41 protein-coding genes and 5 pseudogenes are annotated in these 51,056 nt (G+C 62.9%); 26 read left to right on the top strand and 20 right to left on the bottom strand.

Annotation, left to right across the window (positions count from 1 at the left end; all coding sequences use genetic code 11):
* The 8 genes and pseudogenes from D3872_RS26085 to D3872_RS18845 all read left to right on the top strand — a co-directional run.
* Positions 1-399 (top strand): annotated as a pseudogene (locus tag D3872_RS26085) (hypothetical protein); the annotation flags it as partial.
* A gap of 23 nt (positions 400-422) precedes the next feature.
* Positions 423-944 carry a c-type cytochrome gene (locus tag D3872_RS18870; protein ID WP_119812260.1) on the top strand — a complete coding sequence of 174 codons (522 nt, stop codon included), beginning with the start codon at positions 423-425 and terminating at the stop codon, positions 942-944.
* Positions 945-1,051: 107 nt separating this feature from the next.
* Positions 1,052-1,654: an ArsR family transcriptional regulator gene (locus tag D3872_RS18865; RefSeq protein WP_119812259.1), complete on the top strand. Its 603-nt coding sequence runs from the start codon at positions 1,052-1,054 to the stop codon at positions 1,652-1,654.
* 129 nt (positions 1,655-1,783) lie between these two features.
* A complete protein-coding gene (locus tag D3872_RS25320; protein WP_147373927.1) occupies positions 1,784-2,068 on the top strand; it encodes a hypothetical protein in 285 nt (94 codons plus the stop codon).
* Positions 2,069-2,518: 450 nt separating this feature from the next.
* A complete protein-coding gene (locus D3872_RS18860) occupies positions 2,519-3,400 on the top strand; it encodes an alpha/beta hydrolase (protein ID WP_119812258.1) in 882 nt (293 codons plus the stop codon).
* Between the two features lie 286 nt (positions 3,401-3,686).
* Positions 3,687-5,957, top strand: a complete 2,271-nt coding sequence (locus D3872_RS18855; RefSeq protein ID WP_119812257.1) for an arylsulfatase — start codon at positions 3,687-3,689, stop codon at positions 5,955-5,957.
* Between the two features lie 20 nt (positions 5,958-5,977).
* Entirely contained in the window at positions 5,978-6,913 is a 936-nt protein-coding gene (locus D3872_RS18850) for a formylglycine-generating enzyme family protein (protein ID WP_220476964.1), read from the top strand.
* 424 nt (positions 6,914-7,337) lie between these two features.
* On the top strand, positions 7,338-8,795 hold the full coding sequence (locus D3872_RS18845; protein ID WP_220476965.1) for a coniferyl aldehyde dehydrogenase: 1,458 nt from the start codon (positions 7,338-7,340) through the stop codon (positions 8,793-8,795).
* Positions 8,796-8,813: 18 nt separating this feature from the next.
* Here D3872_RS18845 and D3872_RS18840 read toward each other — a convergent pair whose 3' ends face one another.
* The gene (locus D3872_RS18840; RefSeq protein ID WP_119812255.1) at positions 8,814-9,860 is read right to left on the bottom strand and encodes an RNA-guided endonuclease InsQ/TnpB family protein; all 1,047 of its coding nucleotides are present in this window, start codon (positions 9,858-9,860) and stop codon (positions 8,814-8,816) included.
* 119 nt (positions 9,861-9,979) lie between these two features.
* Here D3872_RS18840 and D3872_RS18835 point away from each other — a divergent pair, with 119 nt between their 5' ends.
* The 8 genes and pseudogenes from D3872_RS18835 (at position 9,980) to istB (ending at position 16,834) form a co-directional block, all read left to right on the top strand.
* Positions 9,980-10,480, top strand: coding sequence for a hypothetical protein (locus tag D3872_RS18835; protein ID WP_119812254.1), 501 nt, complete (start codon positions 9,980-9,982; stop codon positions 10,478-10,480).
* Positions 10,481-10,647: 167 nt separating this feature from the next.
* A pseudogene (locus D3872_RS18830) lies at positions 10,648-11,257 on the top strand (IS21 family transposase); the annotation flags it as partial.
* A 157-nt stretch (positions 11,258-11,414) separates the two neighbouring features.
* Positions 11,415-12,665 carry a site-specific integrase gene (locus D3872_RS18825; protein ID WP_182915769.1) on the top strand — a complete coding sequence of 417 codons (1,251 nt, stop codon included), beginning with the start codon at positions 11,415-11,417 and terminating at the stop codon, positions 12,663-12,665.
* Positions 12,662-14,032, top strand: coding sequence for a tyrosine-type recombinase/integrase (locus D3872_RS18820; RefSeq protein ID WP_229459271.1), 1,371 nt, complete (start codon positions 12,662-12,664; stop codon positions 14,030-14,032). The genes D3872_RS18825 and D3872_RS18820 overlap by 4 nt, the downstream gene beginning before the upstream one ends.
* A complete protein-coding gene (locus D3872_RS18815; RefSeq protein ID WP_274381741.1) occupies positions 14,032-14,694 on the top strand; it encodes a tyrosine-type recombinase/integrase in 663 nt (220 codons plus the stop codon). The genes D3872_RS18820 and D3872_RS18815 overlap by 1 nt, the downstream gene beginning before the upstream one ends.
* Positions 14,691-15,038: a tyrosine-type recombinase/integrase gene (locus tag D3872_RS27135; RefSeq protein WP_274381740.1), complete on the top strand. Its 348-nt coding sequence runs from the start codon at positions 14,691-14,693 to the stop codon at positions 15,036-15,038. Before D3872_RS18815 ends, D3872_RS27135 begins: the two co-directional genes overlap by 4 nt.
* 96 nt (positions 15,039-15,134) lie before the next feature.
* A pseudogene (locus tag D3872_RS18810) lies at positions 15,135-16,055 on the top strand (Mu transposase domain-containing protein); the annotation flags it as partial.
* Positions 16,056-16,066: 11 nt separating this feature from the next.
* The gene (gene istB / locus D3872_RS18805) at positions 16,067-16,834 is read left to right on the top strand and encodes an IS21-like element helper ATPase IstB (RefSeq protein ID WP_119812253.1); all 768 of its coding nucleotides are present in this window, start codon (positions 16,067-16,069) and stop codon (positions 16,832-16,834) included.
* Between the two features lie 268 nt (positions 16,835-17,102).
* Here the strand turns inward: istB and D3872_RS18800 are convergent, their stop codons facing one another.
* On the bottom strand, positions 17,103-18,695 hold the full coding sequence (locus D3872_RS18800; RefSeq protein WP_119812252.1) for a GMC family oxidoreductase: 1,593 nt from the start codon (positions 18,693-18,695) through the stop codon (positions 17,103-17,105).
* Between the two features lie 569 nt (positions 18,696-19,264).
* Between D3872_RS18800 and D3872_RS18795 the strand changes: the two genes are divergently transcribed.
* Positions 19,265-20,716 carry a 4-hydroxyphenylacetate 3-hydroxylase N-terminal domain-containing protein gene (locus D3872_RS18795; protein WP_119812251.1) on the top strand — a complete coding sequence of 484 codons (1,452 nt, stop codon included), beginning with the start codon at positions 19,265-19,267 and terminating at the stop codon, positions 20,714-20,716.
* A gap of 248 nt (positions 20,717-20,964) precedes the next feature.
* On the opposite strand, the gene D3872_RS18790 is transcribed toward D3872_RS18795, so the two are convergent.
* Both D3872_RS18790 and D3872_RS18785 read right to left on the bottom strand, forming a co-directional pair.
* Positions 20,965-21,960: a formylglycine-generating enzyme family protein gene (locus D3872_RS18790; protein WP_119812250.1), complete on the bottom strand. Its 996-nt coding sequence runs from the start codon at positions 21,958-21,960 to the stop codon at positions 20,965-20,967.
* Positions 21,957-23,720 (bottom strand): arylsulfatase, encoded by a 1,764-nt coding sequence (locus tag D3872_RS18785; RefSeq protein WP_119812249.1) that lies wholly within the window; start codon positions 23,718-23,720, stop codon positions 21,957-21,959. The genes D3872_RS18790 and D3872_RS18785 overlap by 4 nt, the downstream gene beginning before the upstream one ends.
* A 140-nt stretch (positions 23,721-23,860) precedes the next feature.
* Here D3872_RS18785 and D3872_RS25770 point away from each other — a divergent pair, with 140 nt between their 5' ends.
* Genes D3872_RS25770 through D3872_RS18770 form a run of 3 tightly spaced genes read left to right on the top strand, consistent with a single transcriptional unit; the run spans position 23,861 to position 26,278 of the window.
* Complete coding sequence (locus D3872_RS25770; protein WP_182915857.1) at positions 23,861-25,252, top strand: hypothetical protein; 1,392 nt, start codon at positions 23,861-23,863, stop codon at positions 25,250-25,252.
* The gene (locus D3872_RS18775; RefSeq protein ID WP_119812247.1) at positions 25,173-25,688 is read left to right on the top strand and encodes a sensor histidine kinase; all 516 of its coding nucleotides are present in this window, start codon (positions 25,173-25,175) and stop codon (positions 25,686-25,688) included. Before D3872_RS25770 ends, D3872_RS18775 begins: the two co-directional genes overlap by 80 nt.
* A complete protein-coding gene (locus D3872_RS18770; RefSeq protein WP_119812246.1) occupies positions 25,685-26,278 on the top strand; it encodes a response regulator transcription factor in 594 nt (197 codons plus the stop codon). The genes D3872_RS18775 and D3872_RS18770 overlap by 4 nt, the downstream gene beginning before the upstream one ends.
* 178 nt (positions 26,279-26,456) lie before the next feature.
* Here D3872_RS18770 and pcaF read toward each other — a convergent pair whose 3' ends face one another.
* The 7 genes and pseudogenes from pcaF to pcaH form a co-directional block, all read right to left on the bottom strand.
* Positions 26,457-27,659 (bottom strand): 3-oxoadipyl-CoA thiolase, encoded by a 1,203-nt coding sequence (gene pcaF, locus D3872_RS18765; RefSeq protein WP_119812245.1) that lies wholly within the window; start codon positions 27,657-27,659, stop codon positions 26,457-26,459.
* 15 nt (positions 27,660-27,674) lie between these two features.
* The gene (locus D3872_RS18760; protein ID WP_370660978.1) at positions 27,675-28,334 is read right to left on the bottom strand and encodes a 3-oxoacid CoA-transferase subunit B; all 660 of its coding nucleotides are present in this window, start codon (positions 28,332-28,334) and stop codon (positions 27,675-27,677) included.
* A 23-nt stretch (positions 28,335-28,357) separates the two neighbouring features.
* Positions 28,358-29,056: a 3-oxoacid CoA-transferase subunit A gene (locus D3872_RS18755; protein WP_119812244.1), complete on the bottom strand. Its 699-nt coding sequence runs from the start codon at positions 29,054-29,056 to the stop codon at positions 28,358-28,360.
* Between the two features lie 26 nt (positions 29,057-29,082).
* Positions 29,083-30,333: a bifunctional 4-carboxymuconolactone decarboxylase/3-oxoadipate enol-lactonase PcaCD gene (pcaCD, locus tag D3872_RS18750; RefSeq protein WP_119812243.1), complete on the bottom strand. Its 1,251-nt coding sequence runs from the start codon at positions 30,331-30,333 to the stop codon at positions 29,083-29,085.
* Entirely contained in the window at positions 30,330-31,709 is a 1,380-nt protein-coding gene (gene pcaB / locus D3872_RS18745; RefSeq protein WP_119812242.1) for a 3-carboxy-cis,cis-muconate cycloisomerase, read from the bottom strand. Before pcaB ends, pcaCD begins: the two co-directional genes overlap by 4 nt.
* 27 nt (positions 31,710-31,736) lie before the next feature.
* Entirely contained in the window at positions 31,737-32,237 is a 501-nt protein-coding gene (locus D3872_RS18740; RefSeq protein WP_119812241.1) for a peptidase associated/transthyretin-like domain-containing protein, read from the bottom strand.
* Positions 32,238-32,251: 14 nt separating this feature from the next.
* Positions 32,252-32,943, bottom strand: a pseudogene (gene pcaH / locus D3872_RS18735) (protocatechuate 3,4-dioxygenase subunit beta).
* Between the two features lie 187 nt (positions 32,944-33,130).
* Between pcaH and D3872_RS18730 the strand changes: the two are divergent.
* Positions 33,131-33,919, top strand: a complete 789-nt coding sequence (locus D3872_RS18730) for an IclR family transcriptional regulator domain-containing protein (protein WP_119812240.1) — start codon at positions 33,131-33,133, stop codon at positions 33,917-33,919.
* A 190-nt stretch (positions 33,920-34,109) separates the two neighbouring features.
* Here D3872_RS18730 and D3872_RS18725 read toward each other — a convergent pair whose 3' ends face one another.
* The 3 genes from D3872_RS18725 to D3872_RS18715 are packed head-to-tail and all read right to left on the bottom strand — an operon-like array spanning position 34,110 to position 36,723.
* Positions 34,110-34,703 carry a TadE/TadG family type IV pilus assembly protein gene (locus tag D3872_RS18725; RefSeq protein WP_119812263.1) on the bottom strand — a complete coding sequence of 198 codons (594 nt, stop codon included), beginning with the start codon at positions 34,701-34,703 and terminating at the stop codon, positions 34,110-34,112.
* 5 nt (positions 34,704-34,708) lie between these two features.
* A complete protein-coding gene (locus D3872_RS18720) occupies positions 34,709-35,188 on the bottom strand; it encodes a TadE/TadG family type IV pilus assembly protein (RefSeq protein ID WP_119812239.1) in 480 nt (159 codons plus the stop codon).
* Positions 35,188-36,723, bottom strand: coding sequence for a TadE/TadG family type IV pilus assembly protein (locus D3872_RS18715; RefSeq protein ID WP_229459409.1), 1,536 nt, complete (start codon positions 36,721-36,723; stop codon positions 35,188-35,190). The genes D3872_RS18720 and D3872_RS18715 overlap by 1 nt, the downstream gene beginning before the upstream one ends.
* Before the next feature lie 228 nt (positions 36,724-36,951).
* On the opposite strand from D3872_RS18715, the gene D3872_RS18705 reads away from it, so the two are divergent.
* Both D3872_RS18705 and D3872_RS18700 read left to right on the top strand, forming a co-directional pair.
* Entirely contained in the window at positions 36,952-38,940 is a 1,989-nt protein-coding gene (locus tag D3872_RS18705; RefSeq protein ID WP_119812236.1) for a putative bifunctional diguanylate cyclase/phosphodiesterase, read from the top strand.
* 85 nt (positions 38,941-39,025) lie between these two features.
* Positions 39,026-39,748, top strand: coding sequence for an HAD family hydrolase (locus tag D3872_RS18700; RefSeq protein WP_119812235.1), 723 nt, complete (start codon positions 39,026-39,028; stop codon positions 39,746-39,748).
* A 15-nt stretch (positions 39,749-39,763) separates the two neighbouring features.
* Here D3872_RS18700 and D3872_RS18695 read toward each other — a convergent pair whose 3' ends face one another.
* Positions 39,764-40,234 (bottom strand): hypothetical protein, encoded by a 471-nt coding sequence (locus D3872_RS18695; protein ID WP_220476928.1) that lies wholly within the window; start codon positions 40,232-40,234, stop codon positions 39,764-39,766.
* A complete protein-coding gene (locus D3872_RS18690; protein WP_119812234.1) occupies positions 40,231-41,358 on the bottom strand; it encodes an MGDG synthase family glycosyltransferase in 1,128 nt (375 codons plus the stop codon). The genes D3872_RS18695 and D3872_RS18690 overlap by 4 nt, the downstream gene beginning before the upstream one ends.
* 415 nt (positions 41,359-41,773) lie before the next feature.
* On the opposite strand from D3872_RS18690, the gene D3872_RS27130 reads away from it, so the two are divergent.
* A complete protein-coding gene (locus D3872_RS27130) occupies positions 41,774-43,450 on the top strand; it encodes a methyl-accepting chemotaxis protein (protein WP_119812233.1) in 1,677 nt (558 codons plus the stop codon).
* 106 nt (positions 43,451-43,556) lie between these two features.
* Here the strand turns inward: D3872_RS27130 and D3872_RS18680 are convergent.
* Both D3872_RS18680 and D3872_RS18670 read right to left on the bottom strand, forming a co-directional pair.
* A pseudogene (locus D3872_RS18680) lies at positions 43,557-44,008 on the bottom strand (GGDEF domain-containing protein).
* 436 nt (positions 44,009-44,444) lie between these two features.
* Entirely contained in the window at positions 44,445-45,644 is a 1,200-nt protein-coding gene (locus D3872_RS18670) for a PepSY-associated TM helix domain-containing protein (RefSeq protein WP_119812230.1), read from the bottom strand.
* 143 nt (positions 45,645-45,787) lie between these two features.
* On the opposite strand from D3872_RS18670, the gene D3872_RS18665 reads away from it, so the two are divergent.
* Positions 45,788-47,926 (top strand): TonB-dependent receptor, encoded by a 2,139-nt coding sequence (locus D3872_RS18665; protein ID WP_229459408.1) that lies wholly within the window; start codon positions 45,788-45,790, stop codon positions 47,924-47,926.
* A 231-nt stretch (positions 47,927-48,157) separates the two neighbouring features.
* Positions 48,158-49,921 (top strand): M4 family metallopeptidase, encoded by a 1,764-nt coding sequence (locus D3872_RS18660; RefSeq protein WP_119812229.1) that lies wholly within the window; start codon positions 48,158-48,160, stop codon positions 49,919-49,921.
* 139 nt (positions 49,922-50,060) lie between these two features.
* On the opposite strand, the gene D3872_RS18655 is transcribed toward D3872_RS18660, so the two are convergent.
* Both D3872_RS18655 and D3872_RS18650 read right to left on the bottom strand, forming a co-directional pair.
* On the bottom strand, positions 50,061-50,381 hold the full coding sequence (locus D3872_RS18655; RefSeq protein ID WP_147373925.1) for a hypothetical protein: 321 nt from the start codon (positions 50,379-50,381) through the stop codon (positions 50,061-50,063).
* A gap of 25 nt (positions 50,382-50,406) precedes the next feature.
* A partial coding sequence (locus D3872_RS18650; RefSeq protein ID WP_147373924.1) for a L,D-transpeptidase occupies positions 50,407-51,056 on the bottom strand: 650 nt, incomplete at its 5' end.

The following is a 51,056-nucleotide window of genomic DNA, read 5'->3' as shown; positions in this document are numbered from 1 at the left end:
GTTGATCTACCCGTCACCGCTTGGCGGACACAACTGGATGCCGATGGCGTTCAGCCGGCAGAGCAAGCTCGTTTATATTCCGGTGGTCGATTTCGCCACCGTATTCGAAAGCAAGCCGCGCTACGCGCGCGCCCGGATACGATGGACTTCGGTTCGACCTATACGCCCATGATGGCGAAGCCGGCCGCCGAAATCGCCGCACTGTCCATCGACCAGCCACCGCAGCGCTACCAGGAATTCCTGCTGGCCTGGGATCCGGTAGCGCAAAAGGAAGTCTGGCGCGCTCCGAACACGGGGATGTGGAATGGCGGCGTACTGGCCACTGCCGGCGGCCTGGTGTCCAGGGTACCGCCAGCGGGCATCTGCGCATCTACCGTGCGACCGACGGCACCCTGCTGAAAGAGATCTTCGCCGGAACCGGCATGATGGCCGCTCCGATGACATACTCGGTCGGTGGGGTCCAGTATGTGGCGGTGGCTGCCGGTTATGGCGGTCTTGTGCTCTCCTCGCATCCCCCAGGCGCGGCGGCAAACGACTATGTGAACCGCGGCCGGATGCTGGTATTCCGCCTCGATGGCGCCGCCACGCCGCTGCCGGAAAAACGCGCAGTGCAGGAACCCAATCCACTGCCGCCACTGACGAAGCTGACACCGGACCAGATCCAGCGTGGCGCCGAACTTTTCAAGACGCACTGCGTGCGCTGCCACGGGGCAGGAACAGGGCCAGGCCAATCAGGCTTTCCGAACTTATTCGATATGCAGCCAGCGATCCATGAGGCATTCGAAGCGATCGTACTGCGTGGGGCCTATTCATACGGAGGCATGGCCTCGTACGCCGATGTCCTGAAAGACGACGATGCCGGCGCGCTGCATGGATACCTGATCGACCAGGCGCACAAGTTGCGCGCGGGCGCCAGGCTCGAACCGGCCGCGCGGGTTCATTGAGGTTGAATCACTTGGCCAGTCGACCAAGTACGGAAGTGCAAGCTATAACAAGCTGCTTTGTTGGGATGGTCTAACGCTAATTCAAGCGTAAAACGATATGACTCGCCATGGATACCCGAACTCACGATTCCTGTCTTCAGTCGACTTTGCCTCTGGACGCAATTGAGCCGGTCGCGTTGCTGACCGACGCCGTCAACCCTGCCGGCGTGGACCTGCGCACGGCAGGGGGGGCGCATGCATCCCTGGCAGCTGTCCGACAATCGCCCTCGACGGCGCGTCGGATCGAGAACATGCGGTTGCTGATCGCCAAGCTGGCTGTTCGGGAAATGCGGCTGGACGAAGTCGCTCAGTTCCTCAACAGTTCGATGTCCGCTGCCCGCGTCTATGTCCTGGAGTTGTGTAGCGCCGGATTAGTTACCGCAGTGCGCGACCGCAGCGGCACGCACAAAGGGTGCAAACCGGCCTATCGGTTGTCGTCCAATCCGGAGCGGAACCGCGCCTTCTTCGACAATTTGGAGAACTCGAGTCGCGAGGCCGGCGTTATCGCAAGGAAGGTACGTGGGAAACGCGGGCAAGTAGCGATAGCGGCCGGCCGGAGTGTTCACATCATGGCTGACGACGTCCAGCATCCGATTCGAATCGACGATGAGCCCGTGCGTCGCGATCCACTTGTAGCGGCACTATTCGGTGCCGCTACAGTATTCGCGTGACCTTCGAAGGTGTGAAGGTATTGCGAAAGCAGGGGAGTGGGCTTATCAAGCGCCCAGTCTGATTTCTTGGACGAACGCGAAAGCAATCCGCCAGAGATTGCAGTTCGTAGACAGTTGAACGGAGGAGACATGTTTTATACGCACGCGTGGTTATTGATGATGAACTCGTGGCCCAAGCTTCTGGCAAGCTTACTGCCTTGGCTTGCGTTAGGCGCGACGTCGGCATATCTCTTGCTCTTTACCGACTTTTTCTTGCACGAAGCGCCTGACGTGGCACACACGGAATGTGCGGCTTCTCCCGAAGCGACATCTGCTTCAGAAGACTCCCGCACATGCCCACATGCGGTTGCCGATCCTGATTATCAGAGCCGGTTTCCCACCGCTTCGATTGGAGACATCCTGTTCCAACAATAACTGGTATCGGTCGTGTCCGTCGGATACGCCCCTATAGCGCATGAACTGCGCCTGCCGGTCCAGGTGCGGCCCGGAATTCTGGGTTTCTCCATCTGTGAAATGCGGGCGGGGCCACCATTACGCCGAGCTGCATTGCCAACCCTTCAGCGGCTCTCCGCGCCCCCTTTTCTTCCCGCCATCTCCCCGAAGGGCCGGCTTCGCCTCCGGATGCCGTCGACTTCGAACTCTCGGTAAGAGCAATCGCCCCCTCACATTTCGCTAATTAAAATATGGAGATCGCATTATTTAAGTAAAAAATTTTCACGCACTATTATAGATAAATACAAACCAACATGTCCTCTTGTTTGTGGTTTTTACATCTAAAAAATAAGGATGTCAATACTAATTGATTGATATGTTTTGGATACAAAATGAGGACATAATACGAATTTACTTGGAGACGAATTTCTCATGCAAACCGATCTGCGTCAAGCCCTGGCCCGTCTTGGCCGGGAGATTTCCCCGCAACTGATCACCTCCACAGCCGCCTTGCTGGCACCACATGCCCCGCGTCCTCACGTGGACTCGTGCACAGTGTTCCGCGACCTGGGCTATGGTCCGCACGCGCGTCATCGCATGGATGTCTTCGTGCCGGCCGGCGAGGTGCAGGTGCGTCCTGTGCTGCTGTTCGTGCACGGTGGCGGATTCACCATGGGGAGCAAGGGCGGTCCCGACGATGTTTTCTATAACCACATCGGTGCCTGGGCGGTGGCCCAAGGCTGGGTTGCCGCGACAATGAATTATCGGCTCGCGCCGGATCATGTCTGGCCATCAGGCGCCGACGATGTGGCACTGGCCACCCAGTGGCTGCAAGAGAACGCACATGCCTGGACTGTTGGTGCCCCGGCCGTGGTGCTGATGGGGCATTCCGCCGGTGCGGCGCACGTGGCCGGCTGTCTTGCGCGTTGGCCTTCGGAGCAGCAACCGCGCCCTTCCGGTGCCATCCTGCTGAGCGGCTTGTATGACCTGCTGACGCTGCAGCACAGCGAGCGCGAGCGACTTTACTTCGGCACGGATGAAGGCCTGTTTGCCGAGCGTTCGACCCTTTCGGCACTTCTGCAGGGCGACTGGGCCTGCCTGTATACGGTTTCCGAGCTGGACCCGGCGGAATTCCAGCAGCAGGCTGCGCGCGTCGTCGCCGCGGCGATGGAGCAGACAGGCCGCTGGCCCGAAATGGTCTACCTGAGTGGCCACAATCATTTGTCCAACGTGCAGCAGCTTGGCAGCCTGGACGACACGGTGGGGCCGCTCCTGGCCGAGTTTGTCCGCCGGGTCACCGACCAGGCCGGGTAATTCCAGCAGGCGACCACTCCATTTTCATTGGACGAGTTGTCGACATGGGCGATACGGATGCACCCCCGCTCAGTTTCCACCGTGGGGCGTTCAATGAGCATGTTCGGCCGGACCGCGGACAGGATGTACCAGCAAGCGAACACCAGCGGGCAAGGCATGGATAACGATAAGCGGCTTCCGGCCCACTGGTTGAAAACTTGTGACTATCCGTTGCAACTGGAACTAATATACGCTAGTTTTATATAAAGTATATTTATTATAAAATCCGCTTGGGAGGAGATTCGCAATGATGCTGGATACACTGACGCGCATGGGGCTGGCCCGACTGATTACGCTCAGCTCCCTGGTGATGCTGCATCTTCCTGCGGCGATTGCACAGGCCGGCCCTCCGCAGGCGGCAATGTCGACGCGTTGGCGCTACTATCCCGAGCGAGCGCTGCCACCCAAGGGCGCGCCTAACATTCTTCTCATCATGACCGACGATGTCGGATTTGGCGCGACCAGCACGTTTGGTGGTCCGATTCCCACGCCGACCTTTGATGCGCTTGCAGACCGGGGCCTGCGCTATAACACTTTCCATACCACCGCGATGTGCTCGCCATCGCGGGCGGCATTGCTTACCGGGCGCAACCACCATGCCGTCGGCTACGGTGCAATCAGCAACGTCTCCCTTGACGAGCCAGGCTATATTTCGGTCATTCCCAAAAGCGCCGCGACCGTCGGAAGGGTTTTGCGCGACGCTGGCTACGACACGGCATGGTTTGGCAAGAACCACAACACGCCGGAGTGGGAGCTCGGCGCGATGGGGCCGTTCGACCACTGGCCGAATGCGATGGGATTTGATTATTTTTATGGCTTCAACGCGGCGATGACGGATCAGCGTTCGCCAACATTGACCGAAAACCGCAACGCGATTCAGCCACCCAACACGCCCGAGTATTTTCTTGACCGTGATCTTGCCGATCGCATGATCCATTGGATCAACATTCAGCACACGGCCGATGCACGACGGCCATTTTTTGCGTACCTGGCACCTGGAACGATGCACTCGCCACAGCAAGCGCCGGCCGACTGGATCGCGCGTTTCCGCGGCAAATTCGATGCGGGCTGGGACAAGCAGCGCGAGCAGATATTTGCGCGGCAGAAGGCGATGGGGGTTATTCCGGCGAACGCAATACTCTCACCACGACCTGCTGACATTCCAGCGTGGGACAGCCTTGGCGCCGACCAGCGGCGTCTATATATCCGAATGATGGAGACGGCAGCGGCGCAACTCTCCTACATGGACTTCCAGCTTGGTCGAGTGATCGAAAATCTGTGGCGCTCTGGCCAACTCGACAATACGCTGATCCTTTTCGTTCAAGGGGACAATGGCTCAAGCCTTGAAACCTTCTTTGGAATCACAAACGAAGGACTCGCTTTTTCCAACAGCTTCCCATCGGTAGCGGAGATGATGCCTGACCTGGACAAGATAGGGAGCCGTGACACTGCCGGTCAATACCCTGCGGGCTGGGGCTGGGCGTTGAATACCCCCTTTCCATGGGGTAAACAGATCGCCTCGCATCTCGGTGGGCTGCGAGACGGTCTCGTCATCAGCTGGCCTGACCGGATCCAGCAGACCGGAACGATTCGGAGCCAATTCCATCATCTGATTGACATCGCGCCGACGATCTACGAAGCGACTGGCATCAAGCCGCCCGCGATGGTCGACGGCGTGGAGCAACAGCCGATCGATGGTGTCTCGATGGTCTATACATTCGATAACCCATCGGCCCCGACACATCGCCGCGAGCAGTATTTCGAGATGCTCGGAAACCGCGGCTACTATAAGGACGGGTGGTGGGCTGGCACAACGCCCGCGGCCGGCCCCTGGAAATTTACCAAAGCGGATCCCAACCAATTTCCTTGGGAGTTATACGATTTGAACACGGACTATGCGCAGACAGCGAATCTTGCAGGACGCAATCCCGGCAAGCTCGAGGAACTGCGCAGAGACTTCGATGCGGCGGCGACGCGCTATCACGTCCTTCCACTTTCGTCGGACCTGCTTGGGCGCGCCATCGACCACAGCTTGCGCCCAGGCGTTCTGCCAAGCTCGGGAAAATTCACGTACTATCCCGGCGACACACGATATTCGGTCATGGCCTGGCCATCCATCGCACCTGGATGGACGAGCGTGTCGACAGTCGATCTGAAAAGCAAGCGCGACAACGGTCCGATCTTCGGTCAGGGAGGTCGGTTTGGAAGCATGTCGCTGACGCTGGATGATGGTAAGCCGGTCTTCGTCTACGATCCTACCGCACGCGACCGTGAGAGAGTTGTGCTCAACGGCGTGCCGCTGTCGCCAGGCAAGCACGAGCTCACCATAAGGTTTTCGGGTTCCAAGGCGCCGTATCGCGTGACGCTGTTCGCCGATGGTCGGGAGGTTGACAGCAAGGAGGTGGGGCGTCTTATCCGCGTTCGTGGAGAGGCATTCGTGGGGCGCACGCTGCTCGACGCTCCTCTTCCGTCGGAGCCTTGCGAATGTGCGGTCGAGAGCGTGGTTATTACCAAATGAGACTCGCTCACAGGCGCATAGTGAACGACATTCCCGCAGGCATGCGTCTGATAGTCGGAGGCACCTTCTGGATGGGGGGCGACGATGCTTACGCGGAGGAGGCTCCTCAGCGTCGTATGACGGTCGACTCCTTCTTTATTGATGAGACGCCGGTGACTAACCGGCAGTTCGCCCGCTTCATAGAGGAGACCGGCCACGTCACAACGGCCGAGATCGCGCCGGACTCGCGTGATTATCCCGATGCTGATCCTGCGATGCTCCAGGCTGGATCTTCTCTGTTCGTAAGCCCTCCCGGGCCGGTTCCGTTGAGCGACCCGTTCCAATGGTGGACATTCTCGTTCGGCACCAACTGGCGGCACCCTCATGGGCCTGACAGTGACCTGAGGGGTTTGGAAGACCATCCTGTCGTTCACGTCGCCCACTCGGATGCTGTCGCCTTTGCACTCTGGGCCGGCAAGCAGCTTCCGACGGAGGCGCAGTGGGAATTTGCCGCACGCGGGGGATTGGATCGCGCGGCTTTTGCGTGGGGTGATGAGTTCGAGCCGGGGGGCGTCCCCCAGGCTAAGTATTGGCAGGGCCGGTTTCCTTGGCAAAACCGGGCGAAGAGTGGCTGGAGCAGGACGGCGCCGGTCCGCTCGTTTCCTCCCAACGGATTTGGACTTTACGACATGATCGGCAACGTATGGGAATGGACCGACGACTGGTACGTCGATCGTTCAGCCAAAAAGACTGGCGCATGCTGTATTTCCCCTGGCCAACACAGCAACAATGCGGCAGACAATCGCGATAACCAGATCCCTGGCGTGTTTTTCGGACGTAAGGTCTTGAAGGGGGGCTCGCATCTGTGCGCATCGAATTACTGTCAACGTTACCGGCCTGCAGCGCGCTATGCGCAAGACGTTGACAGCCCCACTTCCCACATCGGGTTCCGGTGTGTAGTGCCGGCGTGTGCTTGAGGGCCGGGTTGAGGAGGCGCCAGTCCGTCTTCCATTTTCATCGCGTGCGAAAACGCTGTCGGGTTTTCCGATCACGGGGTCGTGACAATCAAGTAATGAGGATGTAACACAATAAAGCTTCTGTCGTGATAGGTGGCTTATCTCAAATAAAAGATTATGGCTGGTGGAAACGCCGTCCATGCCTCCGTTGTATGATCATGAACTAAGGATGTCTTACCAATTGACATAGGTGATTCTTGCATGCAGAATATGGCCATACGATGAATCTGTCGTGGATGAATTTCTCATGCAAACCGATATCGATGCGGGCGGAGTACAGTCGCGCCGCATCCTGGCCAAGCTGATGGCTGCGGAGCAGCAGGCCGCATCTCTGCCAGCTTAAGCCGCACTATCGTTACCCCCTGACAGAAAGCACACCATGCACATGCGAGACACCGCCGCGCCGACCGAGGACGCGGTACACGCAGTACACCCTGACATTGCGCCCATGCGGGCCGCGTTCGATGTATTGAAGGCTGCCAGCGAGGCCGACCGCACGCCGCCGTACGCCACGCGGCTGGACCGGCTGCGCCGCCTTATGGCGCTGACGGCGCAGCACCAGCATCGCATCGTCGAGGCGATCAGCGCCGATTTTGGCCATCGCTCGGCGCACGAAACGCAGATCGCCGAAATTTTCTCGACCATGGCGACGATCCGCCAGAACATGCGCCATTTGCGCAGCTGGATGAAACCGCGGCGCGTGGCGACGCCGATACATATGCTGCCCGGCCGCAGCCGCCTGCTGCGCCAGCCGCTGGGGGTGGTCGGCATCATCGCCCCCTGGAATTATCCGTTCCAGCTGGCTTTTACGCCGGCGGCGGCGGCTCTGGCGGCCGGCAACAGCGTGATGCTCAAGCCCAGCGATTTGACGCCGCGCCTGTCGGCACTGCTGCGTGAACTGGTGGAACAGAGCTTCGCCGCCCATGAGATGACGGTGGTGACGGGCGGCGCCGAGGTTGGCGCAGCATTTTCGGCGCTGCCGTTCGACCACCTGTTCTTCACTGGCTCCACCAGCGTGGGCCGCATCGTGGCGCAAGCGGCGGCGCGCAATCTGACCCCTGTGACCTTGGAATTGGGGGGCAAATCGCCGGCCATTATCGGCGCCGATTGCAAGCTTGACGAAGCGGCGCCGCGTCTCGCGTACGGCAAGCTGCTCAATGCCGGCCAGACCTGCGTGGCGCCCGACTATGCGCTGGTGCAACGCGAACGCGTGCCCGAATTCGTGCAAGCGATGCAGCAGGCGGTGGCGGCGATGTATCCGTCGGTGGCGGACAACCCGGACTACACCAGCATCGCCACGCCGCGCCACCACGAACGCCTGCTGCGCCTGCTCGCCGACGCCCGGGACAAGGGCGCGCGGGTCGTGCCGCTGGCGCCGCAGGATGGCAGCGGCGCATGCGGCCGCAAGCTGTCGCCGGTCCTGGTGCTCGGTGCGCACGACGGCATGGACCTGATGCGCGAGGAGATTTTCGGCCCGCTCCTGCCAGTGATCGCGTACGACACGCTGGACGACGCGCTGGCGTACATCAACCGGGGCGAGCGTCCGCTCGCGCTGTACTGGTTTGGCCGCTCGAGCGCAGAGCGGGAGCGCGTGCTGAATGAAACCATCGCCGGTGGCGTGACCGTCAATGACACGATATGGCATGTGGCGCAGGAGAACCTGCCGTTCGGCGGTGTGGGCGCCAGCGGGATGGGCGGGTATCACGGCGAACACGGCTTCCGCACCTTCAGCAAGGAAAAGCCGGTGTTCATCCAGGCACGCTGGAATAGCTTCGGCATCTTCCGGGCGCCATACGGCCGCCCGGTCGAGCGCCTGTTGGACACGCTGAAAGCGCTGCTGTGACTTGACGTCCTCCCCGACCTAAAGGTCGGGGATTCCTACAGCTAGCGTCGCACGTCCGCGACGGAGAATGTTTGACGCAGCATTGAGATCACGATCATGTACCGCTCCGCAATCACAGCAACGCCATTCTCTTATTCCAAGGTCTGCGATACCTTTCGGCCGCGAATCGGGAACAGCGCCGCAATTCGAGCAGATCTGGGTGGTAAAGCTTTCGTTCACTTCTTCAAACCAGGCGCCATGCTTAACGGCCTTGTACGCCAGTTGTGTGCGGAAGGACGACCAGCCGACATCGTAGACGGACTTCGCCATGCTGGTTTTGGCGAGCGCGGAAGCATTGATATTGCCAACCACGATGTAGTCGAATGCGCCGACAATCTCGCTGGTGCAGGTGTGCAGGTAATGGCGGCGGCGATTGGCAATCTTTGCATGGAGCGCCGCAACCCTCTTTTTCTTGCGGGCGCGCTGGGCCACCGCCAGTGCCGCCTCGCTGGCACGGTAGATGTGCGGCGCCGCGATGCGGCTGCCGTCGCTCAGTGTCGCCAGGTCTTTCAGGCCAAGGTCGATTCCGACACCGCGCACCGGCAAGCGGGCAGGCGGCTCCTGTACTTCAAGGACGATATTCAGGAACCAGTTGCCGCGCCGGTCGCGCGAGAAGTTGGTCCCATCGGTGATTTTTCCCTCGGGAAGCGCGCGCGAATGGAACACGCGGAAGGTATTGCCGGCAAAGCGGAAGGCATTGCCTTCGCGTTTCAGTTCACGTCCTTTCAACGGCACCCAACCCATGGACTTCCTGCCCCGATAGCGAAGGTAGGGCCGGCGCGCCTGGAAGCGCGACCTTGCGTACTGCTGGCATACATCGTTGACCGTACCCGAGTGAAGGCCAAGCTCCTTGCTGCAACCAGTGGTGAGCTTGATCAAGTCGAAACCGGCATGCCAGCGGCGACCGAAACGCAACGCGTCCTTTTGCCTGTCGTTGCAGTAGTTCCAGACGAAGTTGACTGCCCGGGCCTGCTTGTTCAGCAAGCCAGTCAGCGACTTGACGCGGTAGCGGTAAACCAGTTTCATCCACGTTCGACAGCAATGGTCGACCATGGTTCCACTCTAAAAGCCAAGGCATCGACTGCTGCGCAGTCGGCTCCTTTCGGTCCCCGTCCTGAGGGACGAGGTTTCTCGGAGCAAATCTGATGAACACGGCGGGCGCGCGCGACGATGTCCCGGCGCCGGGGATGCTGCCATCGATTGCGCGCCGGCTGGAGTTAACGCGCGTGCTAATTGAATCGCTGGCTGGCGGCACGATCTATCTGAACGAGATCGCCGAGCTGTTCGGGTGCGCGTCGAGCGTGGCGAAGCACCGCGTCAAGCACCTGCGCCGTATCGGCATTCTCGAAGTGGCGTCGGACATCGGCCGTGCGGCGGGCCGGCGCCGTGAGCATCCGTACAGGCTGTGTGAACCGTTCCGGCGCACCCCCGGCGACCTGATGCGATCAGCCGGTGTGTGGCCCCATGAAATTCCGCTCGTGCAGCGTCGACGCCTGGCTCAGCTGAGTGCGGGCGGGGCAGGCGCCGGCTACTATTTCCACGTGCCGGCCCACGAGGTTCAAGCTGCCATTCGCAGCGATCGGCGGCCGGTGCGGCGGGATTCCCTGGTGGCGGCACTGTTCGGTGGGTATTCCGGTCTATCGTGACCACCTATTCCGGTCTATCGTGACCGATTTCGGCCGCCACCGGAATCGGCGGTCACGATGCCGGAATCAGCGGTCACGATACCGGAATGGCGTCGTACAGAGCAGAAGTGATGTTACGCATATAGCAACCAACCGAGTACGCTGCCAGCTTTTTGTCTGGAGACAGCGTGCCGGTATCAAGGATCAATATGCGTAATAAAAGACGTATTGCGTTTGAAGTTGGACGCCAAGATGTCCCACCAGCAGATCGCCGCCGCGCTGGGGATTTCCAAGGGTGTCGTCACCAAGTATGTTGGCCTCGCCGCCGCCGCAGGCTTGGATTGGACGATGGTCCAGGGGCTGGACGAGGCGGCCCTGGAGCGGCGCCTGCTGGCCGCTCCCGAGCAGCCACGCGATCACGTGCAGCCTGACTACGGCCGCCTGCATCAGGAGCTGCGCCGCAAGGGCATGACGCTGATGCTGTTGTGGGAAGAACACCGCGCTGACTACGCGGATGTGCAGACCTACAGCTACTCCCAGTTCTGCGAAAACTACCGCCGCTTCGCCAGGCAGCTCAAGCGCTCGATGCGCCAGGTGCACCGGGCCGGCGAGAAGCTGTTCATCGATTACGCCGGCCCCACCATCGCGCTGACCGATGGAAGCCGTGCCCACATCTTTGTCGCTGCCTTGGGCGCTTCAAGCTACACCTTCGCCTGCGCGACGCCAAGTGAAACGATGAAGGACTGGCTCGAGTCCACTGCGCGTGCGCTGGCCTTCATCGGCGGCGTGCCGCAGTTATCACCAGCTGGTGATAACTGCGGTTATCAGCAGGACCGAATAATGTGAAGGAGTCCCAATCTTGCCTTGCCTGACCGGCGTTGACGGCGATTCTCCTTCACATTATTTTTGAGAGTGCAATCCTTGGAAGACGATCAACTGTCCAAGGGGACACATCATGTCGGATCATCAATCGAGTCACGCGAAACTGCTGGCGCAATTCGCGGAACACCTGGCGAAAGAAAGATATAGCTCAGTTCACGTGGAGCGCTACCTTGCAGTCGCCGGCAAGTTCCTTCGTTATTTGAAGAAGCGAGCCATCCTTGTCGAATCCGCGCAACCGTTGCACGTAACGATGTACGTGAAATGTGAATTGAAGCGCTTCGGTCGCAACCATGGCCATGCGCCAATAACCTTTGATAGTTGGCGCTCCTCGCACACCAGCGGCATCAACCATTTTCTACGATTCGTCAGAGGGACGTGGCCGCCCAGTGATTTGGCGACTTGTACAAGTGACGCTTTCGCGCAAATTCTGACGGAATTTGCGCGATGGCTCCGTGAAGTGCGCGGGCTGGCAGCAGAAACGACCGGCGACCTTTTCGCCGAAGGGAAGCGATTCCTGACTTGGTATGCGGAGCGCACACACACCGATAGTCTGTCTGAAATGACCGTCGACGACATCGATGACTACCTTCGAGTCCGAGCCCCTTCATTACGACGCGTTACGCGCAAGGGCGTCTCGCAGCGCTTGCGCTGCTTCATGCGCTTTGCGCATGCCACGGGCAGAACCACCCGCAATTTCGCGTCTTGCGTACTTGCTCCGACAATCTATGCCGACGAGGGAATTCCCTCGGTGTTGCGTCCAGACGAAATAAGCACTGTCCTGAATACGACCGGCAAGGATCGTTCATCGAAAGGACTGCGCGACTATGCCATCTTGACGATTCTGTCGGCGTACGGACTGCGCGCAGGAGAAGTCACGCATCTTCGGTTGGACGATATCGATTGGCGTACCGACACGGTCTTGGTGCGCCATACCAAGACCAATGCCCAAACGGTCTTGCCGCTGTTGCCTGCCGTAGGAGAGGCGCTGCTTGCATATTTGCGAGCGCGCCCAAAAACGGATACCCGTGAAATATTCATCCGCGCCTGGGCTCCCTACCAAGGCTTTAGCAGCGGATCCAGTCTTTATTCGGTGATCCGCGACCGGCTAGAAGAGGCCGGTGTGCAGCCGGCCGGCAAACGGGGGCCGCATACGTTCCGACACGCACGCGCCATTAGTCTGCTTCGTGCCGCAGTGTCGCCGAAGATTATTGGCGACCTGTTGGGACATCGATCATCGCTCTCAACAAGAGCATACCTCAAGCTCGCCACTGCAGATTTACGTGCCGTGGCCTTGGAAATACCCGGATGGGAGAATCGTTCATGAGAACCTGGCCAGGCACAGATGATGACAGCATCAATCGTCATTTACAGCAACTACAAGTGCGCCGCCCTCGCACTATCATTGTTTACCGATGCATTCTCGTCGGCTTTCAGCGCTTCGTCATCAAGCACAAATGTGAATCCCCGGTAAGGCAACTGACAATAGAAGCATGGCTGCATGATCGTGCAACGCAATGGCCGATGCATCTTGTGCTCCATCGAACACGCATCGTCGACCGGTTCCTTGATTTCCTCGCGAACGAGGGGACGATTCCAGCCAACCCTCTGTTTCAACTTAGAGTCCGCTACGGCCAGCGAACGTCAATGCCGGTTGTTCGGGCGCTGCTGGCGCCCAAGCCCGAAGAGGCGCTCGAAATGCTACGTCCACAGCCGCATTTCGCAAGTTTCCTTGGTGATCTCATGCGCCATCACATTGAACTCATGCAAGCGCTCGGCGAGCGCTATGACACGCAAGCGGCGCGCTTTCTGCGCTTTGATCGGTTCCTTCAAGGGCGATTGGATTTGACAGGGCAGCCACTGGCGATCTTGTTGCGGCAATGGGCAATCGCGAACCCCACACTCGAACATGCATGGGAATGCGATGAACTCGGGCGCAATCTCGCCAAAGCTTGGCGTCGTGTCGATCCGACCATTGTCATGCCCAGTCCGGATCGGCGTCTGAAATGTCAGGTCGAACGGCAGCGGCGGCAGCCGTACATCTACACCCCGGAAGAAATCCGACATCTGCTGGATGTCGCCCTCCAGTTTCCGTCCCCGCGCGCGACGCTCCGCCCACTCACGCTATACACGATGCTTGTTCTTGCCTATTGCGCTGGACTCCGGGTCAGTGAAATCGTGCACCTAGATCTGGGTGACGTCAATCTGAAAGACGGCGAGATCGCCATTCGCGACACCAAGTTCTTCAAATCGAGAACGCTGCCACTGACCCACAGCGCTCTTGCCGCACTTGGCGAATACCTTGACGCGAGGCGGATGGCTGGGGCACCACAGCATGGCTCGTCCGGACTGTTCTGGCACGAACAACATGCGGGACGCTACTCACATGTGATGACCGAGAAGCTGCTGGTTCGCGTGCTGCGTTTCGCCGGCATGAAGCCTGAAACGGGACGCGTAGGACCGCGTATCCACGATCTTCGGCACGCCTTCGTCGTCAACCGAATGCTCACATGGTACCGCGAAGGAATCAATCCTCAAACGCGGCTGCCTTACCTCGCCACCTATCTGGGTCACAAGGACATCAACTCGACGCTGGTTTACCTGACGATCACGCAAGAACTGCTGCAGCAGGCGAGTGGGCGGTTCCGTGCTTTCGGAGCGCACAACCTGCATGCAGATGAAGGAGAACGGTGATGAGACCGATCGATCCATTACCAGGATTGCTGCGCGCCTTCTTTTACGAACGACTGGTCGAGCAACGTAATGTCTCCGTCAATACGGTTCGATCCTACCGCGACACGTGGCGGTTGTTTCTGCGTCATACCGCCGCCTGTCACAAACGGACCGTGGCGCAGCTCATCCTGGCTGAACTTACCGCCGACGACGTGACTGCCTTTCTGAAACATAGCGAGCAAGAACGCCATGTCTCGATCGGCACACGCAACTGCCGGCTCGCTGCGTTGCGCAGCTTCTTCTCTTTCGTGGCGGAGCGAGAGCCGCCTGCTGCCGCGCAGTGTGCCGATGTGCTGCGCATCCCGACAAAGAAGGCTCCCATACCCGCCCCATGCTATCTCGAATCGAATGAGGTGGCGGCAATTCTGGCCCAGCCTGATCGAACGTGCATCGAGGGGCAGCGTGACCATGCCCTGCTGTCCTTCCTGTATAACACTGGCGCGCGCATTCAGGAGGCGCTTGATGTTTGTCCAGGTGCGATACGCTTTGATGCGCCTGCGTGCGTGCGCCTGTTCGGCAAAGGGCGCAAGGAACGCATCTGTCCACTTTGGCCGGAAACTATCGCTTTACTTAAAGCACTTCTTCGACGGCAGCCACGTGCCGATGATGAACCCTGTTTGTGAACCGTTACGGCGTTACCCTCGGCTCTTCTGGAATACGCTTTAAATTGGCGCAGTATGTCAATGCCGCCGCGCAGGCCGTCCCGACGCTGTCGTCAAAGAACGTAACCCCACACAGCTTTCGGCACGCGGCCGCTGTCCACCTGATCGCTGCCGGCGTGGATGTCACTGTGATTCGAAGCTGGTTGGGGCATGTCAGCCTCGATACGACCAATCACTACGCCCAGGCCAATCTGGACACCAAGCGGGCGGCGCTAGAGCAGCTCGATCATGGTTCAAAAACAGTTAGCAAGCCTCCGCGGTGGAAGCGTGACGAACACTTGCTCGCCTGGCTCGATTCGCTCTAATCAATGCCATGAAATAATGTGAAGGAGAATCGCCGTCAACGCCGGTCAGGCAAGGCAAGATTGGGACTCCTTCACATTATTCGGTCCTGCTGATAACCGCAGCTGATCGTGCCGGACAATCCAAAGGCGATGATCACCGACGCCAACCGCTACGAACCGCGCAGCAACGACACGGTGCTCGACTTCGCGCGCCACTACGGCACTTCAATCCTGCCGGCCCGTCCGCGCCACCCGCAAGACAAGGCCAAGGCCGAATCGGCGGTGCAGATCGTCGAGCGCTGGATCATGGCGCGCCTGCGTCACCAGCAGTTCGACAGCGTGCACGAGGTCAATCAGGCTATGGCGCCGTTGCTCACACGGCTCAACGAAAAGCTGTTCCAGAAACTGCCAGGCAGCCGCGCCAGCACCTTCGCCGAGATCGATGCACCAGCCTTGCTACCGCTGCCGCTACAGCGTTACGAGATGGCGCACTTCAAGACGGTCAAGGTGCACATCGACTACCACGTCGAGGTCGAGCGCCACCGCTACAGCGTACCGCACTCGCTGGTCGGGCAGGTGCTCGAGGCACGTATCACGACCGCAGTGGTGGAGCTGATGCACAGGGGACAGCGCGTCGCCAGCCATGCCCGCAACAGCCGCCAAGGCGGCTTCACCACGACGACCACGCACATGCCTGCCGCGCATCGCGCTCACATGGAGTGGACGCCGACGCGGCTGATCCACTGGGGGAAAAGCATCGGCCCGGCGACGGCCGAGGCGGTGACGCGGCTGATGGCCGAGAACAAGCATCCGGAGCATGGCTACCGCGCCTGCCTTGGCCTGCTGTCGCTGGCTAAGCGCTACGGCAAGGTACGGCTTGAGGCGGCGTGCATGCTGGCCCTGCAGATCGGCGCCTGCCAGTACCGCCACGTACGCGACATCCTTACCAACAACCGCGACCAGAGCGCGCCGACCACCGCTGGCGATTGGGTTAGCCCCGACCATGTCCATGTCCGCGGACCTGGCTACTACCAATGAGGAATGACGAGATGATGATGCACACAACCTTGGCGCAACTGCGCTCACTGAAACTGGACGGCCTGGCGGCCGGCCTGGAAGAACAACTGGCACAACCTGGCATGGCCGCGTTGAGCTTCGAAGAACGCGTGGCGTTGTTGATCGACCGCGAGGTCCACGCGCGCAACGACCGCAAGCTGGTGCGGCTGCTGAAGAACGCGCACCTCAAGTACGGGCAAGCTGCAATTGAAGATATCGATGCAAGATCAGGGCGCGGCATCGACCGCCGCGAGGTGATGAGCCTTGCCCTGGGCGAGTGGGTCAGCGCTGGTCACAGTGTCCTGATCACCGGCCCCACCGGCGCCGGCAAGTCGTGGCTGGCCTGCGCGCTGGCGCAGTACGCCTGCCGACGTGGCTACAGCGCGTTCTACCAGCGTGTACCCCGCTTGCAGGAAGAACTGCGCATCCGGCACGGCAGCGGTGCCTTCGGCAAATGGCTGCTCCAACTGGCCAAGACTGATGTCCTTGTGCTGGACGACTGGGCAATGGGCTCGATCGACAGCATGACGCGTTCCGATCTGCTCGAGATCATTGACGACCGGGCCGGCAGCAAAGCGACGATCATCACCAGTCAGCTGCCGGTCGAACACTGGCATGCCTGGATCGGCGACGCCACCATCGCCGACGCCATCTTGGACCGCGTCATGCAGCGCAACCATCGCTTCACGCTGACCGGGGACTCGCTGCGTGCCCAGCGACCTAAAAACACTAAAAAGGAGAAAAATATCGACCTATCGTGACCGCAGCCCTTACAATTTGAACGCGTAACATCATCGAATGCGCAGCGGTCACGATAGACCGGAATCAGCGGTCACGTTGACCGGAATACGCAGTTCGGCGCCGCGCTTCATCCTGAGGCAAAACCAAACCAGGAAAAGGGCTTGATTGCCGAGCGCCGGGTTGGCGGAGCATCTTGAACGCGGGATCGCGGCCCGGCAGTGCATCGTAAAAGCCCGGCAGCGGCCTCGCCGCGTCCCCCGTCTGTCACAGGCGGAGGAGGGGGTGTTCCTACTTTTGACTCTTGATGATCATTTCGGCTCCTTTTTCGGCGAGCATCATGACCGGGAAATTGGTATTGCCGCTTGGTATGTTCGGCATGATCGACGCATCAATTACCCTCAAACCATCCAGGCCGCGAACACGGAGTGAGGTATCGACTACCGCGTTGTCGTCATTTCCCATTTTGCAGGTGCCGACCGGATGATAGATGGACAAGGCGTTCTGTCGAATGTACTGATCCAGTTCCACATCGGTAGTGGCCTGCTTGCCTGGCGCGAGCTCCAGACCGCGGAATGCGTCGAAAGGCTTTTGTGAGATGATGTCGCGTGCAATCCGAAGGCCGTCGCGCAGGACCCGGAGATCGTCGGGATCGGCAAGATAATTGGGATCGATGGCTGGTGCCGATGTCGGATCGGCACTGGCGATCTTGACGGTGCCGGAGCTGATCGGACGGCTCGCCGTGACACTCGCCATGAAGCCTTCGTCGCGGATAAGGTCGCGACCATGATTGGAAAACATCAGGGGAAGGCAATACATCTGTATATCTGGATACTCAAGGCTGGCCTGCGTTTTTACATGCGCCCAGGTCTCCAGTCCATTTGTAGCGGCTGGACCCGATCGGAACAACAGGTATTTTGCAAAAGAGGAAGCCATGCCAATTGGTCCGAGGCTTTTCAGGACCGAATAGGGTTTGGTTATTTTTTGCTTGAGTGAAATTGAAAGGTGATCGCGCAAATTGCGGCCCACGCCAGGTAACTCATGCTTGACGGCTAGCCCGTGCGGTTTGATATCGTCGGGATTGCCGATCCCCGATAGCTGTAGCAGCTGCGGCGAATTGATTGCGCCGCCTGAAAGAATGACCTCTCGAGTCGCTTCGCAGAAACGGAGTCCCGTACGGTCGAAGTACTCGACGCCGACCGCGCGCCCTTCTTTTATGACAATCCTGGATACGAGCGCATTGCTGATAATTGTCAGGTTTGGGCGGGACATCGCCGGCCTTAAGTACGAATGCGCGGTACTTTGGCGCAGGCCGTTGGCATAATTTCCTTGCATTAGGGCAATGCCTTCTGGCGTCCTGGCGTTGTAGTCCTCGTTGAAGTGATGACCAGCCTCGACGGCCGCCTGGACCCAACTCCTGGAGATTTGATTCATCTCCGTTCTTTTGGTCAGGGTGATCCCCACTGGCCCTGTTCGTCCACGAAACTCCTCGTCGCCTTCAGCGAAACTTTCTACCCGCTTAAAATATGGCAAGCAGTCACGGAATGACCAGCCCTGGTTGCCGAGGTCTTCCCAGTGGTCATAGTCGCCGGGATTGCCCCAAGAAACAGCCATGCCATTAATCGAACTGGACCCGCCCAGGACTTTTCCGCGCGGGACATACATGGTCCGGCCATTCAGCCCCGGTTGCGGCACCGTTTCAAAGTTCCAGTTGCCCATGCCGGACTTCATCAGCTCAAAATATCCGGCGGGCATTCGATACATAAGATTGCGGTCCTTGCCTCCGGCCTCAATCAAAGTGACCCGCACAGCAGGATCGCTACTCAAACGATTTGCCAGGATACAACCAGCGGACCCGGCACCTATGATGATGTAATCGGACATAAGATCTTTCTACAGTTGCCGCGTGCACGGCGAATTTCGCCTCCGCCCTGGCGTTGGACCAGGTGAGGCTGGCATTGAGAAAATGGCGATCGGAGCCTTGGTTGGCGTCAAAGGGAGGCTGCGATCACCGGAAGCGCAGCAGTCGACCGGTGCGGGCTAGCGCAGGTTTGCTTGAGCGTGCATGGGAGGGTCTCCGAAATATAAGTATGATGTCCTCATAGTAGTCGTTATAGTTCGGCTGGTCAATTGCTTTGATATCCTCTGTTTTGAGGCTTTCAAATAGCTTTCCTGAGGATTTCCGGCTATTTCCGATGCTTTTCTTCAGGTTTCCTGTATGCGACAGCAGACGGCGGCTGGTTCAGTTGAAGGTCCGACATCCTCAGAGTTTAATTCTGAAAGGAAGCGGACCGGCATCGCGAGGTGGGTGAGCCGGCTGCTTATGAACTTCCAATGCAGTCACCCGAGCTTCCATTCTGGCAAAGCCGGGTGGCAACACAGCCGCCATAATTCTTCTCACGCAATGACGCTGGGATAGCGTCGGATGGCGGCTTAGAAACCAGGAGACTGAGATGACTGTAAGAACTGGCAGTGAATATTTGAAGGGCCTCGACGACAAACGGAGCGTCTGGTTAGGCGACCGCGAGGTGTCACCACTGAATGAACCGAGCTTTTCCGGCTCGCTACGCGGGCTTGCCGGCTATTTCGATTGGCAGCATCAGTATGCAGACGATTGCGTGACGGTGGATCCCGAAACCGGCGAGGCGATGAGTGCCAGCCTGCTGGTGCCAAAATCGAGGGGGGATCTCGCCATCCGCCACCGCTGCTTTGAAAGGCTGGCACGTTACTCGGTCGGTATGATGGGACGCACCCCCGACTATGTAAATGTCACCCTGGCAGGTTACGTGGGGCGTTCCGATGTCCTCTCGAGCAGCGGAGATCCCGAGCCGGCCCGCCGGCTGAAGCGGTTCTACCGGGAAGTCGTAAGCGGCGACCTCGCCCTGACGCACTGCATCGTACAACCGGCTATCGATCGAAGCGTCGACGAGCTGAGCGGGATGAACGCGGACCTCGCGCTCCGGGTGGTGCGCCGCACCGACACCGGCGTGATCGTGAGGGGCGCAAAAGTGCTTGCGACGCTCGGCCCGTTCGCGGACGAGATGTTCGTCTATCCGTCTGCTCCGCTGCCGCCGCACGCCGATCCTGCGTGCGCGCTGATGTTCTCCATTCCGGTGGGAACCAAGGGGCTGGTGCAGATCTGTCGCGATCACTACGGCGTGGGTACTGAAGAGGACCGGCCGTTCTCGTCGCGCTTTGACGAACAGGACACGTTCGTCATCTTCGACGACGTGGAGATTCCATATGAACGATTGTTCATTGATGGAGATATCGCAGCTTACAACGGGCTGATTCGGTCTGGATGGCTTTCCAACATTGCGCAGCAGACCAATCTGCGAGCGGCGGTGAAGCTGGAGTTCGCTTACGACCTCGGATGTCAAATGGCTGAAACCATGAACGCTGTGAAGCGGCCTGAAGTGGCGCACGCGTTGGGAGAATTGCTTGAATACGCCAGGCTGACACGAGCATCGATTGATGCCGGAGAAGCGCTGGCGCGTGAATGGGGCAATGGTACGTGGTTCATGGATGACGCCGCCATTCGGGCAACGCGCGCCATGCTGCCGATCTGGATGGTGCGCGCCAATGAGATCCTCATCAACCTGGGTTCGCACAATTTGTTGGCCACGCCATCGCTGTCGGCGTTCCGCAATCCGAAGCTGGCCGCTCTGGTCGAGCAGTACATGCCCGGTGCCGGTGGGCGGTCCGCACAGGATCGCGCCCGAATTTTCCGCACCGCTTGGGACTTCGTCGGCTCGGGACTTGGCAGCAGGAATGCGCTGTACGAACGGTTCTATCTCGGAAGCAGTTTCAGGGCGATGTCTACGGATCATATGCAGGTACAGATGGCCAAGGCATCTTCGAACGAAGGTCCGGTCAACGAGTTTCTGAAATCAGTTGCGCGTTGAGGATCCACCTCGGGACGACGGCGAACGCCGAATCGCTTCGCACGTCCGGTTCCGTCGTACCTGGGTGTGGATGTTCCGGACTGCGGTGTGGGAGCAATCCTGAAGATGTACCGGGCAACAATCTGGATTTCCTGATCGAATGCGGGTGGGAGTCACGCGCTCCTGCCAACCGCCTCTGACATATTGCTACGCCAAGCCTGGCTTCCACAGCCGCCCTCACAATTTCACGGTAGAGCGGCTGCGGATAGTCACGGAGCGACAGATACGGTACGGAACCCGACGTGGACCGCGCCAAGCCGGATATCGTGCGGATGGCGCGCCGCGGCCCGGTACCGCACGCAGAAGTTGCTGGCACACAGGAAGGACCCGCCCTTGATCAGCCCCTCCTCGCCCGAGACCGCCGCCGGCGCCCCGCTGCCGTGCGGCTGGTGGCTGCCGTGCCACGGGTCAGACGTCCATTCCCACGCATTGCCGATCATATCGTACAGGCCGAAGCCGTTGGCCGGGTAGCAGCCAACCGGTGCCCGGTCGGGGTAGCCGTCCTCGCGCGAATTCATGTAGGGGAACGGGCCCTGCCAAAAATTCGCGCTCGGCCTGCCATGCTGGTCGCGCGGGCCGCGTTCAATCCGTTCGCCCTGTCCTCCGGCCTTGGCCGCATACTCCCATTGCGCCTCGGTGGGCAGACTGCGGCCCAGCCACTGCGCATAGGCGGAGGCATCGGCACGGGTCAGCTGCACCACCGGCTGGTTTTCCCGTCCCCGCAGCGTACTGTCCGGCCCTTCCGGATGGCGCCAGTCGGCGCCGTTCACCGCGTGCCACCAGCTGCCATAGGCCGCCTCCTGGCCGCGTTCGGCAAGCGGGGCGCGAAACACGGCGCCGCTGCCGTTGCGTTCACCCTCGGTCACATAGCCGGTGGCACGCACGAACGCGTCAAACTGGGCGTTCGTCACTTCGGTGCGGTCGATCCAGAACGACGCGGTGGTCACTTCGCGCACTGGCCGCTCTTCGGCATAGCCGTCGACAGCGCCCAGCACGAACCGGCCGCCCGGCAGGCGCTGCATTCCAGCATGTCGATCGCTCCCCCACCCAGGTGGCAGGCCGGAATAGGCGGCGCACGCGGCGCCGTTCCCCAACTCAATCGCGGGCGGTGCGGGTGGCGCGGCCGGCGTGGCCAGCAGCGTGTAGGCAGCCAGCCCAGCGCCGGCAGCCAGCGTGATCGTCACGCTTATGGTGGGCCTGCTCATGGCGCTGGAGCACGGCCGCTGGCCACCGGTAGCCATACCACGCCGGCGCGCTTCGCCCATGCATCGTAGTCCTGGGTCAGGCGAGCCGCGATCTCCGGCTGCTCGGCGATCACATTGCGGGTCTCGCCACGGTCGCTGCGCAGATCGTACAAGGCCCAGCTGTTGTCGCCGAAAGGCGGATGCACCGATACCATCTTCCACTGGTCGCGAATCACGTAGCGTCCGCCGAACAGCTCGTCGGCCAGCACTTGGCCTGCACGGATGTCGGCGCTTTCCTTTTCGTCCAGCCGCGGCAGCAGCGACAGGCCGGTAATCGGATTGACGGCCTTCCCCTGGTAGCTCGCGCCGGGGTCGGGGATGCCGGCCGCAGCCAGGAAGGTCGGCAGCAGGTCTTTGACATGGGTAAGGTCGCTAAGGGCTTTGCGGCCTGCGGCCTGGCCGGGCATGCGCACGATCATTGGCGCGCTAACGCCGCCTTCCGTCGAGAACCCTTTCCACAAACGAAATGGCGTCGCGCTGACTTCTGCCCAGCGCTCGCCATACGTCACGTTGGAAAGGGGCCGGCCGATGTTGGCGAGCGAGTTGTCGACGTTGGCATTGTTGGCGAACTGGCTGGCTGAGCCTTCGGCGCCATTGTCGGAGGTGAATACGATCAGCGTGTTGTCGTAGGCGCCGATTTGCTTCAGGTGCTGGATCAGGCGGCCGATGTTGCGGTCGAGGTTTTCCACCATCGCCGCGTACACCTCCATCTTGCGTGCTTCCGCTGCCCGCTGCGCCGCCGTCAGGCTGCTCCAGCGCGGACGGCCAGTTACGTCATCGAGGCCGGGACTGGCGTTGAAATCGGCGGGCACCAGGCCCAGCGCCTTCTGCCTGGCCAGGCGCCGCGCCCGCACCACTTCATAGCCCTCGTCATACTTGCCCGCGTATTTGGCAATGTCGGCGTCGGGCGCTTGCAGCGGCCAATGCGGCGCCGTGTAGGCGGCATACGCAAAGAACGGCTTGCCATCGGCCTTGTTGCTATCGATGTAGGCAATCAGCTTGTCGGTATAGGTCGTCGAGGAGTAGAAATCCGGCGCCAAGGTGGCTGGCTGGCCGTCCTCCTGGTGGACCGAACCAAGGTCGGCAACCGTCGGCCGGCCCGGCACAGCGGCGAAATGCGAACCGGCTCCCTGTAACTGGACGAATGAACGTTCAAACCCCTTGGCGTTGGGGTAGGAGGCCGGCCGGTACACCCACGGACTGCCGCCGCTCGCCAGCGGCGCGGCGCTCGGCATGCTGGCGAGGTGCCACTTGCCCGCCATATAGGTGTGGTAGCCGGCGTCGCGCAGCAGCTGTGCCATCGACAGCGAGCGGTCATTCAGGTAGCCCTCATAGCCATCCGGCAGTGTGTCGAAATTGTAGGTATTCGCGGCTCCGTAGGGAGCGACGCCGCGGGCTACCAGCACGGCGACCGCTTCGGCCATCGAACCGAGTCCGGCGCGGTGATGGTCGGTGCCCGACATCAGCATCGCGCGCGTCGGCGAGCAGGTCGAGCCGGTGTGGTAGTTGGTGAGCAGGCGCCCGGAAGCAGCCAGTGCGTCCAGGTTGGGGGTACTGATTTCGCCGCCGTAGGCGCCGATGTCGGAATATCCGAGATCGTCGGCCAGGATCATCAGGATATTCGGCCGCGCGGCGGGCGGCGTGCTGTCTGCGCCGCAGCCTGCCAGGCCCAAACTGATGGCGCAACTCGTTGCCAGGAATGCCGAGGTCTTCCAGTGCATGCTTATCTCCGTTATTATGTGTGAAGCCCAATAATCGACACAAACGCGGTGAGCGGCTAGTGTCACTAGGTACACTAGCGGCCTGGCTCCAGCTGTCGTACCCTCAGCTTATTTGTTCCCCGTAACGCCGCTACGACGCCATGACTTTCTTGTCCCGACCCGCGTACCGCCTGTTGCTGCTGATCGCTCTGTGCAGCAGCGCGCGATGGGGCAGCTGCGCGGCGCCGGCCAAGGTGCTGGTGCTGGTGCCTGGCGGCGCCACTGCGCCCTGGACGCTGCAGCTTGGCGAGGCCTTGCGCGGCGAGCTGCTGCGCAAGCATGCACACGCCGAACTCCATCTTGAAGCCCTGCAGCAGCCACCGGTTGGCACGGACGCGCCACTGCCGCACTGGCTCACCGAAAAGTACGCCGGGACTGCGTATGACGCGATCATCCCGCTGTTTCCCGATCAGCTGCCGATCGCGCTCGCCCTGCGCGACCGCCTGTGGCCGCTGGCGGCAGTGGTCGCGCCGGAGCTCGATCCGGTCCACGCCGCGGCGCTGGCACAGGTGCCGCGCGTGACCGGCTTGCTGAAACACGATCATGTTGCGGGCAACCTGGCGCTGATGTTCGCCCTGTTGCCAAAAACGCGACATATCGCGGTCATTAGCGCTGGCCTCGACCACGACCCGATCCGGCGGAACTGGCGCGCCGGATTGCAGCCATGGCTGCAGCGTGCCGGGCTGATCGACCTGAGCGGCCTGGAGCCGGAAGTGCTGGTGCGGCGCGTCCTGCAACTGCCGCCTGACACGGCACTGTACTTCGCCGCGCCCGCTACGACCCGCACCTCGGCCGTGATGACGTCCTACGACATGGTGCGCGTGCTGGCGCCGGTGACGCAGGCGCCGATCTTCGCCGACGCCACCACCCTGGTCGGGGCCGGCGCCATCGGCGGCTGGGTTAGTTCGCCGACGACCTATGCGCGCGACGTCGCCTCGCAATTGAACCGGCTGCTGGACGGGGTTCCACCCGAGCGGATCGGGTTCGAACCGCACAGCGCGCCACGCCTGCAGTTCGATTGGCGCGCACTGCAGCGCGCCGGGATCGCCAGCGCTGCGCTGCCAGCCGGCAGCGAAGTGCTGTTTCAGCCACCCGGCCTGTGGGAGGCCTATCGGGGCGTGGTGTTGATCACGGCCCTGGTGCTGGCGATCCAGAGCATCCTGATCGGCGCGCTACTGCTGGAGCGCCGAGCGGCGAGCCCGCCAACACTTGGGCGAACTGGCACGGTTGGACCGAATCGGCGCGGTTGGCGCACTGTCGGCGGCGCTGGCGCACGAAATCAACCAACCGCTCGGCGCCATCCTCAGCTACGCCGAGACCGCCGAACTGCTGCTCGATTCGCCCCGACCTTCGCACCACGAATTGCGCGCACTGATCGCGGCCATCCGCGAAGACAACCTGCGTGCCGCAGCCGTGCTGGTCCGGCTGCGCGCCTGGATCGCCAACAACGCCGGCCAGCCACAGCGGCTGGCGCTCAACCCACTGCTGCATGAGGTGGCGCGCATCCTGCGGGTGGAAGTACACATGCGCGACACCGAATTGCGGCTGCAATTGTGCGACACGGTACCCGAGGTGGTGGCCGACGGCGTGCAGATCCAGCAGGTCACGCTGAATCTGGTCCTGAACGCGCTCGACGCGCTGCAGCAGATGGCGCCGGAACAGCGCAGGGTGACTATCCGCAGCGCGCGCAACGCCGCCGGCGGGGCCGACGTGTGTGTCTCCGACTGCGGGCCTGGCTTGTCGGGGATTGTGGCTGAGCGCCTGTTCGAGCCGTTTTTCAGCACCAAACCGGATGGCCTGGGGGTCGGCCTGTCGATCAGCCGAAGCATCCTGGAACGCCATGGCGGCACGCTCGAGGTGGAACAGCCGGCCTGCGGCGGCGCGTTGTTTCGCTTCAGCCTGCCAAGTGCTGCGGCGCCGTCCCCATGACGCCGGTCCTGCACCTGGTCGACGACGACCTGGGTTTCCGCAGCGCGCTGGCGGGCTTGCTGCGCGCGCTCGGGCATACGGTCCAGGAATATGAGAGCGCCCAGGCCTTTCTCGCGGCGCCCGCGCCCGCGGCCGGCTGCCTGCTGCTCGATGTGCATATGCCCGGCCTGTCAGGCCTGGATTTACAGGCGGGCCTGGTGGCGCACGTAAACCACATGCCGGTGATCTTCATCACCGGGCAGGGCGACATCCAGATGAGCGTGCGGGCGATCAAGGCCGGCGCGGAGGATTTTCTGACCAAGCCGGTTGGCCGCGCCGCCCTAAGCGAGGCCATAGCTCGCGCGCTGGCGCGCGGGGCCCAGTCCCAAGCCGAGGAGGCGCTGCGCCATGCACGCGAACAGCAGTTGGCGCGGCTCAGCATCCGTGAGCGCGAGGTGGCGCTGCTGCTCGCCAAAGGCTGCCTGAACAAGCAGGTCGCAGCCGCGCTTGGCACCACCGAGCGCACCGTCAAAGCGCACCGCGGTCGGATCATGAAAAAGCTGGAGATACGCTCGGCCGTGGAGCTGGCGCGCATGCTCGATCAAGCCTGAGCGCCGCTGAAACGATCGCTTGGGGTGGACTGCAGTGTCGACAGGCGGCGTCAAATCGCTGGGCTTCAGCATCACGCTGTTGCCGGCCGCCAGAGCGGCCGCCGCCGGTGCAAAAGAGGCGAGCTAGCGCAAGTTTGCTTGAGCTTGCATGTAGGGTCTCCGCGGTTCGGCCCTATTGCTACGCGCGTTCGAGCACTATGGCAATGCCCTGGCCAACCCCGATACACATCGTGCACAGTGCATACCGCCCGCCTGTTCGGTGAAGCTGGTTCACTGCAGTTGTTACAAGGCGAGCCCCGGACGCGCCCAATGGGTGGCCCAGCGCGATCGCGCCGCCATTTGGATTCACGCGCGGGTCGTCGTCCTGCAGTCCCAGTGCGCGCATGACCGCCAATCCCTGTGCGGCGAACGCTTCGTTCAATTCGATCACGGCGAACTGGCCGAGCGTCATGCCGGTCATGGCCAGCACCTTGAGCGTGGCGGGGTAGGGGCCCATGCCCATGACGCGCGGCGCCAGGCCAGCCGTGGCCATCGCCACCACGCGCGCACGCGGCGTCAGTCCATGGCGCGCGGCGCCTTCCGCATTGGCCAGCAAGAGGGCGCAGGCGCCATCGTTGATACCCGATGCATTGCCGGCAGTGACCGAGCCGTCCGCGCTGACCACTGGTTTGAGCTTGGCGAGGATGTCGAGCGACGTCGCGCGCGGATGCTCGTCCTGCGCGAACAGTAGCGGGTCCCCCTTTTTCTGCGCGATGCCGACTGGCGCGATCTCGCTGTCGAATACGCCGGCCGCCTGCGCGGCGATCGCCTTCTGCTGGCTGGCCAGCGCGAAGCGGTCCTGATCGGCGCGGCTGATGCCGTATTCGGCGGCCACGTGTTCGGCCGTCTGCGGCATGGTGTCGACGCCGTACTGCTGCCTGAGCGCGGGGTTGACGAAACGCCAGCCCATCGTGGTGTCTTCCATTTTCATGGCGCGCGAGAACGCGCTGTCGGCTTTGCCCATCACGAACGGGGCACGGCTCATGCTTTCTACGCCGCCGGCGATCATCAGCTTCGCCTCGCCGCTTTTAATGGCGCGCGCCGCGGTGCCGACGGCATCCATGCCGGAGCCGCACAGCCGGTTGATGGTCGTCGCCGGCACGCCGGCCGGCAGGCCGGCCAGCAGCGCCGACATGCGTGCGACGTTGCGGTTGTCTTCACCGGCCTGGTTGGCGCAGCCGTAAACCAGGTCGTCCACCGCGTTCCAGTCGACCTGCGGATTGCGGTCGATGAGCGCGCGCAGCGGGATGGCCCCAAGGTCGTCGGCGCGCACGCCGGATAAGGCGCCGCCGTAACGGCCGAACGGGGTGCGCTGTGCGTCGCAGATAAATGCGTCTTGCATCGATGTCTCCTGTTCCTATTTGAGTGAGTTGTGCAGCGGGACCCTGGTCATCGCTTGCAGCGCGTCGAAAGTGAGTCCGTCCACGATCTCGATGACGCTGGCACGTCCTTCCGCCAGGTCGATCACCGCGAGGTCCGAGTAGATGCGGGACACGCAGCCCACTCCGGTGAGCGGGTAGCTGCAGGCATCGACCAGCTTGGGATCGCCGGCCTTGGTCAGGTATTCCATCATCACGTAGGTCTTCTTGGCGCCGATCGCCAGGTCCATCGCGCCGCCCACTGCGGGGATCGCGTCCGGGGCGCCGGTGTGCCAGTTGGCCAGGTCGCCGTTAACCGCCACCTGGAAGGCGCCCAGCACGCAGACGTCCAGGTGCCCCCCGCGCATCATCGCGAAGCTGTCGGCGTGGTGGAAGAAGCAGCCGCCTGGCAGCAAAGTCACCGGCTGCTTGCCGGCGTTGATCAGGTCGTAGTCCTCCTCGCCCGCGGCGGGCGCCGGCCCGATGCCGATCACGCCGTTCTCACTGTGCAGCACGATCTCGCGGCCGGGCGGAAGGTGATTGGCCACCAGGGTCGGCAGGCCGATGCCCAGGTTGACGACCGCGCCGTCCGGTATGTCCTGCGCAACGCGCGCCGCCATCTCGGCACGGCCCCATTTGTTCATCTTGGTTTCGCTCATTTCCTTGTTCTCCGCTCGATGGGTCATGCCGTTTTGAAGCCGGCCGGGCCGGTGACGGTGCGCGGCACCTGGACCAGGCGTTGCACAAACAGGCCGGGGGTGACAACCGCCTCGGGATCGAGGCTGCCCAGTTCGACCAGCTCGTGCACCGATGCGATCGTCAGCGCCGCGGCGCTGGCCATCACGGGGCCGAAATTACGGGCCGTCATGCGGTACACCAGGTTGCCCCAGCGGTCGCCTTTTTCGGCCTTGATCAGCGCCACGTCGGCGTGGATCGGCTGCTCCAGGACATACATTTTTCCGCCAATCTCGCGTGTCTCCTTGCCCTCGGCCAGCAGGGTGCCGTAACCGGTCGGGGTAAAGAATGCACCGATGCCGGCGCCTGCGGCGCGGATCCGCTCGGCCAGGTTCCCCTGCGGGACCAGTTCGAGCTCGAGCTTGCCGGCGCGGTATAGCGCATCGAACACATGCGAGTCGGCCTGGCGCGGGAACGAGCAGATGATCTTGCGCACTTGGCCGGCCTTGAGCAGCGCGGCCAGGCCGGTATCGCCGTTGCCGGCATTATTGTTGACAACGACGAGGTCGCGCGCGCCGTGCGCGATCAGCCCGTCGATCAGTTCGGCCGGCTGGCCAGCGCCTCCAAAGCCGCCGATCATGACGGTGGCGCCATCCTGGATGGGGGCGAGGGCTTCTTCTACCGACGCTGAGATTTTGTTAATCATGGTGTTCTCGGTGGTGGGTAAATGGCCTACAGGCCAAGCATGAATTGGTGGACCAGGGCGGCAAAGCGTTCCGGTTGCTCGACCGCCGACAGGTGCGAGGCGTCCTCGATGACTTCCAGCCCGCCATGCTGCACCTCGCGCGCGATCGCCTCCGACATCGGCAGCGGCGTGCCGGCGTCGAGTTCACCGGCGATGACCAGGGTCGGGACGGCCACCTGCGCCAAGCGTCCGGTGGTATCGACGCCTGCCACCGCGGCGCAGCAGGCGACGTAGCCGGCGGTGCCGGTTGCAACCAGCCGGCGCCTGTAGCGCGCCACGGTGGCCGGCTGCGCGGCGCGGAAGTCCTCATGGAAGTAGCGGCCCATGACAGCGTCGGCAATCGCTTCGACACCGCCTGCCTTAACTGCGGCGATACGTTCCTGCCACATTGCGCGCGCCGCATCCGGATAGCCGGAGCTGGAGTTCGCGACCACCAGCGCGGCCACAAGGGAGGGGTGGCGCAGCGCCAGCTCCTGCCCGACCATGCCTCCCATCGACAAGCCGATCCAGACCACCGGGCCGGAGTCGAGCTCGCGCAGCAGGCGCGCCGCGTCGTCGGCCAGGTCGGCCATCGTGTAAGGCCCCGCCGGCGCGTCCGAGGCGCCGTGGCCGCGGTGATCGTAGCTGATTACGCGGCAGTCGGCCGCCAGCCTGTTGGCCAGCTCGTCCCACATGTCCAGGTCGCACCCGAGCGCGTGCGAGAGCACCACGGTATGCCGCGGCGCCTTGCCGCTGCGCGGCGGACGCACCGTGTAGTGAAGCGCGGGCTGGCTGGCGGTGACACTTTCGCGCCCCACGCCAGGGTGCGCGGCAATCGCGCCGGGCGTAGGTTCAGGCGCCATTCCGAGTTCGGCCAGGATGTGCTGGGCCAGCGAAATCCCGGTGTTGGCCGCCGGGACGCCGGAGTAAATCGCCGCCTGCATCAGTACTTCCTTCAGTTCGGCCGGGTCCAGGCCTTGCCCGCTGTCGTCCAGCAGGGCTGCGCGTACGTGCAGCTCGAATTCTTCCCAGCGCGCCAGCGCCATCGTCGAGGCCAGCACGATGACGCGCCGCACCTTGTACTCCAGGCCTGGGCGGCCCCAGATCTCGTGCCAGGCAAAGCGCGTGATCAGGCCCTGGAAGTCGGCGTTGAAGCTGTTGGTGTTTGCGAGGGACTTGTCGACCCACGCGTCGCCGAGGATGCGGCGGCGGTTGCGCATGCCGCGCTCGAGGTCGTGGTCGATCGGATCGTGGCTCATGTGGTTTCGTCCTTGCGTTGGATGTCGTGCAGGTGGCCGAGCAGGGCGCGCGCGGCAGCCGCGCCGGGCGCCGCAGCGGCCACCGGGTGGAACAGCGACTGCCAATGCGCCAGGTCGACCTGGTTGCGCAATACTGGATCGGCGTCGATGGCGTCGGAAACCACGTCGGCCAGGTGGCGCCCGCTCTCCACCGCGACGCGCGACAGTGTTTCAAGCATGGTGTGGGCGGCGGGGCGGCCAATGAAGCCGGCCAGGTAGCCTGCCACCGCCTCGGCGAAAACCAGACCGCCCAGCGCGTCGATGTTGGCGCGCATGCGCGCCGGGTCGACCTGCAGTCCGCCGATCGCTTCATTGAGCGCCGCCAGCGCACCGTGCGCCGACAGGAACAGGCCCGGCCACTCGGCCAGTTCTGCCTGCCAGTTGCCAAGGCCGCGCTCGTGCTGCTGGCCCATCGTGCCGAGCAACGCGGCTGCGGCATGCGGGCTGCGCGCGGCGGCGGCCAGCGCGGTCATTGCGCCGACCGGATTGCGCTTGTGCGGCATGGCAGACGAGCCGCCCTTGCCCACGCCGGACGGTTCGGCCAGTTCGCCGATCTCGCCCTGGGCCATCAGCGCCAGGTCGGTCGCGATCTTGCCCAGGCTGCCGGTCAACACGGCCACTTCCAGGCCCAGCCGCACCCATTCGTCGCGCTGGGTGTGCCAGTTCGATGCGGGGCAGGCCAGGCCCAGTTCGTCGGCCATGTGTGCCGCGACGGCTCGACCTTGCGCCCCCATCGCCGAAAGCGTCCCGACCGCGCCGCCCAACTGCAGCTGCAGCGAGCGCGCGGCGGTGTCGCGCAAGCGCAGGCGGGCGCGCACCAGCGGCGCCGCCCAGCCGGCCAGCTTGAAGCCGAAGCTGCTGACCTGGGCCGGCTGCATCAAGGTACGTGCCAGCACCGGCGTGTCGATGTGCCGTTCGGCCAGCGCGAGCAAGGCAGCCGTCAGCTGCGCCAGGCCGGCGTCGAGCAATTCGAGCGCCTCGCGTGTCACCAGTACCATCGCCGTGTCGATCACGTCCTGGCTGGTGCTGCCCCAGTGAACGAAGCTGGACGCTTCCTTGTCGTACAGCGCCACCGTCTTGGTCAGTTCTTTCACCAGCGGGATCGCGACGCTGCCGGCGCTGCGGCCGGCATGGACCAGCGCGCCGATGTCGTACAGCGGCGCCTTGCACACCCCGGCAATCGCGCGCGCTGCTGCTTCGGGAATCATGCCCTGCGCCGCCTGCGCCCGCGCCAGGCACTCCTCGAAGCGGAACATGGCTTGCACCACGGCGGCGTCGTCGAATACCGCACTCATTTCGCGCGTGGTCAAGAAGTTGTCGAATAACGAAACAGTCATGCCTGCCTCCTGCGCGCGCCTGCTCGCTTACTCATAATCGAAGAACACGGTTTCGTGCGCGCCCTGCAGGTTGATTTCCCATGCATAGATGGCTGCGCCGGTCCTGCGGGCGACCAGCGTGGCGCGGCGTTCGGCCGGCACCTGGCGCAGCATGCCGGAAGCGGCCAGGCCGTCGTCGTCGTTCAGGAACACGGCGGTGAACTGGTGCAGCAGCAGTCCGCGCGCGAAAATGGTCACCAGCGCAGCCGGCTCGCCAGATGCGGGACGCGCCAGGCGCATGGAAAATTCGCCCTTCTCGTCGGTCGGCTCGCGCCGGAAGCCGGGCAGGGTGGCGCCTTCCTCGGCCGCCGCGGCGCCGGGCGACCAGGCCTCGATCATGGCGTCGTCGACAGGCGCGCCGTCGCCATCGCGCAGGATGCCGTTGATGATGATTGCGCCGCCTGCGCTTTCGCTGGCGGCGCAAGCCCAGCGCCATGCCTCGTGCGAAAACGGGCCGATGGTCTGGGAAGGGGAAATTGGAAGCGTCATGGCGTCGGTCCTCGTTACAGGTTCATGGGTGTGGCGCCGCGGCCGCGCAGCACGATGTCGAATTCGTAGCCGAGCATCTCGCCATGGACCGTTTTGTCCATGCTAAAGCGCGACACCAGGCGCTGGCGGGCGGCGGCGTCGGGCACGCTCTGGAAGATCGGGTCGAAGTCGAACAGCGGATCGCTCGGGAAGTACATCTGGGTCACCAGGCGCTGCGCATACACGTTGCCGAACAGGGAAAGTGAATGTGCGCCGGCCGCCATGCCTTGTCGTGGTTGCCCCATGGGTAAGGGCCGGGCTTGATCGTGACGAAACGGTAGCGGCCTTCGTCGTCGGTCAGCATCTTGCCGACGCCGTAGAAGTTCGGGTCGAGCGGTGCCTCATGCTGGTCGCGGTTGTGCCAGTAGCGTCCGGCCGAATTTGCCTGCCAGATTTCGACCAGGGAATTGCGCACCGGCCGGCCGTCCTCGTCGCGCACTACGCCGCTGACGACGATCTTTTCTCCGAGCGGGGCGCTGTGGCCGTGCAAGGTCAGGTCGGTGTCGTTCGGGAGAATCAGGCTGCTGCGGGCTGCCAGATTGGTCGACACCGGCGCCGGCGCGCGGATCCGCAGCGGCTCCTGGCTCGGGCCACGCTTGGTCGTCGATTTGTACGGCGGATAGATCAGGGGCGGGTGGCTGCCCGGTGCTACGGCATCGAATTGCACGGCTTTTCTCCTGGTTGGCTTGGGGGCTGCTGGGCCGCTTTGTGCGACAATCGCTCAAATAGGCAGCATGTGGTTCGGTTGAAGACAATCGTAGTGTGCTTCCTACGACCGAACAACCGGCTAATCTGATCCGGCATCCGCAGTGCGAACACATTGTGCGATTAGCGCACAAACTGGGATTTATTTGATGAACCACGAAATTGACAGCGATTTCGCCCCGGCACCTGCCGCGCGCGACCTGATCGCCGGCCTCGACAAGGGCCTGCAGGTAATCGAGGCGTTCGACCAGGAACGCTCGCGCCTGACCATCAGTGAAGTTGCCTCGCGCACCGGCCTGACGCGCGCCGCAGCGCGGCGCTACCTGATCACGCTGGTGCACCTGGGGTACGCGCGCCAGCAGGACAAGGTGTTCTCTCTCACGCCCAAGGTCCTGCGGCTCGGCCAGTCGTACCTGCATTCGGCGCGCCTGCCGCGCATCGTCCAGCCGCTGTTGTACCGGCTGGCCTATTCGCTGGGCGAGGCGGCATCGGTGGGCGTGCTCGAAGACGACGACCTGGTTTGCGTGGCGGCAGTGAGTGCCGGCCGGGTGGTGTCGGCGACGCTGCAACCGGGTACCCGCGTGCCGGCTTTCTGCACCGCCAACGGCCGCGTGATGCTGGCCAGCCTGCCGGAACACCAGCTCGATGCGATGCTCGGCCGCCTGAAGGTCGAGGCGCTGACCGAGTACACCATCGTCAACAAGGACCGGCTGCTGCTCGAAATCGCGCGCGCCCGCGCACAGGGTTATGCAGTGGTCAACCAGGAACTGGAACTGGGCCTGCGCACCATCGCCGTCCCGCTGCGCAACTTCCGCGGAGATATCGTGGCGGCGATGAACGTCAGCGTGCACGAGTCGCGCATTCCAGTCGAGGACATCGTCGAGCGCTGCCTGCCGGCGCTGCTCAAGGTACAAACCGAGCTGGCGGCGCTACTGTAGGGCTCCACTGCCGCTAACGGTGCTTCGCACGGAAAAGTTGCGACGACAACACCGCTACTTTTATCCCCACTTTCTGTGGATAACTTGGGAGTGATGCAGGCGCATCTCATAGGGGAGACGTCGAAGATTGTCGGCCGTTTCAAAATTTAGGCAGACCCACCCGGTGCGAGGCAGTCCGAGCGCTGCGCGCCTACGGACAGGGAGTCATCCCGGGGCTGAAGCCCAGAGTGTCTGCGCTAACGATCGTCGTTGCAACTGGCAGGTTCATGGGCAAGTCCACGAGCGACACCAGCGTCCTGTACCTGACCGGGTTGCACACCGAGGCGTCTCCCGGGTCGCAAATTCGAGCGCGAACGAAGCGGATACAGCTTGGACTGTTCGGGTTCGTCATGCACGTAACCCGGTTGCGTGCAGGACAAGTCGGCATCAATGCAGCGGGGATTGGCGTGATCATCGATCCCGTCGAGCCGCGAACCAGCGCGAGGTAGTCGATTCGGATGTGTTGATCGGTAACCGGATCCCCGAGCACGAGCGTTCCGGCAGAGTCGCGAAATATGGCGTCTTGCCGCACCCGGTCCTTCGCGGCCGCGGTACGATAGTCGATTGTTGCTGCTCCGCTTGCTGCCCGGCGAGTCACTTCCTGGAGCGTGTTGAACATGTACATCGCACGCGCCACTTCGATCACGCCAAACAGGAACACGAAAAAGATGACGGCCACAGTGGCGAACTCCACTGCAAAGGCGCCCGATTCCCGAGAGCGTCGTTGGGGTTGACGGCTTTTCATAAAGCTCACTTTCCCGCGTAGGGCATTGTCACGTTGGCGGTGATGATGATGCGGTCTCCCGTGACGGCGTACGTCAAAGCGGGGAAGAAGGTATCGTTCATTCTCATCTCCACGCCCACGCTGACGGTTGCGGGCACTCGAAGCCCGTTACAGGAGGTGAAGTTGCCGCACCTTATAACTGTATCGATCGTGTACGATCCAGGATCGAGTTCCGCTAGTTCGGCGTCCAGGATTTGCTGTGCGACCGCGACAGCATCGTCAATCCGCGCCCTGCCAGAGTCGGTCATATCCCGTACCGGAATGGTCGACATGAACCTGGCTGCGTCATGCGCGGCTTTTTGGGCCACGGTGTAATGCAAAAAAACCCGGCCAATGAACAATGCCAGTGCCAGCAGCCCTGCGAGAATCGGCAGGACGAGCGCCAGTTCGACCGCCGCGGCGCCTAGTTCGTGGCGACGGTCTGAAGAAATCGGACGTCGTTTCATCAATATAGCTCCACGGACCCACCTAACGATTGTTCAGGCACCACGCCCGCGAACTCCGCGCTCAGGGTGGTGGGCGTGGCCGGCACCGTCATGAAAAACTTGCCGATTGCTAGCACGGTTGCGGTGACGTTGACGCCGGTCCCGGCCGGAACAGGGCACGACAGAAGCGGAATATTCAGCACCCTTCGGTCGCGAACCCCGGGCCGGTTCGCTACAGATGGGCTTTCGAAGTTGGCGCCGCCGGATGACCAATACGGCGTTTTCGTAACGGGATAGCTCGCTTTGGTCACCGGTGCCCCAGGCGCATAGAGCTTCGCCCAGGCCGCTGTCGTGAAAGGGGTGTAACCGTTGGGCGGTTCGACCGCGCCAGGCGTATATGACGAAACAGGCACGGCTTTCGCATAGACCCACAAGGGGCCGTACATCGGGGCTGTATTGGATGCTGGCGCGGGCGACGGGTCGGCAATCGTACGGAGTTTGCCGTCGGCGCTGTGTTGCGCAGCAGTCTGCCCGGCAGGGACGGTGGCCATCCATGGTATGGATGTCCTTGTGTATGACTTGATGTTGAAGTCCGGCGGAGCACCGTCAGGGGTGCACAAGGTACCGGCGTATTGATCGAAGCGCGAGTTCAGGGCCTTGTACAGCGAGGCGATGGGGAAGGGACGCGCGACGGTCACCGCTCCGCCCGTTACGCGTGGTATCGACAATGTCCCGCTACAGATAAACGGTTCTACCTGGGTGACGGTCGTATGCACGAATGCGCCGGCCACGCCAGGCGGATCGATCGAGCTGACAACGAAATTTTCCGCGACCGTCGCATCGGGATTCAATTGCATCAGGTCGTAGCTGACGCCGCGCCGGAAACCATACTCGACCAACTCCAGTATCGGCGGCGTGCCTGGGCTTGTTCGGGTGGCGCCCGATTCGCCGGACAATGCGCAGACGGCGAGCGGTGTAATGCGGATAGCGGAGCGCCCGGCGATCGCGCGGCCGCCAACGACTGTCCGAGTCTCGGAACCGGAAAGTATGTGCATGAACGCTGTGCTGATGGAGCCAAACACAGGATCCAGCCGACTCGTGTCGACCTTAACAAACAGCAGGGTGTTCGGGGATGCACCGGCGGCGCCCGCATCGAGCCAGCCACCGTTCAGTTCCGGCGTCGAACTGAAGGAGATCGCCGCGTCGGTCCAGGTAATCGGCTCCGAATTGTACTGGTACATGAACGCCTCGGCGACGGACGACGCTTTCGCCAATGCGTTCGCGACACCACTCGGAGCGCCATTCAGCTCGTTGGCAGCGGCGAGCGCGACCGCGTTAGCGAAGTGCTGCAGTTCCGCCTTGCGGTTGTACAGGCGGGCGGTATCGATTGCGATGCCAATGACACCGAGTACCAGAATGAGTGTCAGCGCGAACATGATTGCGACGGCGCCGCGTTCCGGGTGCCTCGCCTGGGGGACAGCGTTCGCTTCGCCTTCCGCCTGTGCGACGGAGGTGGTTCGGCTGACCATGTGTGGAATTTTGCGCATGTCCACCATTTGCTGTCCCCTCGTTTGACGTCCATGGCGTTCGACATCAAGGCCACGAGGAAACATATTATCGGTGGCGATATTTGGATGGTTGAGTTTCCTCAACTACATCGATGCGCGGCGGCCAGCGCCGGGGTCGCGGAAATCCTGGTATTGGATTCGCCGTACAATCATGCGCGGGCCGTCAATACCGTTGATGTTCTATAATTAACTATAGGAACCCAACGGTATGCGACCATGCGAGCATCTTCAGGAAAACCGACTGCGCGCGCCACGCGTTCCAGACAGAAAGGTCCGGATGCCAAAGCCGAGTTGGCGCGCCTGAACCGTACGCTCAAGACCCTCAGCGCGGGCACCCGCACCCTGTTGCGGGCGTCGGACGAATCCGAGCTGCTGCACGAAATGTGCAGGGTTATCGTCAAGACCGGCGGCTATCGCCTCGCTTCCGTCGCTTATGCGGAACACGATGAGCACAAGCTTGTGCGGTGGATGGCGAGCATCGGCATCGCGCTGGACGTGCTGGAATCGTTCCATTTCACCTGGGCCGACGCCGAACTGGGCCAGGGCACGACCGCCACCGCGATCCGTACCGGCCAGCCGATCGTGGGACGCAACCCCAGCACCGATCCGTGCTATTCCGGTGAGGCCTACGCGGGGGTGAGGCAGAGTGCGGTGGAACTGGGCTACGCGGCGCTGACCGCTTTTCCACTGAAGCTGGGTCACAACGTGCTTGGCGCCCTGGTGATCGGCTCGACCGATCCCGATGCTTTTGACGAGGCCGAAGTCAAGCTGCTTCAGGAATTGGCCGACGACCTTGCCTATGGCATTTCCAACGCGCGCACGCGCGCCCAGCACCTGGCTGCGGAAGCGACGATCGCCCGCCTGGCGTATTTCGATTCCGTGACCGACCTGCCGAATCGTACCTTGATGCTGGAGCGCCTCGCGAAGGCGATCGGCAACGCCCGGCGCCGGCACGGCACGGTCGCCTTGCTGCACCTGGAAGTCGGCCGCTTTCACGAAATTAACAAGGTGCTGGGCTACCGTTCCGGCGACGACCTGTTGCAGGAACTTGGACACTTCCTGGCAAGTATTACGCTTGCGGGCGCCACCCTGGGGCGGGTCGGGGAGGCCGAATTCGCGATCCTGTTGCCGCGTGCCGATGCCGCCCAGGCGGTGCGGGAAGCGCAGCGGCTGTCGTCCATGCTGATGCCGCCGGTGGAGGTTTCCGGACTCATGCTCAATGCGAACGTGGGGATCGGCATCGCGCTCTATCCCGACCATGCCGGCGATGCCGAAGCCCTGTTCGGCCGGGCTCGGGCGGCCATGCACCAGGCCAAACCCGGCGGCGCTTACGCCATCTACATGGGCGGGCAGGAGCAGGAGGACAAGCGCCGCCTGTCCCTGATGGGCGATCTTCACCGTGCCGCCGAACGGGGCGAACTGCGCCTGTTCTGCCAGCCCAAGATAGACCTCGTGTCGCGCAAGGTGTGCGGGGCGGAAGCGCTGATCCGGTGGCAGCATCCCGTGCAGGGGATGATCTCGCCGGCCGAATTCATCCCGCTTGCGGAACAGGCCGGCATGATCGTGTCCCTCACCGGCTGGATGCTGGAAGCGTCCTTCCGCCAAAGCCACGCGTGGAAGGAGGCGGGCTTGCGCTGTCCGCTCGCCATCAACCTGTCCGCGCTCGACCTCTACGATTCCAGCCTGGTGGAGCACATCGCCGACCTGTTCTCGCGCTGGGACATCGCGCCGAAGCTGATCCAGTTCGAGCTGACCGAGAGCACACTGATGGCCGATCCGGCAGGGGCGCAGGAAACGCTGGAGCGACTGAAGGACCTGGGTGTCCAGCTGTTCATCGACGATTTCGGCACCGGGCATTCGAGCCTGAGCTACCTTCAGAAACTACCGGTCGACGCCGTGAAGATCGACCAGTCGTTTGTACAGCCGATGATGCTGAGTGCCGATTCGGCCGTCATCGTGCGCTCGACCATCGAACTTGGCCACAACCTTGGCCTGAACGTCGTTGCCGAAGGCGTGGAAAGCCAGGCCATCCTCGAGCGGCTAGCCATGCTGGGTTGCGATGTGGCCCAGGGCTTTACCATCGGCAGGCCGATGCCCGCGGACGAATTCCACGTATGGGAGCAGAACTGGGCGCCGTCCTGCGACTGCGGGGCTGCGCGCGACCGCGCCTTCCGCAAGGCCAATCTGCCGCCCATGCGCCAGTAATCGGCGCCCTTGTCATCAAGCTGTCATACGCCCTCCGCAGAATGGGATCGTTCGCAAGCCGGACGACCACTGAACTGGAGGAAACATGTACCAAAGCAAACGCTTGATCATCCTGGACGCCGACGGGACAACGATCGATGCATATCCGGCCATCGAGGCCGCCTTTGCGCAACACGGCATGACGCTCGGCGAAGAAAAGAGTTTCCAGAAACGCCATCACCTGTTCAAGTATCTGGGCGGCGTCAAGGAATTCCCTTCGATTATCAAGAAGAACCTGCGCAAACAGGGCAGGAAGAAAATCGTCGACTCCCTGACCGACGTCTACCGCGCCGATGCACGCCTGTATCCAGGGATCGCGGACATGATCCGGTCGCTCATCGCCGCCCCGGACATCGTGGTTGGCCTGGTCACGCGCAACATCACCAATGAACCGCTTGAAACGCTGCGCCAGCTGTTCGCCCGCCACGGCATCGATGTCGGCGAACTGGATTTCTTCGACCACGTTCCGCTCAGCGAAGGAAAGACCTCGCAATTCCGCCTGACGCGCGAACGCTTCCAGATCAACCCGGCCCGCGCTTACGCTTGTGGCGATGAGTACAAGGACTTTTACGCCGCGATCAACACCGGCATGCATCCGTTCATGGTGTCGTACGGATTCGAGGACCACGACCGCCTGATCGAGAAGTTCGCCGTGCCCGATGAAGTTATTTCGCGAACCCCCGCCGACCTGTGCCGGCGCGTCTGCAATGCGCTCGACCTGGCCGACCTCGGGGCGCCCGCTCCGGCCCTCAAAATCGCCGGAGCCTGATCAGCGCGAGCTCACTCAGTAAGAATACGTGAACAGCAGGGTGCTAACGCCGGTGAACACCCAGTAGTCCACTGGGGCTCCGACGATCCAGTGCTTATGCCAGGGGATGAACTTTGGATGAAACCGTTTCCATCCAAAGGCGGGATTCACGATAAACCATAAGAAGTCCTCGACGATCCAGAACACCATCATCGAGGCCAGGATGCGCGCCTCGATCTGCCAGGACCATTCGCCCATGAAGAAGACGGGAAAATGGAAGAACAGGCCGATGAACGAAAGTACCCAGGCGTGGTAGCCGGTCATCGCACGCCCACCCCAGAAGATATCGAGCAGCCAGTGCTTTTCGATGCGCCAGGTCGGCAGGTTGGCCGCCCACCCGGATTCGCCCTCGATCTGTATTTCCGCCTTCGCAAAGAAAAAGGCAAGGACGACCACGAATCCGAGCGTGGACAGCAGTTGCATGAGATCGGAGGCTGGCGTGTTCATTCTGTCGTCTTTCGAAGTATGGTTGCAAGGACCCGGCTGGCAGCGGCGGGGTTCCCGAGCGCCTGCGCTTTCACGCGCATGTCTTCCAGCTTGGACGGATGCGCAAGCAGATGGCCGATCCGGTATTCAAGCGTCAGCAGGTCGAAGGCCTTGAGGGCGGCGCCGCGCTCAAGCAGGAAATTGGCGTTCTGTTCTTCCTGTCCGGGGATCGGTGCGATTACGACCATCGGCAAGCCGATCGCCAGCGATTCGGATGTCGTCAGTCCGCCCGGCTTGGTCACCACCAGGTCGGAGCACGTCATCAGCCGCTCGATCGTGTCGGTATAGCCCTGTGGCGACAGGCGGCCGGGATGGCGGGCGGCGAGTTCGCGCAGGGACGCCAGGACGGCATCGTCGCGGCCGGCCATCGCGATGATCTGGAAGTCTCCCGGCGCCCGCAGCAAGTGTTCGGCGATCTGCGTCACGGTGCCGAAGCCCGCGCCGCCGCCCATCAGCAGGATTGTTTTCCGGTTCGGCGAAAGCCCGAGTTCGCGGGCGCAGCCGGCCTTGTCGATGTGGTCGGAGAAGGCGGGCATGATTGGAATGCCGGTGACATGGATGCGGTCCGGCGGGACGCCGTGCTGGCGCAGGCGGAACGCCACCTCTTCGTTGGGTGCGAAATAACCTGCCATGTGCTGGTGCACCCACATGCGGTGCAAATCGAAATCGGTTACCTGTACCCACACCGGGCAGCGCACGGCGCCCACGGTAATCAGGTGCGAGAGGAGATCGGCCGGCAGGAAATGGGTGCAGACGATCAGGTCCGGCGAGGAATGTGCGATTTCACGGCGGAAGCGGGCGCTGTTCCTGCGTTCGGCCCAGCGCCGCAACGCGTGCCCTTTGCCGTCCATTTTCGCCTGGTGGGTGGTGCGATATACATGGCTCCACAATGACGGCGCCCGCTTTACCAGCCAGGTGTAGACATCGGTGTACAGCGTTCGCAGGAAGGGCGAAACGAAGTTCAGGATATCGATATGCGTGGCCGCGACGTTGGCGCCATAAGCGTGCGATCGAAGCGCTTCGGCGGCGCGCGTATGGCCGCTGCCCGCCGATGCGCTTACAAGGAGAAGTTTGAGTTTGCCCACAGCCGCCTTAGTTGAGTAACGCGGCCTGATTCTAAACACGGGTTATGACAGACCGATGACAAGCGGGCTTCAATTTTTTGACAAGTCCGCATATCGCGCATTTATTAACGAGCGCGGCGGCCAGGCGTGCTGCCGCGAAACAACAATTCCCCATATTTAACTTCCGTTTGGCAATTTTTGATGCATCGCACATAGTATGATTTATATAAATTGTTTCAATTGCCTTCGAGCGAAACGTAAGCCATACGCTTGCCTTCAGTTTGCCCACGCGACCGTCACCCACGCTCGCGTCCGAAATGCGATACCGGAACCGGCTTGCCCAAAAGTCCATGCCGGATGCTCCATGCCAGTCGCCGGAGGCGCGCCGCGCCGTTCGGAGCCGGCCCACATTTCAATTCACACTTAAAGGTAAATCATGCTCAAGAACGTGACCATCAAGGCGCGCCTGGCGATTGTCGTCGGTTTGCTGTGCCTCGTTTCCGCCGTGGTATCGGTGGCCGGGTTGCTGGCGCTGAAAGGCACCAACGACTCGATCGGGACGATTTACAACGACCGCCTGGTCGTGCTGGGCGGCCTGCACAACATCCTGACACTCAACCAGCAGAACCAGTTGTCGGTGTCGAAAAGCATCCTGCTGCCCGGCCCGGCCCAGATAGAGGAGGCGCAGCGCGTCACTGAACGGATCGAGAAAATTACCGCGCTGTTGAAAGCCTACAACGCGGGCAACATGACCCCGGAGGAGAAAGCGCTCGCCGCGCAGTTTGCCGAGGCGCGCGCCAAATTCGTCGCCGGCAGCCTGCAACCGGCGTTGGCCGCCATGCGCGCCGGTGATGGCCCGGCCCTTCAAGCCATCGTCGAGGGCCCGATGGCCCAGTTGTATCCTCCGGTCGGCGAACTGATGAAGAAGCTGGTGGAGCTTCAGTTGTCGGTCGGCGAAGCCGAATACAAGGAGTCGCTACAGGGCTATGACCAGGTGCGTATGCTGTCGGTCGCCCTGACCGTGATCGGCATGCTGGCAGGCGTGGCGATCGCCGCCTGGATCATCCGCAGCATCATGGCATCGCTGCAGGGCGCGCTGACGATTGCCGAAAGCGTGGCCGAAGGCGACCTGACCGCCGAAGTGAGCTCCGATTCGAATGACGAAGTTGGCCGCCTGGTCGCCGCGCTGAAGCAGATGCAAGCGAACCTGGTCGGCATCGTGCGGGAAGTACGCACCGGCACCGATACCATCGCTACCGTATCGGGCCAGATCGCAGCGGGCACGCAAGACCTGTCGGCCCGCACCGAACAGCAGGCCGGCTCGCTGGAAGAAACTGCGTCGTCGATGGAAGAACTGTCGTCGACCGTCAGGCAGAACGCCGAAAACGCGCGCCAGGCCAACCAGATGGCGGTATCCGCCGCGACCGTGGCGGGCAAGGGCGGCGCGGTCGTGGCGCAGGTGGTGCAGACCATGGGCGCGATCGACAGCTCGTCGCGCAAGATCGTCGACATCATCGCGACCATCGACGGCATCGCCTTCCAGACCAATATCCTGGCGCTGAACGCCGCCGTGGAAGCTGCGCGCGCCGGCGAGCAGGGACGCGGTTTTGCGGTGGTGGCCAGCGAGGTACGCAACCTGGCGCAGCGCTCGGCGGTGGCGGCCAGGGAGATCAAGGAGCTGATCGATGATTCGGTGCATCAGGTCCACACCGGCAACAAACTGGTGGCGGAGGCGGGCAGCACGATGACCGAAGTGGTCGACAGCGTGCGCCGCGTGACCGACATCATGTCCGAGATCATGGCCGCGACCCAGGAGCAGAGCGCCGGTATCGAACAGGTCACCGAGGCTGTCGGCCAGATGGACCAGGTCACCCAGCAAAATGCGGCGCTGGTGGAAGAGGCGTCGGCGGCGGCGGCGTTGATGGACGAGCAGGCGGCGAGCCTGTTGCGCGTGGTGAGCGTGTTCAAGGTGGCGGTCGCGCAGGCCGCGCCTGCGCGCAAGCCGACGCCGATCGCCCAGGCGAAGCGCAAGCCGGCGGCAGTGCAGGTGCCGGTGGCGCACAAGCCGCTCGCGCCTGCGCGGGTGGCCAACTCGGACTGGGAAGAGTTTTAAGAGTTAGCCCGTCGTACCCGCGAAGGTGGGTAGCCGGGTTCGCCAGTGGCGAGCACGACGGTTTTGAGGGTAACGGTTCTGGCCCTGGCGCGAACCGGGCCTCGTTTCAAACCGCCTGCGGTTCGCGCATCACGCGGTTCCGTCCGGCGGTCTTGGCCGTGTACATCGCGCGGTCGGCGCGCATCACGGCCTGTCCCATCGTCTCGGCCGGGTCGCGCTCGGCCACTCCGGCCGAGAAGGTGATCATCACCGGCGCACCGTCGAACTGGAACGCCGTCGTGTTCACGTGCTCGAGGATGCGGTTCACGATCAGCTCCGCATCTGCCGCGCGTGTCTGCGGCATCAGCAGCAGGAACTCCTCGCCACCCCATAGCGCCAGCGTGTCGTTGGCGCGCAGCACCCGCTTGCACGCGTTGGCGAAGGCCTGCAGCACCATGTCCCGCGCGCGTGTCCCAGCTGGTCGTTGATCTGCTTGAAGTGGTCGAGGTCGAGCAGGGCGATGCTGGAATAGTAGTGGCCGTTCTCCCGCTGCTCCTCCGAATCGAGCAACTCGTTCATGCGGCGGCGGTTGGCCAGGTCGGTCAGCTCGTCGGTGCGCGCTACCTGTTCGATCCTGGCCAGCGCCGCTTCCAGCAGACGCTTCTGGCCGCTCAGCCGGTAGCGCAGCTTGGACAGGTCGCCCGTGACCACGGCCACGCACAGGATGCCGAGCGAGGTGATCGTGAAATTGATCATCTCGGCCTCGCCGCTGTAGCCGGCCCAGTTGACCAGGAAAAAGCACACAAGGCCGAGGCCGGCGATGGCCAGCGCCGCCAGCAGGATGGTCTGGCGCGGGCGCAGGGCAAAGGCGCAGAACACGATCTCCACCGGCATGCCGATCAGGATCGCGCGTGGGCGTCCCTCAGCACGCAGTACAGCAGCAGGTCGTAGGCCACCGCAAATATCGCCTGCGGCGCCGGAAAAGTGTTAGGAAAAGGCGTTGCCGCCTGGCCGCTCAAGCGAACTGCGCGGCCTTGCCTGACTTGCGCGCGACCGGCGCAGGCTTCTTGCGCAGCTTGATCCAGATGACCAGTCCGGTAACGAAGAACGCCAGCGGTACCAGCCCGAACAGGCTGATGAAGATGCGGCCGGCGGTGCCGAAGGCTTCGCCGGTGTGCAGCGGGAACAGCCAGCTGACCAGCTTGTCGCCGCCCGCCGCGCGCTCGGGGTCGATCGCGCGCAGCACCGTGGCGTCGCCCGAGTCGATGCTGATGCGCGTCGCGCCCGGTCCCTTGCGCAGTTCGCCAGGCTGGCGAACGCGGATCTCGAATGGCTGGCCTGGCTTCTGCGGGAGCGACACGCGCGACACGCGGGCGTCGGGGAAGGCTGCCTGCGCCGCGCCGACCGCCGCGGCGACGCTGATGGCGCCATTTTCCGGGCTGCTTTTGTTGGACGGCTTCCCGGCCGGGCTCATTGGCGCGACCGCCTTGATGGCGGGCGTCGTCCATGCCGGCATGTTGAAATGGATGCCCGAAAACGCAATCACGAGTAGCACGGGCGCGGCGAAGAATCCGCCCGCGCGGTGCAGCTGGAAGCTGAAGCGCGGCCAGTTGCCGCCGTGGCGCACGGTCAGCGCCTTGGCGATGGCGCCCAGCGCCATGCGCGGCCACCACAGGTACAAGCCGGTGAGTGTCACCAGCAGCAGCGAGACGCCGGTCAGCGCGATCACCACCTTGCCGGCTTCGCCCGCCACCAGGTAGCGGTGGATGTGGAACAGGGTCGGCATCAGGAGCGGGCGTGACAGGCCGGCTTCGCCCCAGTTGCGCTCGCCCGTGACGGCCAGCCTGGCCGGGTCGACCATGACCTGGCGCGTGACGGCCTGGCGCCAGGGCGCGCCACCTTCGACCGGGGCAGGGCGGTACCATGCGACGAACACATCGCCCGCGCGTTCCGGCAGCTCGATCATGCTCGGGCGTCCGTAGCGCGGATCGGCTTCCAGCATGCCGGCGGCAGCCTGCACCAGGGCCGCGTCAACGCGCAGCGGATCGCCGGCGCGCAGCCCGGCGGGCGGCGCCACCTGCAGCAGGCCGGGATTGAGCATGCTGTCGAGTTCGTGGATCCAGCTCAACGCCGATCCGGTCAGTCCCAGCACCACCAGGATGGTTCCGAAGACCAGGCCGGTCCACAAGTGTACTTTGCGGGCAATCTGTTTCATGTCGCTAAATATTGGTCGGATATCGCCAGTATAAATGAGAATTATTCTCGATACCCTTGAATCTTTAAATGGGAATCGTTATCATTCGCATTGTACCTTGCTTGGCGGAAAATCGCCGCTTCACCTTTCAGGATTGTCTACGCATGACCACTATCAAACCGATCACCCGCGCTGTTGCAGCAGCATGTATTTCGATGGCAGCCGCCAACGCCCTGGCCCAGCAAGCCGTCGCCGATCCAGACGGGCCGATCGCCGAAGTGGTGGTGACCGCGACACGCGGCGCAAAAGCGGTGGACAAGATCCCGGGCGCGATTTCCGTCATCAGCCAGCAGGAGCTGGCGTCGCAATACCTGATCGCCGACGACCCGTCGCAGGCGCTGGCGACCTACATCCCGGGCTACGCGCCGAGCCGCCAGAAGATGAGCTCGACCGGCGAATCGCTGCGCGGCCGCCAGCCGCTGATCCTGCTGGACGGCATTCCGCAATCGAACCCGCTGCGCGCCGGCATGCGCGAAGGCTATTTCGCCGACAGCTTCCTGATCGAGCGCATCGAAGTCATCAACGGCGCCTCGGCGGTGCAGGGCATGGGCGCGACCGGCGGCATCATCAACTACATCACCAAGACCCCGCGCGCCAACGGCACCACGCACGGCATCAACGTGCGCGCTTCGACCCAGTTCCGCTCCGATAACCTGGACTGGAAAACCGGCTACTCGATCAGCCACAAGTCCGACGCCTTCGACTTCCTCGGCTACGCCGCCGTACAGCGCCGCGGCATGAGCTACGACGGCAGCGGCCGCCGCCTGGGCATCGACACCGTCCAGGGCGACACCCTCGACACCCGCGGCGACGACGTATTCATCAAGGTCGGCAAGACCTTCGGCGACCAGCGCCTGCAGCTGACGGTCAACCGCTTCAACCTCGAAGGCGAGGGCGACTACATGAACGAGCCCGGCGTGGTGGCGCAGGGCGTGCCGACCAGCTCCGTGCCGGGTACCCCGGTGGGCGAGCCGACCCGCAACAAGGTGCGCAGCGCAAGCCTCGACTACCGCCACAACAACCTTGCCGGCGGCGCCTTCAGCACCCAGCTGTTTAGCCACGACTTCGAAGCGCTGTACGGCGCCACCCGCGTCGCCACCTTCCAGGACACCCGCATTGCGCCGAACGGCACGCTGTGGGACCAGTCGCAGATTTTGGCCGACAAGCTGGGCGCGCGCGTTACCTACGTGCGTCCGGACACCTTGGTCACCGGGCTGGAAGCGACGGTCGGCGTCGACGTCCTGCGCGACCAGACCGAACAGCGCCTGGCGCTGACCGACCGCACCTGGGTGCCGCTGCTGAAGTTCAATTCGACCGCGCCGTTCGCCCAGCTCGAGTACGAATTCGGCCCGGTGACGGTGCGCGGCGGTGTGCGCCATGAAATCGCCGAACTCGAAGTCGACACCTACACCACGCTGGCCGCCTATGGCAGCCGTCTTGTGCAAGGCGGTTCGGCAGAATTCTCCAAGTCGGTCAAGAACATCGGCGCCATCTGGCGCTTCGCGCCGCAATGGTCGGCATTCGCCGCCAGCTCGGAAGGCTTCGGCCTGCCGGACGCCGGCCTGGTGCTGCGCGGCGTGACGCTGCCGAACCAGTCGGTCTCGAACCTGATCAGCCTCCAGCCTATCGTCACCCGCAACAACGAGATCGGCCTGAACTGGCGCGGCGAGAAGGGCCAGGCCAGCATCTCGCGCTACGACTCGCGCTCCAAGCTGGGCAGCGTCATCCGCATCAATTCGGCCGGCGTCGGCCTGGTCGAGCGCGTGCCGACCACGGTCAAGGGCTGGGAAGTGAGCGGCGAATGGCGTCCGACCCGCGCGCTGACCGCCTTCGGCAGCTATGCCGAAACCGACGGCAAGACCGCGGCCTCGCAGGGCGCGCCGATGGACCTGTCGCTGGGCGCCCGTTCGCAGGGCCCGGACAAGGCGGTTGTGGGCGCGAACTGGAAGTTCATGCCGTCGTCGTCGCTGCGCCTGCAAGCGACCCACCTGTTCGACCGCGACATCAACATCGGCCGCGTGGTCGGCACCAGCAAGCTGGAAGAGCACTTCAAGGGCTACACCCTGGTCGATGCGGCGGCCACCTTCGGCACCCGCCACGGCAAGATCGGCGTCAGTATCGAGAACCTACTCGACAAGCTGTATGTCGGCTACTACTCGCAGTCGGCAGCGGCGACCGACGCCGGCAACACCTACGCCGGCCGCGGCCGCACGCTGGCAGTCAACTACAGCCGCAACTTCTAAGAAATCAGGGACAGACCCTGGGACAGACCCCAACATCGGGGACAGACCCCAACATTGGGGTCTGTCCCCGATGTTGGGGTCTGTCCCGCCCCGATCGTTGTGCTTCCTCAATCGGCTTAACTGCCGAGCTTGCCAGCCCTTTGCGGCCCGGCAAATGCCCGCTTCTTATCTCCTCCAATATTTCATGGTGCCCGGCATCCGCCGCGCGGCCTGCCTTTGATTGGAGACGACATGAAGATCAACATGACACCTGTGGCCGCGGCGCTGTGCGCGCTGTCGATGGTCGCCGCCAACCCCGCGCTGGCCGCGCCGAAGATGATGGGCGCGCCGGTCGTCGCCACGCCGCAGGCGACCGCCGAGCTGGTCTCGAAGCTGGTGGCGCAGCGCAGCGCATACGGCCTCGATGCCGACCATAACTTCGCCATCGCCGCCCAGCATCCCGGCGTCGACGGTACCCGCGTGGCGCGCGCCCACCATACCTACAAGGGCGTGCGCGTGTTCGGCTCCGAATCGGTGGTGGTGCTCAACGCCGCCGGCCAGATCCTGAGCGAGTCGGTGTCGGACCGCCGCCAGTTCCTCGGCAAGGGCCCGTCCAACAGGATGAAAGCCGCGACCGCCTCGTTCAGCGTCAAGCCCGCCGTCAGCGCGCAGGCGGCGATCACGGTCGCGGTCCGGTCGGCCGCGCCGAACGGCAAGCCGGTGGCGCCGCCCACCGCGGAGCTGATCGTCTACCCAATGGTCAGGACCGAGCGCGCGCCGGCGGCAGCCAGCAAGCCGGAAGAGGAGCTGAACGCCGTCGACGAGCAAGAAGTGGTGTCCGGCTACGAGCTGGCTTACCTGGTACGCACCCGCATGATCGTCGGCAGCAAACCGGTGTACCACGACACCGTGATCAGCGCGCGCGACGCCCGCATCATCAAGCAGTGGAACGCGCTGCAGACCGCCACCGGCGTGGGCAACAGCCAGTACAACGGCGTGGTGCCGCTGTCAACCACCCAGCACGGCGACATCTTCAGGATGATCGACCCGCTGCGCGGCGCCGGCGGCGCCTTCGGCGGGATGGCCGTCACCAACGCCAACCACGGCACTTCGGCAGGCGAAGTGTATTCGCACTGGAGCAATACCTGGGGCGACGGCAAGCAGTATGTCGAAGGCGGCAGCACCACCGGCGCCAACGGCCAGACCGCGGCCGTGAACGCGCTGTGGGGCCTGATGAATACCTACGACATGTTCAAGAATACCCTAGGGTGGCAGTCGCTGGACGGCCAGAATACCTCGACCTATATCGCCGTGCACGTCAACACCGCCTATGACAACGCCTACTACAGCGATACCTGCAAGTGCATGTTCATCGGCGACGGCTCCAGCTTCACCAGCCTGGGCGCGCTCGACGTGGTCGGCCACGAGATGGGCCATGGCGTCACCGCCGCCACCGCCAACCTGCTGTACTTCGCCGAATCGGGTGGGTTGAACGAGTCGGCCTCGGACATCAGCGGCGAGATGGTCGAGGCTTACGCGCGCGCGGGCGGCGCCGGCGAGCAGATTCCGGGCAGGGGCAACGACTGGCAGTTGGGGGCGGAGATCAGCAAGAGCGGCACGCCCTTGCGCTGGATGTACAAGCCGAGCAAGGACCGCAGCAGCCCGGATGCATGGAGCAGTTCGCTCAAGCGGATCGACGTCCACTACAGCAGTGGCCCGAACAACCGCATGTTCTACTTCCTGGCGCAGGGTTCGAACGCCGACAAGGCCAGCGACCAGTACAGCAAGTACCTGACCAGGGAACCGCTGGCGATGACCGGCATTGGCGCCGACAAGGCCTACCGCATCTGGTTCAAGGCGCTGGCCACGAAGTTCACCGCCGTGACGAACTATGCCGACGCGCGCAACAAGATGCTGGCGTCGGCGCAGGAGCTGTACGGCATGGACAGCAAGGAAGCGGTCGCCGTGCAGCGCGCCTACGCGGCGATCAACGTGGGATCCGACATCAGCGAGTAGGGCTTGCCGCCACCGGAGCCGGCGCGTTCGCGGTCATCAGCGGGTAGGGGTTGACCTGTGTGCCTTTCCACCACTGCTTTTCGGGCGTCAGTTCGAACATGGTGAAATGCAGGTGCGCCGTCCGGATTCGAATTGCCGGTCACGCCCACACGGTGCCTTCCACCGGAACCATCAGCTGCAGCGGAGCGGCCGAGCCGCCGGCGCCGCCCAGCTGGGTGATGGATGGCACCGCCCTCGAAGCCGGCCGGATCGGCAGGTCGGCCTCGGTCAGGTCGGGCGGCATGTCGGGGGCGCCGGGCAGCGCGGCTTCCAGCTGGCCGGCCGGCGCCGCGGCCGGCGCGGGCGCCGTCACGGCGACAGGTGGTACCGGGGGCGTGTCGCTTCCCACCCGGTTCAGGGAGATGAACGCGGCGATGGCACCAAGCAGGGTGCCGCCGATAAAGGTCAATATCCACTTCATGGTCATGCACTCCTGGTTGGTGTGATTATTCCTGTAGCAGCACTTCCGTGCCGGCGGCAATCGAGTCGGTCAGCGCGGCGATGCTCCAGTTGGTCATGCGGATGCAGCCGTGCGACTGGGTCTTGCCGATGGCGCCGGGAATCGGCGTGCCGTGAATGCCATAGTGTTCCTTCGAGAGGTCGATCCAGGCCACGCCGACAGGGTTGTTCGGCCCTGGTGGGATCCTGGCCTTCTTCTCGCCCGGCTCCGCATCCCAGAACAGCTTCGGGTTGTAATGGAAGGTCGGATTCTTTGACACGCCGTTCACTTTCCAGGTTCCGATCGGCAGCGGATCGTTCTCGGTGCCGCTCGATACCGGGTACTGGGCGATTACCTTGCCGGCGGTGTCGAACAGGGTCAGGGTGCGGTCGTTCTTGTCGACCACGATCTTGCCTGCCTTCGGCAGCGGCGGGGCGCCCGCCACGTTCGGCACGATGATAGCTTCGCCGGCACGGCCCAGGTCCTTGCCGGGGTTAAGGCGCGCCAGCAGCTTCGGGCTGGCGTGGAATTTTTCGCCAAGCGCTTCCGCTGCGCTGGAAAAGCCCAGCGCGGGCAGCTTGGCCTTGTCGGCCATGTCCTCGGGGATAGGCTGGAACGGGCCGGCCACGTCCGCGTCGGCGATGGTGTAGCTGGCGA

It is taken from the genome of Massilia cavernae (assembly GCF_003590855.1).
Classification (GTDB): domain Bacteria; phylum Pseudomonadota; class Gammaproteobacteria; order Burkholderiales; family Burkholderiaceae_D; genus Telluria_A; species Telluria_A cavernae.
The sequence above is the reverse complement of the archived record's forward strand: the minus strand, read 5'-3'. Positions and strand labels throughout refer to the sequence as shown.

What these genes read in the sequence shown, in the direction of transcription:
- D3872_RS18870 (WP_119812260.1), top strand. Translation starts at nt 423, where the DNA reads ATGATGGCCGCTCCGATGACATACTCGGTCGGTGGGGTCCAGTATGTG.
- D3872_RS18865 (WP_119812259.1), top strand. Translation starts at nt 1,052, where the DNA reads ATGGATACCCGAACTCACGATTCCTGTCTTCAGTCGACTTTGCCTCTG.
- D3872_RS25320 (WP_147373927.1), top strand. Translation starts at nt 1,784, where the DNA reads ATGTTTTATACGCACGCGTGGTTATTGATGATGAACTCGTGGCCCAAG.
- D3872_RS18860 (WP_119812258.1), top strand. Translation starts at nt 2,519, where the DNA reads ATGCAAACCGATCTGCGTCAAGCCCTGGCCCGTCTTGGCCGGGAGATT.
- D3872_RS18855 (WP_119812257.1), top strand. Translation starts at nt 3,687, where the DNA reads ATGATGCTGGATACACTGACGCGCATGGGGCTGGCCCGACTGATTACG.
- D3872_RS18845 (WP_220476965.1), top strand. Translation starts at nt 7,338, where the DNA reads ATGCGAGACACCGCCGCGCCGACCGAGGACGCGGTACACGCAGTACAC.
- D3872_RS18840 (WP_119812255.1), bottom strand. Translation starts at nt 9,860, where the DNA reads ATGAAACTGGTTTACCGCTACCGCGTCAAGTCGCTGACTGGCTTGCTG.
- D3872_RS18835 (WP_119812254.1), top strand. Translation starts at nt 9,980, where the DNA reads ATGAACACGGCGGGCGCGCGCGACGATGTCCCGGCGCCGGGGATGCTG.
- D3872_RS18825 (WP_182915769.1), top strand. Translation starts at nt 11,415, where the DNA reads ATGTCGGATCATCAATCGAGTCACGCGAAACTGCTGGCGCAATTCGCG.
- D3872_RS18820 (WP_229459271.1), top strand. Translation starts at nt 12,662, where the DNA reads ATGAGAACCTGGCCAGGCACAGATGATGACAGCATCAATCGTCATTTA.
- D3872_RS18815 (WP_274381741.1), top strand. Translation starts at nt 14,032, where the DNA reads ATGAGACCGATCGATCCATTACCAGGATTGCTGCGCGCCTTCTTTTAC.
- istB (WP_119812253.1), top strand. Translation starts at nt 16,067, where the DNA reads ATGATGATGCACACAACCTTGGCGCAACTGCGCTCACTGAAACTGGAC.
- D3872_RS18800 (WP_119812252.1), bottom strand. Translation starts at nt 18,695, where the DNA reads ATGTCCGATTACATCATCATAGGTGCCGGGTCCGCTGGTTGTATCCTG.
- D3872_RS18795 (WP_119812251.1), top strand. Translation starts at nt 19,265, where the DNA reads ATGACTGTAAGAACTGGCAGTGAATATTTGAAGGGCCTCGACGACAAA.
- D3872_RS18790 (WP_119812250.1), bottom strand. Translation starts at nt 21,960, where the DNA reads ATGAGCAGGCCCACCATAAGCGTGACGATCACGCTGGCTGCCGGCGCT.
- D3872_RS18785 (WP_119812249.1), bottom strand. Translation starts at nt 23,720, where the DNA reads ATGCACTGGAAGACCTCGGCATTCCTGGCAACGAGTTGCGCCATCAGT.
- D3872_RS25770 (WP_182915857.1), top strand. Translation starts at nt 23,861, where the DNA reads ATGACTTTCTTGTCCCGACCCGCGTACCGCCTGTTGCTGCTGATCGCT.
- D3872_RS18770 (WP_119812246.1), top strand. Translation starts at nt 25,685, where the DNA reads ATGACGCCGGTCCTGCACCTGGTCGACGACGACCTGGGTTTCCGCAGC.
- pcaF (WP_119812245.1), bottom strand. Translation starts at nt 27,659, where the DNA reads ATGCAAGACGCATTTATCTGCGACGCACAGCGCACCCCGTTCGGCCGT.
- D3872_RS18760 (WP_370660978.1), bottom strand. Translation starts at nt 28,334, where the DNA reads ATGAGCGAAACCAAGATGAACAAATGGGGCCGTGCCGAGATGGCGGCG.
- D3872_RS18755 (WP_119812244.1), bottom strand. Translation starts at nt 29,056, where the DNA reads ATGATTAACAAAATCTCAGCGTCGGTAGAAGAAGCCCTCGCCCCCATC.
- pcaCD (WP_119812243.1), bottom strand. Translation starts at nt 30,333, where the DNA reads ATGAGCCACGATCCGATCGACCACGACCTCGAGCGCGGCATGCGCAAC.
- pcaB (WP_119812242.1), bottom strand. Translation starts at nt 31,709, where the DNA reads ATGACTGTTTCGTTATTCGACAACTTCTTGACCACGCGCGAAATGAGT.
- D3872_RS18740 (WP_119812241.1), bottom strand. Translation starts at nt 32,237, where the DNA reads ATGACGCTTCCAATTTCCCCTTCCCAGACCATCGGCCCGTTTTCGCAC.
- D3872_RS18730 (WP_119812240.1), top strand. Translation starts at nt 33,131, where the DNA reads ATGAACCACGAAATTGACAGCGATTTCGCCCCGGCACCTGCCGCGCGC.
- D3872_RS18725 (WP_119812263.1), bottom strand. Translation starts at nt 34,703, where the DNA reads ATGAAAAGCCGTCAACCCCAACGACGCTCTCGGGAATCGGGCGCCTTT.
- D3872_RS18720 (WP_119812239.1), bottom strand. Translation starts at nt 35,188, where the DNA reads ATGAAACGACGTCCGATTTCTTCAGACCGTCGCCACGAACTAGGCGCC.
- D3872_RS18715 (WP_229459409.1), bottom strand. Translation starts at nt 36,723, where the DNA reads ATGGTGGACATGCGCAAAATTCCACACATGGTCAGCCGAACCACCTCC.
- D3872_RS18705 (WP_119812236.1), top strand. Translation starts at nt 36,952, where the DNA reads ATGCGAGCATCTTCAGGAAAACCGACTGCGCGCGCCACGCGTTCCAGA.
- D3872_RS18700 (WP_119812235.1), top strand. Translation starts at nt 39,026, where the DNA reads ATGTACCAAAGCAAACGCTTGATCATCCTGGACGCCGACGGGACAACG.
- D3872_RS18695 (WP_220476928.1), bottom strand. Translation starts at nt 40,234, where the DNA reads ATGAACACGCCAGCCTCCGATCTCATGCAACTGCTGTCCACGCTCGGA.
- D3872_RS27130 (WP_119812233.1), top strand. Translation starts at nt 41,774, where the DNA reads ATGCTCAAGAACGTGACCATCAAGGCGCGCCTGGCGATTGTCGTCGGT.
- D3872_RS18670 (WP_119812230.1), bottom strand. Translation starts at nt 45,644, where the DNA reads ATGAAACAGATTGCCCGCAAAGTACACTTGTGGACCGGCCTGGTCTTC.
- D3872_RS18665 (WP_229459408.1), top strand. Translation starts at nt 45,788, where the DNA reads ATGACCACTATCAAACCGATCACCCGCGCTGTTGCAGCAGCATGTATT.
- D3872_RS18660 (WP_119812229.1), top strand. Translation starts at nt 48,158, where the DNA reads ATGAAGATCAACATGACACCTGTGGCCGCGGCGCTGTGCGCGCTGTCG.
- D3872_RS18655 (WP_147373925.1), bottom strand. Translation starts at nt 50,381, where the DNA reads ATGAAGTGGATATTGACCTTTATCGGCGGCACCCTGCTTGGTGCCATC.